This is a genomic window from Streptomyces sp. NPDC042102 (assembly GCF_055582305.1).
The window spans coordinates 530,133-586,101 of record NZ_JBVJDL010000002.1 but is presented as its reverse complement, the minus strand read 5'-3'; the positions used below and the strand labels follow the sequence as shown (position 1 = coordinate 586,101).

At 73.7% G+C, this 55,969-nt stretch carries 50 protein-coding genes and 1 tRNA gene (2 of these 51 only partly in view); 23 read left to right on the top strand and 28 right to left on the bottom strand.

The features are described 5' to 3' along the window. Both ACZ6KO_RS10670 and ACZ6KO_RS10665 read right to left on the bottom strand, forming a co-directional pair. Positions 1 to 407 carry the 5' portion of a DUF4383 domain-containing protein gene (locus ACZ6KO_RS10670; protein WP_469303853.1) on the bottom strand. 124 nt of this gene lie to the left of the window's left edge, so only the first 407 of its 531 coding nucleotides appear in the window; the start codon lies at positions 405 to 407; its stop codon lies beyond the left edge, outside the window. Between the two features lie 366 nt (positions 408 to 773). After that, a complete protein-coding gene (locus ACZ6KO_RS10665) occupies positions 774 to 2,018 on the bottom strand; it encodes a hypothetical protein (protein WP_469302747.1) in 1,245 nt (414 codons plus the stop codon). Between the two features lie 112 nt (positions 2,019 to 2,130). On the opposite strand from ACZ6KO_RS10665, the gene ACZ6KO_RS10660 reads away from it, so the two are divergent. The 3 genes from ACZ6KO_RS10660 to ACZ6KO_RS10650 all read left to right on the top strand — a co-directional run bounded on the left by ACZ6KO_RS10660 (position 2,131) and on the right by ACZ6KO_RS10650 (position 3,385). After that, positions 2,131 to 2,205, top strand: a tRNA-Val gene (locus tag ACZ6KO_RS10660). Between the two features lie 274 nt (positions 2,206 to 2,479). Next, on the top strand, positions 2,480 to 3,115 hold the full coding sequence (locus tag ACZ6KO_RS10655) for a PASTA domain-containing protein (RefSeq protein WP_469302745.1): 636 nt from the start codon (positions 2,480 to 2,482) through the stop codon (positions 3,113 to 3,115). A gap of 45 nt (positions 3,116 to 3,160) precedes the next feature. Beyond that, complete coding sequence (locus tag ACZ6KO_RS10650; RefSeq protein ID WP_401448868.1) at positions 3,161 to 3,385, top strand: DUF2277 domain-containing protein; 225 nt, start codon at positions 3,161 to 3,163, stop codon at positions 3,383 to 3,385. Between the two features lie 3 nt (positions 3,386 to 3,388). Here the strand turns inward: ACZ6KO_RS10650 and ACZ6KO_RS10645 are convergent, their stop codons facing one another. The 4 genes from ACZ6KO_RS10645 to ACZ6KO_RS10630 all read right to left on the bottom strand — a co-directional run bounded on the left by ACZ6KO_RS10645 (position 3,389) and on the right by ACZ6KO_RS10630 (position 7,234). Beyond that, on the bottom strand, positions 3,389 to 3,871 hold the full coding sequence (locus ACZ6KO_RS10645; RefSeq protein WP_469302743.1) for a hypothetical protein: 483 nt from the start codon (positions 3,869 to 3,871) through the stop codon (positions 3,389 to 3,391). Between the two features lie 129 nt (positions 3,872 to 4,000). Further along, positions 4,001 to 4,624: a DedA family protein gene (locus ACZ6KO_RS10640; protein WP_469302741.1), complete on the bottom strand. Its 624-nt coding sequence runs from the start codon at positions 4,622 to 4,624 to the stop codon at positions 4,001 to 4,003. 137 nt (positions 4,625 to 4,761) lie between these two features. Next, positions 4,762 to 6,495 carry an alkaline phosphatase D family protein gene (locus ACZ6KO_RS10635; protein WP_469302739.1) on the bottom strand — a complete coding sequence of 578 codons (1,734 nt, stop codon included), beginning with the start codon at positions 6,493 to 6,495 and terminating at the stop codon, positions 4,762 to 4,764. A 94-nt stretch (positions 6,496 to 6,589) separates the two neighbouring features. After that, positions 6,590 to 7,234, bottom strand: coding sequence for an HNH endonuclease family protein (locus tag ACZ6KO_RS10630; protein WP_469303851.1), 645 nt, complete (start codon positions 7,232 to 7,234; stop codon positions 6,590 to 6,592). A gap of 485 nt (positions 7,235 to 7,719) precedes the next feature. On the opposite strand from ACZ6KO_RS10630, the gene ACZ6KO_RS10625 reads away from it, so the two are divergent. Further along, positions 7,720 to 8,301 (top strand): TMEM165/GDT1 family protein, encoded by a 582-nt coding sequence (locus tag ACZ6KO_RS10625; RefSeq protein ID WP_469302737.1) that lies wholly within the window; start codon positions 7,720 to 7,722, stop codon positions 8,299 to 8,301. Between the two features lie 72 nt (positions 8,302 to 8,373). Here the strand turns inward: ACZ6KO_RS10625 and ACZ6KO_RS10620 are convergent, their stop codons facing one another. Together ACZ6KO_RS10620 and ACZ6KO_RS10615 are read right to left on the bottom strand one after the other, a co-directional pair. Beyond that, positions 8,374 to 9,063 carry an HAD-IA family hydrolase gene (locus ACZ6KO_RS10620; protein WP_469302735.1) on the bottom strand — a complete coding sequence of 230 codons (690 nt, stop codon included), beginning with the start codon at positions 9,061 to 9,063 and terminating at the stop codon, positions 8,374 to 8,376. Positions 9,064 to 9,190: 127 nt separating this feature from the next. Continuing rightward, a complete protein-coding gene (locus ACZ6KO_RS10615; RefSeq protein ID WP_469302732.1) occupies positions 9,191 to 9,997 on the bottom strand; it encodes a peptidoglycan-binding domain-containing protein in 807 nt (268 codons plus the stop codon). Positions 9,998 to 10,237: 240 nt separating this feature from the next. Between ACZ6KO_RS10615 and ACZ6KO_RS10610 the strand changes: the two genes are divergently transcribed. After that, positions 10,238 to 12,289 carry an MDR family MFS transporter gene (locus tag ACZ6KO_RS10610; protein ID WP_469302729.1) on the top strand — a complete coding sequence of 684 codons (2,052 nt, stop codon included), beginning with the start codon at positions 10,238 to 10,240 and terminating at the stop codon, positions 12,287 to 12,289. Between the two features lie 60 nt (positions 12,290 to 12,349). On the opposite strand, the gene ACZ6KO_RS10605 is transcribed toward ACZ6KO_RS10610, so the two are convergent. Next, positions 12,350 to 12,943, bottom strand: coding sequence for a GNAT family N-acetyltransferase (locus tag ACZ6KO_RS10605; protein WP_469302727.1), 594 nt, complete (start codon positions 12,941 to 12,943; stop codon positions 12,350 to 12,352). Positions 12,944 to 13,049: 106 nt separating this feature from the next. Here ACZ6KO_RS10605 and ACZ6KO_RS10600 point away from each other — a divergent pair, with 106 nt between their 5' ends. After that, positions 13,050 to 13,445 (top strand): nuclear transport factor 2 family protein, encoded by a 396-nt coding sequence (locus ACZ6KO_RS10600; protein WP_469302725.1) that lies wholly within the window; start codon positions 13,050 to 13,052, stop codon positions 13,443 to 13,445. A gap of 47 nt (positions 13,446 to 13,492) precedes the next feature. Here the strand turns inward: ACZ6KO_RS10600 and ACZ6KO_RS10595 are convergent, their stop codons facing one another. Beyond that, positions 13,493 to 13,852: an antibiotic biosynthesis monooxygenase family protein gene (locus tag ACZ6KO_RS10595; protein WP_469302723.1), complete on the bottom strand. Its 360-nt coding sequence runs from the start codon at positions 13,850 to 13,852 to the stop codon at positions 13,493 to 13,495. Between the two features lie 116 nt (positions 13,853 to 13,968). Here ACZ6KO_RS10595 and ACZ6KO_RS10590 point away from each other — a divergent pair, with 116 nt between their 5' ends. Further along, positions 13,969 to 15,981, top strand: coding sequence for a bifunctional glycosyltransferase 87/phosphatase PAP2 family protein (locus tag ACZ6KO_RS10590; RefSeq protein ID WP_469302720.1), 2,013 nt, complete (start codon positions 13,969 to 13,971; stop codon positions 15,979 to 15,981). Positions 15,982 to 16,222: 241 nt separating this feature from the next. Here the strand turns inward: ACZ6KO_RS10590 and ACZ6KO_RS10585 are convergent, their stop codons facing one another. Continuing rightward, a complete protein-coding gene (locus tag ACZ6KO_RS10585; RefSeq protein WP_469302718.1) occupies positions 16,223 to 17,467 on the bottom strand; it encodes a cytochrome P450 in 1,245 nt (414 codons plus the stop codon). Between the two features lie 325 nt (positions 17,468 to 17,792). On the opposite strand from ACZ6KO_RS10585, the gene ACZ6KO_RS10580 reads away from it, so the two are divergent. Beyond that, complete coding sequence (locus ACZ6KO_RS10580; RefSeq protein WP_469302715.1) at positions 17,793 to 18,962, top strand: steroid 3-ketoacyl-CoA thiolase; 1,170 nt, start codon at positions 17,793 to 17,795, stop codon at positions 18,960 to 18,962. A 278-nt stretch (positions 18,963 to 19,240) separates the two neighbouring features. Here the strand turns inward: ACZ6KO_RS10580 and ACZ6KO_RS10575 are convergent, their stop codons facing one another. From ACZ6KO_RS10575 to ACZ6KO_RS10545, 7 genes are all read right to left on the bottom strand, one after another. Then, positions 19,241 to 19,645: an aggregation-promoting factor C-terminal-like domain-containing protein gene (locus ACZ6KO_RS10575; protein WP_469302713.1), complete on the bottom strand. Its 405-nt coding sequence runs from the start codon at positions 19,643 to 19,645 to the stop codon at positions 19,241 to 19,243. Positions 19,646 to 19,958: 313 nt separating this feature from the next. Further along, positions 19,959 to 20,858, bottom strand: a complete 900-nt coding sequence (locus tag ACZ6KO_RS10570; protein ID WP_469302710.1) for an ECF transporter S component — start codon at positions 20,856 to 20,858, stop codon at positions 19,959 to 19,961. Positions 20,859 to 20,860: 2 nt separating this feature from the next. Continuing rightward, the gene (locus ACZ6KO_RS10565; RefSeq protein WP_469302708.1) at positions 20,861 to 22,885 is read right to left on the bottom strand and encodes an ABC transporter ATP-binding protein; all 2,025 of its coding nucleotides are present in this window, start codon (positions 22,883 to 22,885) and stop codon (positions 20,861 to 20,863) included. Next, on the bottom strand, positions 22,886 to 24,016 hold the full coding sequence (locus ACZ6KO_RS10560) for an energy-coupling factor transporter transmembrane component T (RefSeq protein WP_469303849.1): 1,131 nt from the start codon (positions 24,014 to 24,016) through the stop codon (positions 22,886 to 22,888). A gap of 1,169 nt (positions 24,017 to 25,185) precedes the next feature. After that, a complete protein-coding gene (locus ACZ6KO_RS10555) occupies positions 25,186 to 25,881 on the bottom strand; it encodes an SCO2322 family protein (RefSeq protein WP_469302704.1) in 696 nt (231 codons plus the stop codon). Continuing rightward, the gene (locus ACZ6KO_RS10550) at positions 25,878 to 27,149 is read right to left on the bottom strand and encodes a prenyltransferase/squalene oxidase repeat-containing protein (protein ID WP_469302701.1); all 1,272 of its coding nucleotides are present in this window, start codon (positions 27,147 to 27,149) and stop codon (positions 25,878 to 25,880) included. Before ACZ6KO_RS10550 ends, ACZ6KO_RS10555 begins: the two co-directional genes overlap by 4 nt. Before the next feature lie 318 nt (positions 27,150 to 27,467). Next, positions 27,468 to 28,508, bottom strand: coding sequence for an MBL fold metallo-hydrolase (locus ACZ6KO_RS10545; RefSeq protein WP_469302699.1), 1,041 nt, complete (start codon positions 28,506 to 28,508; stop codon positions 27,468 to 27,470). 316 nt (positions 28,509 to 28,824) lie between these two features. On the opposite strand from ACZ6KO_RS10545, the gene ACZ6KO_RS10540 reads away from it, so the two are divergent. Next, positions 28,825 to 30,315, top strand: coding sequence for an aldehyde dehydrogenase (locus ACZ6KO_RS10540; RefSeq protein ID WP_469302697.1), 1,491 nt, complete (start codon positions 28,825 to 28,827; stop codon positions 30,313 to 30,315). Beyond that, positions 30,315 to 30,548, top strand: a complete 234-nt coding sequence (locus ACZ6KO_RS10535) for a ferredoxin (RefSeq protein WP_469302695.1) — start codon at positions 30,315 to 30,317, stop codon at positions 30,546 to 30,548. Before ACZ6KO_RS10540 ends, ACZ6KO_RS10535 begins: the two co-directional genes overlap by 1 nt. Before the next feature lie 1,058 nt (positions 30,549 to 31,606). On the opposite strand, the gene ACZ6KO_RS10530 is transcribed toward ACZ6KO_RS10535, so the two are convergent. Further along, positions 31,607 to 32,251 carry a TetR family transcriptional regulator gene (locus ACZ6KO_RS10530; RefSeq protein WP_401448211.1) on the bottom strand — a complete coding sequence of 215 codons (645 nt, stop codon included), beginning with the start codon at positions 32,249 to 32,251 and terminating at the stop codon, positions 31,607 to 31,609. 319 nt (positions 32,252 to 32,570) lie between these two features. Here ACZ6KO_RS10530 and ACZ6KO_RS10525 point away from each other — a divergent pair, with 319 nt between their 5' ends. From ACZ6KO_RS10525 to ACZ6KO_RS10510, 4 genes are all read left to right on the top strand, one after another. Continuing rightward, a complete protein-coding gene (locus tag ACZ6KO_RS10525; RefSeq protein ID WP_469302692.1) occupies positions 32,571 to 33,923 on the top strand; it encodes a glycosyltransferase family 4 protein in 1,353 nt (450 codons plus the stop codon). A gap of 177 nt (positions 33,924 to 34,100) precedes the next feature. After that, positions 34,101 to 34,835: a class I SAM-dependent methyltransferase gene (locus tag ACZ6KO_RS10520; RefSeq protein ID WP_401448207.1), complete on the top strand. Its 735-nt coding sequence runs from the start codon at positions 34,101 to 34,103 to the stop codon at positions 34,833 to 34,835. Beyond that, positions 34,832 to 35,911 (top strand): prenyltransferase/squalene oxidase repeat-containing protein, encoded by a 1,080-nt coding sequence (locus tag ACZ6KO_RS10515; protein WP_469302690.1) that lies wholly within the window; start codon positions 34,832 to 34,834, stop codon positions 35,909 to 35,911. The genes ACZ6KO_RS10520 and ACZ6KO_RS10515 overlap by 4 nt, the downstream gene beginning before the upstream one ends. Positions 35,912 to 36,193: 282 nt before the next feature. After that, positions 36,194 to 36,682, top strand: coding sequence for a hypothetical protein (locus ACZ6KO_RS10510; protein WP_469303847.1), 489 nt, complete (start codon positions 36,194 to 36,196; stop codon positions 36,680 to 36,682). Positions 36,683 to 36,721: 39 nt separating this feature from the next. Here the strand turns inward: ACZ6KO_RS10510 and ACZ6KO_RS10505 are convergent, their stop codons facing one another. From ACZ6KO_RS10505 to ACZ6KO_RS10490, 4 genes are all read right to left on the bottom strand, one after another. Next, on the bottom strand, positions 36,722 to 37,732 hold the full coding sequence (locus tag ACZ6KO_RS10505) for an LLM class F420-dependent oxidoreductase (protein ID WP_469302688.1): 1,011 nt from the start codon (positions 37,730 to 37,732) through the stop codon (positions 36,722 to 36,724). Between the two features lie 134 nt (positions 37,733 to 37,866). Beyond that, positions 37,867 to 38,715: a DUF5336 domain-containing protein gene (locus ACZ6KO_RS10500; RefSeq protein WP_469302685.1), complete on the bottom strand. Its 849-nt coding sequence runs from the start codon at positions 38,713 to 38,715 to the stop codon at positions 37,867 to 37,869. Between the two features lie 95 nt (positions 38,716 to 38,810). Then, the gene (locus ACZ6KO_RS10495) at positions 38,811 to 39,839 is read right to left on the bottom strand and encodes an N-acetylmuramoyl-L-alanine amidase (protein WP_469302683.1); all 1,029 of its coding nucleotides are present in this window, start codon (positions 39,837 to 39,839) and stop codon (positions 38,811 to 38,813) included. Between the two features lie 101 nt (positions 39,840 to 39,940). Then, positions 39,941 to 40,585: a class I SAM-dependent methyltransferase gene (locus tag ACZ6KO_RS10490; RefSeq protein WP_469302681.1), complete on the bottom strand. Its 645-nt coding sequence runs from the start codon at positions 40,583 to 40,585 to the stop codon at positions 39,941 to 39,943. Between the two features lie 257 nt (positions 40,586 to 40,842). On the opposite strand from ACZ6KO_RS10490, the gene ACZ6KO_RS10485 reads away from it, so the two are divergent. After that, positions 40,843 to 42,630, top strand: coding sequence for a serine/threonine-protein kinase (locus ACZ6KO_RS10485; RefSeq protein ID WP_469302679.1), 1,788 nt, complete (start codon positions 40,843 to 40,845; stop codon positions 42,628 to 42,630). A gap of 40 nt (positions 42,631 to 42,670) precedes the next feature. Here the strand turns inward: ACZ6KO_RS10485 and ACZ6KO_RS10480 are convergent, their stop codons facing one another. The 3 genes from ACZ6KO_RS10480 to ACZ6KO_RS10470 are packed head-to-tail and all read right to left on the bottom strand — an operon-like array spanning position 42,671 to position 45,245. Beyond that, positions 42,671 to 43,186: a RipA family octameric membrane protein gene (locus ACZ6KO_RS10480; RefSeq protein ID WP_469302677.1), complete on the bottom strand. Its 516-nt coding sequence runs from the start codon at positions 43,184 to 43,186 to the stop codon at positions 42,671 to 42,673. Positions 43,187 to 43,218: 32 nt separating this feature from the next. Next, a complete protein-coding gene (locus ACZ6KO_RS10475; protein ID WP_469302675.1) occupies positions 43,219 to 44,223 on the bottom strand; it encodes a hypothetical protein in 1,005 nt (334 codons plus the stop codon). Continuing rightward, a complete protein-coding gene (locus ACZ6KO_RS10470) occupies positions 44,220 to 45,245 on the bottom strand; it encodes a hypothetical protein (protein ID WP_469302673.1) in 1,026 nt (341 codons plus the stop codon). The genes ACZ6KO_RS10475 and ACZ6KO_RS10470 overlap by 4 nt, the downstream gene beginning before the upstream one ends. 127 nt (positions 45,246 to 45,372) lie before the next feature. Between ACZ6KO_RS10470 and ACZ6KO_RS10465 the strand changes: the two genes are divergently transcribed. Next, on the top strand, positions 45,373 to 47,535 hold the full coding sequence (locus ACZ6KO_RS10465) for an acyl-CoA dehydrogenase (protein ID WP_469302671.1): 2,163 nt from the start codon (positions 45,373 to 45,375) through the stop codon (positions 47,533 to 47,535). Positions 47,536 to 47,546: 11 nt separating this feature from the next. Then, a complete protein-coding gene (locus ACZ6KO_RS10460) occupies positions 47,547 to 48,734 on the top strand; it encodes a thiolase C-terminal domain-containing protein (RefSeq protein ID WP_469302669.1) in 1,188 nt (395 codons plus the stop codon). A 44-nt stretch (positions 48,735 to 48,778) separates the two neighbouring features. On the opposite strand, the gene ACZ6KO_RS10455 is transcribed toward ACZ6KO_RS10460, so the two are convergent. Further along, positions 48,779 to 49,132: a response regulator gene (locus ACZ6KO_RS10455; protein WP_469303845.1), complete on the bottom strand. Its 354-nt coding sequence runs from the start codon at positions 49,130 to 49,132 to the stop codon at positions 48,779 to 48,781. Positions 49,133 to 49,343: 211 nt separating this feature from the next. Here ACZ6KO_RS10455 and ACZ6KO_RS10450 point away from each other — a divergent pair, with 211 nt between their 5' ends. The 3 genes from ACZ6KO_RS10450 to ACZ6KO_RS10440 all read left to right on the top strand — a co-directional run bounded on the left by ACZ6KO_RS10450 (position 49,344) and on the right by ACZ6KO_RS10440 (position 52,360). Further along, positions 49,344 to 50,198, top strand: a complete 855-nt coding sequence (locus ACZ6KO_RS10450) for a MaoC/PaaZ C-terminal domain-containing protein (RefSeq protein ID WP_469302667.1) — start codon at positions 49,344 to 49,346, stop codon at positions 50,196 to 50,198. Positions 50,199 to 50,280: 82 nt separating this feature from the next. Then, complete coding sequence (locus tag ACZ6KO_RS10445; protein WP_469302665.1) at positions 50,281 to 51,357, top strand: Zn-dependent alcohol dehydrogenase; 1,077 nt, start codon at positions 50,281 to 50,283, stop codon at positions 51,355 to 51,357. Positions 51,358 to 51,418: 61 nt separating this feature from the next. Then, a complete protein-coding gene (locus ACZ6KO_RS10440) occupies positions 51,419 to 52,360 on the top strand; it encodes a 3-oxoacyl-ACP reductase (protein ID WP_401448175.1) in 942 nt (313 codons plus the stop codon). A gap of 54 nt (positions 52,361 to 52,414) precedes the next feature. Here ACZ6KO_RS10440 and ACZ6KO_RS10435 read toward each other — a convergent pair whose 3' ends face one another. Beyond that, the gene (locus ACZ6KO_RS10435) at positions 52,415 to 53,587 is read right to left on the bottom strand and encodes a hypothetical protein (RefSeq protein WP_469302663.1); all 1,173 of its coding nucleotides are present in this window, start codon (positions 53,585 to 53,587) and stop codon (positions 52,415 to 52,417) included. A 173-nt stretch (positions 53,588 to 53,760) separates the two neighbouring features. Here ACZ6KO_RS10435 and ACZ6KO_RS10430 point away from each other — a divergent pair, with 173 nt between their 5' ends. The 3 genes in view from ACZ6KO_RS10430 to ACZ6KO_RS10420 are tightly spaced (each overlapping or abutting the next) and all read left to right on the top strand, a layout consistent with a single transcriptional unit that may run on beyond the window. Beyond that, positions 53,761 to 54,618 carry a Nif3-like dinuclear metal center hexameric protein gene (locus ACZ6KO_RS10430; RefSeq protein WP_469302661.1) on the top strand — a complete coding sequence of 286 codons (858 nt, stop codon included), beginning with the start codon at positions 53,761 to 53,763 and terminating at the stop codon, positions 54,616 to 54,618. After that, positions 54,615 to 55,358 carry a zinc ribbon domain-containing protein gene (locus ACZ6KO_RS10425; protein WP_469303843.1) on the top strand — a complete coding sequence of 248 codons (744 nt, stop codon included), beginning with the start codon at positions 54,615 to 54,617 and terminating at the stop codon, positions 55,356 to 55,358. Before ACZ6KO_RS10430 ends, ACZ6KO_RS10425 begins: the two co-directional genes overlap by 4 nt. Beyond that, positions 55,358 to 55,969, top strand: the 5' end (the start) of a protein-coding gene (locus tag ACZ6KO_RS10420) for a bifunctional RNase H/acid phosphatase (protein ID WP_469302659.1). The gene runs 804 nt beyond the window's last position; 612 of the gene's 1,416 nt are visible here — the first part of the coding sequence; it begins with the start codon at positions 55,358 to 55,360; the stop codon falls past the right edge of the window. Before ACZ6KO_RS10425 ends, ACZ6KO_RS10420 begins: the two co-directional genes overlap by 1 nt.

The window sequence follows — 55,969 nt, the reverse complement described above, 5'->3', positions numbered from 1 at the left end:
AGCATCACGCCGACGACGAAGCTGAACAGCACGTTCTGGATCTCGAACGCCAGGAAGTTCAGCCCGGTGTCGAGCACGGCCAGGTTCACGAACCCGCTGGCGATGAACCCCAGGCCCAGCACGATGTTCAGCGTCGAGGCGAAGGTCCCGCCGATGATCATCCCGGCGAACAGCAGCAGCCCGACGCAGATCGACAGCACGCTCAGCGCGCCGTTGGTGTTCAGGGCGAGCACGGTGTCGCCGCCGGTGTCGAAGAATCCGATCCGGTGGGTGAGCCCCAGGATCCCGAACGCGACCAGCAGCAGGCCCGTCAGGCCGGCGCCGACCCGGTAGATCTTGCTGAGCCTGTGATCGGTGGGCAGGTGCTCGTCGAGCCGGGCGTTGACGGGGTGCAGCATGCGCTGCATCAGCGAGGGCCCCTGGGGCGCGTCGTGCGGCGGCCCGTACGGCTCGTGGGCGATGAACGGCGCGTAGTGCTCGTGGGGCTCGGTGCACCCGTAGGCCGCATGCGGCACGTACGGGTCGTGGGTGGCAAGGGGAGGCGCGTGAGGCGCACGAGGCCGGTGGAACGTGTGGGCAGCCATAACACCCTCCTCTGCTCCGCACGGGCGCCCGTACCGGCACCCGCACTGGCCCCTCCAGCATCCGCCGATCCACCCCCGAGAACAAATAGGGACGAACCCCTCCCGCGTGGCACCCCTACGAGGACGCTCAAGGGATGCCGACGGGACCACCTATGAGACGCCTACGGAGATCCCTATGAGGAGGAAGGCCTAGGGGACGGCGCGCCGCTCCCGGATGTCCGCCACCACCCGGCCCACCGCCGCCCGGACCTCCTCCGTCTCCCGCAGGAAGTGCCAGTAGTCGGGGTGTCGCCCGTCCAGCCCGGCCAGCGCCCGGTCCAGCCGGGCCACCGCGTCGTCCAGCGGTCGCGCGTGCCGCGGATCGGGCACGGTACGGCCCTCCATCGCCAGCCGCTGCGCGTCCCGGATCGCGAACCGGGTCCGCTGCACCTCGGCCTGGGGATCCTTGGCCACCGCATCCAGCCGCGCGAGCCGGTCCGACGCCGCGGAGACGCCCTCGTCCACGTGCTCCAGCAGCGCCCGTACGGTCGCGATCAGCGCCGTGGCATCCGCCCAGCGCTGCTCCGCGCGCGCCGCGCCCGCCTCCCGCAGCCGCTCCTCGGCCTGCCCGATGTCGCGCGCGGCCTGCTGCGGCACGGGCTGGAGGTCCTGCCAGCAGGCCACGGCGAAGCGGCGGCGCAGCTCGCTCAGGACCGGATCCACCCCGTCCGCCCGGTGCCGCAGCGCCTGCGCCCGGGTCCGCAGACTCACCAGCCGCCGGTCCAGCTCGGCCGCCCGCTCCGGCAGCCGTTCCGCCTCGGCCCGTATCTCCTCGGCGTCGCGCAGGATCCGGTCGGCCCGCTGGATCGTCTCGGGCACGCCGTGCTGGGAGGCACCCTGGTTGAGCTTGGTCAGCTCCGGCGCCAGCCGGGCCAGCCGCGCGGCCAGCTCGTCGGCCTTCATCCCGCCCGCGCGTACGGCGTCGAGCGCGTTGCTGGCGGCCAGCAGCGCGGCCCTGGCCCGCTCCCGGGCCGGCGCCACCCGCGCCAGCTGGGTCTCGGCCGTGTCCAGCAGCGGCTGGAGCCCCCGCGCGTACCGCTCCAGCTCACCCTTGACCCGCACGAGCTCCTCGCGCGCCCGGTCCAGCTCCTGCTTGGCGCGGGCGGCAGTCCCGCCGTCCAGCTCGGCCCGGTCCAGGTCGTGCGCGTCGACGGCCTCGATGTAGGCATGGCTGACCTGGTCGATCCGCCGCCCGAGCGCTTCGAAGCCCTCGACGGCCTGCCGCGCGGCCGGGCTCGCGTCCACGGCCGTGATCGTCTCGATCGAGATCCGCAGGTCTCGCTGCGCCGTGTCCAACTCGTAGAACGCGGCGGCGGCGGCATCCTTCGCGGCCTGCGCGTCCGCCCTCCGGCTCTCGTCCCGCCCACCGAACCACCGCCGGGATGCCGTCGTCACAATCCCTCTCCCGTACCACCGTCCGCGTCCGCCATGCCCCGGTCCATTCTCCCCCACCCGATGGCGTTTGCGCCGGGGGTCCGCCCTGCATGTAGGCTGTCCACTCGTCCAAGGGTGCGTAGCTCAGGGGTAGAGCGCTGCTCTTACAAAGCAGATGTCGGCGGTTCGAAACCGTCCGCGCCCACCAGTCCAAAGGCCCCCAGTCGATCATGACTGGGGGCCTTTGACATCCACATCTGACATCAACGGGAACGATCGCCCCGCCGCCACTGGCTGCCTCCAGACGTCAGGTTGGAGGGCCTATTGGATGTCGGATGCCACATGGGTGCCACATCCCCGGCAGCAGGCCACGTGAACGGTCTAGTTCGGGTAGGGGGTCACCGCTGATGGGCGGGGGTCGGCAACGTCACAGAGCGGTTACGAGGGCTACACGCCGCGTAGGCGTCGGCGATCATGGCGCGATGCGTATTCACCACCTCGTCGCCGTCGTCACGGCGGGCGCCGTCCTCGTTCTCACTGCCTGCGAGCCGCAGGCCGCCGACGCCGGGAAGACCGCGGCTCCCGGGGCGCCGGCTCCGGCCGCGTCGTCGTCGAAGGCCGGCGGCGCGCCCGCCGCGAAGTCCGCGACGCTTCCCCACTTCGTCGGCAAGGGGCTCCAAGTCGCCCAGGACGAAGCGCAGGCTGCCGGGTTCTACGCCCTCACGTCGCATGACGCGCTCGGCCGCGACCGGCTCCAGGCCCTCGACCGGAACTGGAAGGTGTGCAGCCAGACTCCCGCCGCCGGCGCGGGCGTTGCCACCAGTACCACCATCGACTTCGGCGCGGTCAAGCTCGAAGAGACCTGTCCCGCCACCGACGCCCCCGCTCCGAAGCCCGCCGGTGACGCCATGCCGAACTTCGTCGGGCAGGGTATGAAGGCCGTACGCGGTGCCCTTCCCGCCAACGCGAGCATCACCGTGAAGGACGCGGTGCAGAGCCGCATGGTGCTCCAGGAGTCCAACTGGAAGGTGTGCAGCCAGGACCCGAAGCCCGGGACGGCACTCACCGGCCAGCCCGTGTCCTTCACGGTCGCCAAGACGGACGAGACCTGCCCCTGACACCGGCTCTCGCCGCCCGGGGCGGGCCTGGGGGATAGTGGGGGTATGTGCCGGAGTATCAAGACGTTGCGTCCGCCCGCCATCCCGGAGAAGGCCACCGACGAGGAGATGCACGCCGCGGCCCTTCAGTACGTGCGGAAGGTGTCCGGGTTCCGGGTGCCCGCCGCGCACAACCGGGAAGTGTTCGACGAGGCCGTCGAGGCCGTCGCCGAGGCGACGCGGTTGCTGTTGGACGGGTTGCAGGTGCGGGGAGCCGCCGCCAAGGTCTGAAGGTCAGTGGCCGGTGCGGCGGCGGATGGCCCAGGCGCCGGCGCCCAGGGCGGCCGCGACCAGGGAGCCGCCCACGGCGATCTGGCCGGGGCTCATCCCGCCGATGCTGCCGCCCATGCCACCGCGCGCCGCGCCGGGGTTGACCTGGAGCGAGACGGTGACGCGCTCGCCGGAGCCGCCGCACTCGAAGGTCACGCTGTGCGTGCCGGTACCGGCGTTGCGCAGGACGGTCGCGGTGCCGAGCAGGTTCGTGGCCTGCAGGTTGCCCGGGGTCAGCCGGACCTCGCCGAACGCCGTCGAGGCCGCCCTGCCGGTCTTGGTGCCGCAGCCGGTCAGGGTGAGGCTGAGCCGGCCGCCCGGGGCGACGGTGGTCGGCGACACGGTGGCGGAGGCCTTGGCGTACGCGAGGGTCGGGGCGACTGCGGGCAGGACTGCTGCGGCGAGGCTGGCGGCCGCGAGGGTCGCGAGGCGGTGCTTGGCGGGCATGTCGGCTCCTCGGGCTCCGGAAACGGCGCGGTGGCACGCCATGTTCTGGACGCTAGGAGCCCGGCCCCGGCCCGGCGATCGGGGCCGGGTGAACGGGTGAGAGAACTGGGCCGCCCGGGGGAGTCGCGCTCAGGCGGTCGCCGGCCGCGGGCGCCGCACGAGGTACGCCGCCAGGGCGCCCGCCGCGAACAGCGCGACCACCGAGACCGCCGTACCCAGCCAGGTCGCGCCCAGCCACTGTGTCCCGAAGTAGCCCAGCGCCACGCTGTAGCCCGCCCAGGCCATGCCCGCCAGGGCCGACCACGGCAGGAACTCCTTCACCTTGCGGTGCGTCTTGCCCGCGCCCAGCGACACCACGGACCGGCCCGCGGGAGCGAACCGCGCGATCACGACGAGGGCGCCACCGCCCCGGGCCAGCGCCGTACCGAGGCGTTCCTGGGCCCGCGTGAGCCGACGGGAGCGGGAGATGGCCCGGTCCAGGCGTTCACCACCGCGCCAGCCCACCCGGTACGCCGCCAGATCCCCCAGCACGGAGGCCGTCGAGGCGATCACCAGCAGCGCCAGGATGTCCGGCACCTGATCGGGCACCGGAGCCGGCGATCCGGCCGCTCCCGCCGCCGCCGCGGCGGCCGCCGCGGCGATCACCAGCACCCCGCTGGGCAGCACGGGCAGGAAGACATCGAGGACGACGGAAACGGCCACCACGGCGTAGATCCACGGGCTCGTGGTCAGCGACCCCACAGTCTCAAACAAAACGGGACTCCCCAGTCCTATTGACGTGCTTCGGCAGTGAAGCGCCGCGACGTCGCGGGGGAGCGGCAGGGGCGGCTTGACAGCCATACAGCGTACGCCGCGCCCTTCCCCGCCGTTCGCCCGGGGTGACCCGCGTGTCAGTCCGTTCCCGCGCCCGTCGGCCCGGTCAGCTCCCGGTCGACCACCGTCACCAGCCGCGCCGTCCCGCCCGAGCCGCGCGCCTGGTCCAGGCGCAGGCGGGCCGTGCGGCCCGCCAGGGCCAGGGTCATGACCTGGTTGCCGAACCACGGCCCGGACGTACGACGCCACGTCAGCGGCGGGCGGCCCGTGCGCCCGTGACGGCTGAGCATCCGGCCCAGCCACCGCCCGGTCGTCGACCAGCCCAGCCGGAAGCCGAGCTTCACCGCGGTGTGGATGGAGTTGTGCACGGGGGAGCACGTCAGCTGGAACACCCCGGCCGTCGTCGGTATTCGGGGCTCGGCCACATACGCGTGATGGACGTCCCCCGACAGCACGCACACCGTCGCCGGCGCCCGCGGGCCCGTGCCCACCTCCTCGATCAGGTCACTGAGCGCCGCGAACGACTGCGGGAACGCCGCCCAGTGCTCCAGATCACTGCGCCGCCGCAGGTCCTCCCCGATCCGCGCCCAGCGCGGCCCGCGCTCGCCGCGGCACAGCGCCGCGTTCCACCCTTCCGCGTCATGGATCAGGGGCGGCATCAGCCACGGCAGCGAGGAACCGATCAGCAGGTGGTCGTAACCGCCGTGGCCCTCCAGTGCGTTCTCGCGCAGCCACTGCTGCTCCGCCGGGTCGAGCATCGCCCGCCCGTCCTCGGCGAGCATCCGCGCCGCCCGGGTGTCCACCATCAGCAGCCGGGAGCTTCCGAAGTCGCGCCGGTAGCTCCAGCGCACCGAGGCCGGGTCGGCATCCGCCTCCGCCGCGAACGCGCGGAGCGCGTCCGTACCGTCCGGGGTCTCGCGCACCGCCGCGTACAGCTTGTCGGCCGCCAGCTCGGCGGGCGAGAGGTTGCCCAGGTGCTGGTACACCCAGTACGACATCAACCCGCTGACGACCCGCTCCTGCCACCACGGCGTGGCCCGCATCTCCGCCAGCCAGGCGGCGCTGGTGTTCCAGTCGTCCACCACGTCGTGGTCGTCGAAGATCTGCAGGCTGGGCACCGTGGACAGCAGCCAGCGGATCTCCGGGTCGAGCCAGGACTCGTAGTAGAGCCGGGTGTACTCCTCGTAGTCCGCGACCTGCGCCCCGGGCGGCTCCCGCAGGTCCCGGCGGGCCGCAAGCCACTGGCGGGTCTCCTGGGACAGCTGGTCGGCGTACACCTGGTCGCCCAGCAGCAGCAGGACGTCCGGCCGCTCGGCCTCCGGGTCGCCCGCCAGCCGGGAGGCGAGGGTGTCCAGGGCGTCCGGGCCGTGCGGACCGCGCCGCCCGGCGGGCGGCGCGGCCTGCCGGCACGAGCCGAAGGTGAGCCGCAGCTCGGGGCCGGACCGGGCGGTCGCGGGGGCCCCGGCCGTCCCCGGGGCCGTCCCGGTGGTGGTCCGGGAGGCGGTCCGGCCCCGGGAGACGGCCGGGGTGCTGATGGTGCTGGCGGGGAAGGCCCCGTCCGGCAGCGGCCAGACCCGGACGCCGTCGAGCAGCACCTCGTACGCGGTGGTGGTGCCCGGTGTCAGGCCGGTCACCGGCACCAGCGCGTAGTGGTGGCCCGCTATCTGGAACGTCCGCACGCTGCCGCCGGCGCCGTCGGCGCAGCGCACCTCGGCGGTGCACGGCCGGTCGGACTCGACCCACACGGTGGCCGAGTCCCCCCGGTCCCAGTCGACGTACCTGAGCAGTGGCCCCAGGCGCAGTCCGGCCATGTCTCTCCCCCTCCTAGGTGTCCCCAGGATCAAGGTACGGCGTGGAGGGCGGGCCTGGCCTCCCCCTGGCGGGGGAGAGATCATCGGCCTGCGATCAGCAGCCGCTCAGCGTGTTCACGAGGGCGCTCTTCTCGGCCGCGTCCATGCTCAGGCCCCAGTGCTGCTTCACGTGCACCCACATGCGCGCGTACGTGCAGCGGTAGGCGGAGCGCGAGGGCATCCACTCGGCCGGGTCGAGGTCGCCCTTGGCCTGGTTGACGTTGTCGGTGACGGCTATGAGCTGGGGGCGGGTGAGGTCGTTGGCGAACTGCTGGCGCTTGGAGGTGGTCCAGGAGCTGGCGCCCGAGCGCCAGGCCTCGGAGAGCGCGACCACGTGGTCGATGTCGAGGTCGGAGGCGGCGGTCCAGGTGGCGCCGTCGTACTCGGAGTACCAGCGGCCGCTGACGGAGGCGCAGGAGGAGTCGGTGACGACGTTCACGCCGTCGCGCTTGAGGACGGTCTCGCGGGTGTTGCAGCTGCCGGAGACGGTGCTCCAGTGCGGGAACAGGTCACGGCTGTAGCCGCTGGAGGAACCTTCCGTCTTGGGCGTGACCGTCGCCAGGTAGGCGCGGGCGGCCGAGGCGCTGATCGGGGTGGGCGGGGCGGCGTGGGCGGTCGGCGCGGTGACGAGGGAGGTCAGGGCGGCGAGGGTGGCAGTGGCGGCGAGCACACCGGCGCGACGCGCGTAGACGGCGGGCATGAGGGGCATGAGGGAGCTCCCTGGGTTGCGGGGGGTGTGGCCGTTCGGCCCCGGCGGGGCCCGGCCATGCTGGCGGCGCCGGGTGTCTCGGGGATGGGCGCCAGGTGACAGCTTTGCGACATGGGCACGTCACATCAAGACATGCAAGGAGCCCTACGCAAAAGGAAGTTCACATTCCGGGCGAGTGGCGTGGTCGGAACCGGGGCGCTCGGGACCAAGGGCCCATTCCGGGCGGTGGCGGTCGTCGCGTACTCTGTACGGAGCAGAAGGGGAGTAGCTCTTCGCCGGACCGTCGACATACTGCTGGGTCACCCAGCCGGCGCCCGGAGGCAGACCGCGATCAGCGGCCGGCCAGCGAGACCTTCGGCCGCAGTGTCCTGTCGACGTACGTTCACAGGGCGCCGCCGAGCCGAAGCGACCCCTGAAACACCTTTGGTCTCTCGGTCCCGGTGGCGCCCTGCCCGACCGATTGAGGTACCTCCTCCGTGATCAGCTTCACTATCCTCGCGATCGCCTTCGGCGTGGTGTTCCTGGCCGAACTGCCGGACAAGACGGCGCTCGCCGGCCTGATGCTCGGCACCCGTTATCGCGCCTCGTACGTCTTCGCCGGCGTCGCCGCCGCCTTCGCCGTGCACGTCGCCCTCGCCATCGCGGCGGGCAGCGTGCTCACGCTGCTGCCGCACCGGCTGGTGCAGGCCGTCGTGGGCGTGCTGTTCCTGGCGGGCGCGGTGATGCTGCTGATGAAGAACAATGACGAGGACGAGGAGATCAAGCCGCCGGCGGACCAGTCGTTCTGGAAGGTGTCGGGGGCCGGTTTCATGCTGATCCTGGTCGCCGAGTTCGGTGACCTGACGCAGATCATGACCGCCAACCTCGCGGCGCGCTACGACGACCCCGTCTCGGTCGGCCTCGGTGCGGTCCTCGCGCTGTGGGCGGTGGCGGGCATCGGCATCCTGGGCGGCCGCACGCTGATGAAGTACGTCCCGCTCCGCCTGATCACCAGGATCGCGGCGGCGGTCATGGCGGCGCTGGCGGCGTTCTCCCTGTACGAGGCGATCGCGGGCTGACCCCGACCCCGTGCTGCCGGCGGTACGCCGGGCCCGCGGGCCGTCGGGCCCGGGCCCGGCCGCCGGACGGCCCTACTGGGCGGTCGCGGGATGGAGGGTGAGACGGATGGTGTGCGTGGGGGTGGCCGTCGCGTGGACCGAGGTGAGGTCCGGGACGTGGTGGGTGGGGGCGTGGGCGGCGGCGCGGTGGCCCACGCCTATCACGCGCATCCCCGCCGCGTGGCCCGCGGCGATGCCCGCCGCCGAGTCCTCGAAGACGATGCAGTCGGCCGGGTCGACGCCCAGCGCGGCGGCGCCCTTGAGGAAGCCCTCGGGGTGCGGCTTGCTGGACCCGACGGACTCGGCCGTCACCCGGACCTCGGGCATCGGGAGGCCGGCGGCGGTCATGCGGGCCGTCGCGAGGGCCGCGTCGGCCGAGGTGACCAGGGCGTGGGGCAGGCCGCCCAGGGAGGCCATGAAGGCCGGGGCGCCCGGCACGGGAACCACGCCGTCGGTGTCCGCGGTCTCGCGGGCCAGCATCTCGGCGTTCTCGGCGTGGTTCAGCTCCATCGGCCGGTCCGGGAGCAGGATCGCCATGGTGGCGTAGCCCTGGCGGCCGTGGACGATCTTCATCGCCTCGTGCGGGTCCAGCCCGTGCCGCTGTGCCCACTCCCGCCAGCAGCGCTCGACCACCGCGTCCGAGTTGACGATGGTGCCGTCCATGTCCAGGAGCAGGGCCTTGGCGGTGAGGACGACGGGGGCGGTGGTGCTGGTGGCCGGCATCGGTGGGGCTCCAGAGCAACGGGAGAAAGAGAACAAGCGGTTCCGTCCACCGGTCAGGGAGTGTGGACGGAACCACTTTGTTCCTACACGATACAAAACCGAGGGTGGTCTACGCCAGTCCGGGTCGTCACCAGCCCCAGCCCCAGTCCTCCAGCGCCTGCCGGGTCGCCGGTCCGTACACCCCGCGCGGGTCCTCGGTGACGCCGTAGTCCTCCTGGAAATCGGCCACGGCATCCTCCGTGGAGTCGCCGTACCTGCCGTCGGTCCGGCCGTGGAAGTAGTCGAGCCGCTTCAGCTGCTGCTGGAGGTCCCTGACCTCCTGGCCCGAGTCGCCCTTGCGCAGGACGGGCGGTCCCTGTGGGGGCGCCGGGGCCGGTGGGGCGGCGCTCGCCGACGCGGTCGGGGGCGGTGACGACTTCGGGAGTGTGCTCACCGAGGCGGACGGCGACGCCGAACGCGACGGGCCGGCCGAGGCCGAGCGGGAGGCCGACGCCGAAGGGCTGGCGCTCCGGGCGGACGGCGTGGCCGTCGGACCCACCGGCTCCACGCTCACCGCGGGCCCGGACGGCGTCGGCTCCGGCAGCGCCCGGTCGGCCTCGCCGGAGTCCGAGAACAGCGTCAGCGCCGCGGCCGCAGCCCCGATCGCCACGACCGCGCCGGCCCCGGCGAGCAGCGGCAGGCCACGTCGGCCGCCACGTCGGCCGCCACCGCCACCGCGGCCACGGCCGTGGCCGCCGCCGTCGCGCCACCGGTCCTCGGCCGCGACCGGGCGCAGCAGCAACGTCTCGTCCGGCAGGTGTGGAGTGCCGGGCGAACCCGCAGGCGAACCCGCGGGCGAACCCGCGGGCGAACCCGCGTACCCCGCGGCACTCGCCGGCGGGGGCGCCGGTATGCCGTAGGCGGGCGTGTCGGGCTCCGCCGCCGCGGTGGGCATGCCCACGTACGGCCGGACGCGCAAGGAATCGAACCGCGCGCCCCCGGCGCACGCGCACGGCACGCCCTCGACATCGCAATCCGGACAGCGCTCAGCGCTCACTGCAACCCACCCTTCCCGGCAACTGCCAGCGATTATGCAGACCCGCGGGGACCGCCCCAACCGCCCGACAGGCCATAACCGGACACACCGCTCAGGATGGATGGGAGGAGATGTACACCTGCCCGGGAGGAGGAGTGCATGGCTCAGGCGTCCGCACGGGCCGTCGACCACGGACACGGCCCCCGCTCCGAGCACGCCTCACGCGACGTGCTCGTGTCGATCGGGGCCCTGCTGCTCGGCCTGCTGATCGCCGCACTCGACCAGACCATCGTCTCCACCGCCCTCCCGACGATCGTCAGCGACCTCGGCGGCATGGCGCATCTGTCCTGGGTGGTCACCGCCTACCTGCTGGCCTCGACCGCCGCCACCCCCCTGTGGGGCAAGCTCGGCGACCAGTACGGGCGCAAGAAGCTCTTCCAGCTGGCCATCGTCATCTTCCTCATCGGCTCCGCCCTGTGCGGCATCGCCCAGGACATGCCGCAGCTCATCGGCTTCCGCGCCCTCCAGGGCCTGGGCGGCGGCGGACTGATCGTGCTGTCCATGGCGATCGTCGGCGACATCGTCCCGCCCCGGGAACGCGGCAGGTACCAAGGGCTGTTCGGCGGCGTCTTCGGCGCCACCAGCGTGCTCGGCCCACTGCTCGGCGGACTGTTCGTGGACCACCTCTCCTGGCGCTGGGTCTTCTACATCAACCTCCCCATCGGTCTCGTCGCCCTCGCCGTCATCGCCGCCGCCCTGCACATCCCGGCGCGCTCCGAGCGGCACACCATCGACTACCTCGGCACCTTCCTGATCGCCTGCGTCGCCACCTGCCTCGTGCTCGTCGCCTCCCTCGGCGGCACCTGGGGCTGGGGCTCGGCCCGGATCGTGGGCCTGGCCGTGCTCGGCGCCGTGCTGATCGTCGTCTTCGTCCTCGTCGAACGGCGGGCCGCGGAACCCGTGCTGCCGCCGAAGCTGTTCCACATCCGCACCTTCACCCTCTGCTCGCTGATCAGCTTCGTCGTGGGCTTCGCCATGTTCGGCGCGATGGTCTACCTGCCGACCTTCCTCCAGGTCGTCCAGGGCGTCTCCCCGACCATGTCCGGCGTCCACATGCTGCCGATGGTGCTCGGCATGCTGATCGCCTCCACCGCCTCCGGCCAGATCGTCAGCCGAACCGGGCGCTGGAAGGTCTTCCCCATCGCCGGCACCGGCATCACCGCCCTCGGTCTGCTGCTCCTGCACCAGCTGCACCGCACCAGCTCCACCTGGGAGATGAGCGTCTACTTCTTCGTCTTCGGCACCGGACTCGGCCTGGTCATGCAGGTCCTGGTCCTCGTGGTGCAGAACGCCGTCAGCTACGCCGACCTGGGCGTCGCCACCTCCGGAGCCACCTTCTTCCGCTCCATCGGCGCCTCCTTCGGCGTCGCCATCTTCGGCACGGTCTTCACCCACCGCCTCGACGACCAGCTCACCACCGCCCTCGCCGGAGTCACGCTGCCGCCCGGCGCGAGCCCCGCCCAACTGGAGGCCGACCCGCGGGCCGTCGCCCTGCTCCCGCCCTCGCTGCGCCCCACCGTGCTCGACGCCTACTCCGTCGCCATCACCGACGTGTTCCTCTACGCTGTGCCCGTCGTCCTGGTCGCCTTCACCGTCGCCTGGTTCCTCAAGGAGGACAAGCTGCGCGGCTCGGTGACCGCGCCCGACGTGACGGAGACGCTCGCCTCCAACCCGGTCGAGCGCTCCTCCCGCGACGAGGTCGCCCGCGCCCTGTCCGTCCTGGGCACCCGGGAGGGCCGCAAGCACATCTACGAGAAGATCACCGCGAAGGCCGGCTACGACCTGCTGCCCGCCAGCAGCTGGATGCTGCTGCGCATCAACAAGTACGGATCGGTCGAGCCGTCCCTGCTCGCCGAGCGCACGGCCGTCCCGCTCAAGGTCATCACCGATGCCTCCCGTCAGGTCGAGGAGCGCGGCTACGCCGCCCGCGACGGCCTCGCGCTGACCCTCACCGACAACGGCAGGGCCGCCGCCGCACGGCTGTCCGCCGCCCGCGAGGAGTCGCTCGCCGAACTGCTCGGCGACTGGTGGGGCCCGGACCGGCCGACCGACCTCGTCCAGCTGGTCGCGGAGATCAACGCGGAGCTGTGCGGTTCCGCCAGTGAGGAGCCCTACGACACCCTGCCCCGCCGGGACCACGCGGCCCACTGACCGTCGGTCGCGCAGCCGGTCGGTCGCGCACGTCCGGTGGTCAGCCGGGTGGTCGGGCGGTCAGGAGCGGTCCGGGTCTGCCGGGCCAGCCGGGCCAGCCGGGCCAGCCGAACCGTCCGGACCGGCCGGGGTGGCCAGGCTCTTCTCGAACCAGTGCTGGGCGTACTCGCCGTCGTTGTACGCCGGTATCTCGCGGTACCCGTGCTTCGCGTACAACCCGCGCGCCTCCACCAGATCGGTCCGGGTGTCCAGCCGTATCCGCTCGGCGCCCAGCCCCCGCGCCGCCGCCTCCAGGGCGGCCAGCAGCGCCCCGCCGCCGCCCGTGCCGCGGGCGCGCGGGTCGACGTACACCCGGGTCAGCTCGGCCGTGAGCGGGTCGAGCAGCCGTACGCCGCCGCAGGACATCGGCGCGCCGTCGAGACGACCCACCACGAACTCGCCGGTCGGCGCCACCAGCTCCGTCCCGGGGTCCGACGCCAGGCCGTGGTCGACCTCGGCCTCCGTGGCGGGGCGTTTCCAGTACCGCCCGGCGAGCTCCGCGTAGTACGCGCGGCGCAGGGCCGTGGCGGCGGGGGAGGCCAACGGTTCGGGGACGACCGACCAGTTCACGGTCCGCGGCCCGTCGGTCTGCACGGTGGTCTTCATTTCGGTCATGGCGTCATTCTGCGACGGCCCCGGTCCGCCCCGCGTGGAATATCCACACCACCGGGCCGATGATAGGAAAAGGTTCGAATCGACCATGTGAGGGGTGTGAACGGCCATGTCGGAGCATCCGGACCGGGCCCTGATCCGCCGCGGCTACGAGGCCTTTGGCAAGGGCGACATGGACACGCTGGCCTCGATGATGACGGCCGACGTCATCCACCACGTCCCCGGCAACAACCAGTTCTCCGGGCACCACAAGGGACGGGAAGCCTGTCTCGACCTGTACCGCCGCTGGGCCGAGGAGACCATGAACACGATGCGCGTCGAGCTGCTCTCGGTGCTGGTGGACGGGCGGGGGCACGCGATGAGCCACCACGTCACGCGCGCCGACCGCGGCGACCGGGGCATCGAGATCGGCGGAGGCCTCTTCTTCACCATCGTCGGCGGCAAGATCACCGATATCGACCAGTGCACCGCCGACATCGAAGAGGAGGACACCTTCTGGGGCTGACCCGCCCGGGCTGATCGTCCCGCCCCCGCCGCCCGTCCCGGCCCCGCTCAGTCCTTCTTCGGAGCCGCCTGCTGCACGACCTCGAACGACCACAGCGTCGACCCCGAGGCCGCCGGCTTGGGACGCTCGCCCCCACCGGCCGCCGCCCCCTGGCCCGCGCCGGCCCCCGCGCCGCCACCCTGGTGCGCCGCCTTCATGGGCCCTTCCATCCACGCCTGGAACGCCGCCTCGTCACGCCACCGCGTGTACACGAGGTACTGGTCCGTGCCCTCCAGCGGCCGCAGCAGCTCGAACCACTCGAACCCGTCCGAAGCCTCCACGGAGCCCGCCCGCGCGGCGAACCGCTGCTCCAGAACCTCCCGCTGCTCGGCGGGAACGGTCAGTGCGTTGATCTTCACGATGCTCATGCCCGACATCCTAGGGATCCAGCGGGAGATATCGTCGTCCCGGGTAATGCAGCGCGGCAGCCAGGCGAAGTCGGGGTTGCGGTCAATGGAGCGACAGGGCGGGAGGCCGACGGGGCGTGGCGAACGCGGCGGAGCACAGCGGTGGGCACGGACATGCCGGTGTCATAGGCGGAGGTGGCAGGCTCGAAGCCGTACGCCTTCTGCTCTGGGCGCTGGCGGGCATCCTGGCCTTCAGACAGGCCGCCACGGTACTGCGCGTGCCGCCGGGTGAATGGCTGAGCGGATTCAGCCTCCCCGGCCTGCCCGGCGCGCTCTACGACACCGGCCAGTTCACCGGCACCCCCTTCGCCGGCCTGGTGATCAAGCCGCTGCTCGGCTTCGCCGACCAGTCGCTGGAGATCGCCTGGACCTGCGTCACCCTCCTCTTCGTCGCCGCCATCGGCCTGGTCGCCGCCCGCGCCCTGCCCGATCCCGTGCCGCGCCGCACCGCGCTGCTGGCCGCACCCGGCCTGGTCGCGCTGATGATGGTCTCGCTGCCGGTCCGCGAGGCGACCTCGCCGGGCCAGACGGCCGTCCTGCCGGTCCTGCTGATGCTGCTCGCCGTCTTCCGGGTGCCCGGCGAGCGCCCGGCCGGCTTCCTCGCCGGCCTGGCCGCCGCGCTCCAGCCCGCACTCCTGCTGTTCGGCGCGCTGATGTGGCTCTCCGGCCGCCGCGCCACCGCCCGCTCGGCGGCCGTCACCTTCGCCGGCGCCACCGTGCTCGCCTGGGCGGCGATGCCGCGCGACTCCTGGACGTACTGGGTCCACCACCTGGCCGGCACCGGCCTCGGCGGGGCCCCCGACGGCCTCGCCAACCAGTCCCTGCACGGCGCGCTGCTGCGGCTGGGCCTGTCCGGCCCCGCCGAGATCGTCCTGTACGCCGCCCTGGCCGCCGCCGTGGCCGTCCTCGGCCTGCGCCGCGCGGCCCGCTACGCCCGTGACGGCCAGCTGCTCCTCGCGGTCGCCGTCACCGGCTGCGTGGCCGTCGCCGTCACGCCCACCGGCTGGCGCCACCAGCTGCTGTGGGTGCTGCTCGCGGTGGCCGGAAAGGTCGGCCGGCGCGCCGCAGACCGGCCGGTGTGGCCGGTTGCCGTGGTCCTGGTCATGACACTGCCCAGCGACGTCCTGCTGCCGAACCTGGCCGTGCTGGCGCCCGTACGCGACAACGTGCTGCTGCTCGCGGCCCTCGCCGCCGCCTGCGCCGTGCCCTTCCTGCCCCGCAGCTCGCCGCACTGGCGCGAACCCGTCCCCACCGCGTACGGCCGCCCCGCCGCCGCCCGTTGGTCGCGGATCCCGCTGATGCCGGTGTGGCGGCGCGTGCTCAGCCGTCCCAACCTGCTGCTGGAACTGCTGCTGATACGGGTCGGCTACTCCCTCTACTCCCACATCCGCGCGGCGGCTCCCAACAGCCGCGCGGTGGCCGAGGGCAACGGCAGCCAGATCCTGTCCGTCGAGCGCGCCCTCGGTATCGACATCGAACACGCCGTGAACCACGCGGTCGTCGGCATCGGCTGGCTGGAGGGGTTCTTCAACTTCTACTACACGTCGTTCCACTTCGTGATCCCGCTGGCCATCCTCGCGGTCCTGTACTGGCGCCGCCCCGGCGACTACCGCTGGGCCCGTGCCTCGCTGGGCCTGGCCACCGTGCTCGCGCTCATAGGGTTCTGGCTCTACCCGCTCGCGCCCCCGCGCCTCATGCCCGGTCTCGGCTTCATCGACACCGTGCACGGACCGCAGGATCTGGCCAATCCGCAGTACGGCGCGATGACCGCCATCTCCAACCAGTACGCCGCGATGCCCTCGCTGCACTTCGGCTGGTCGCTGTGGTGCGGCATCGTCATCGTCGTCCTGGCGCCGAAGGCGTGGCAGAAGCTGCTCGGCGTGCTGCACCCGCTGATCACGGTGTGCGCGATCGTCGCGACCGCCAACCACTGGGTGCTCGACGCGGTCGGCGGCGCCGCGGTCGTGGCGGCGGGCTTCGGCCTCGTGTACGTCCTGTCCGGGCCCCGGGGCCTCGACGTACGCCTGCCGGCGCAGCGCAGGGACGAGGCCCCACCGGTGCCCGCCCCGGACCGTCGCGTCCTGTCATGATCCGCCCGCCCCGGGCGGTCCGCCACCCGGGGCACCCGGCTTCCCGCGCCGCGCCGCGGGCGTGCGCCTCTCACGAAGCGCCGCGGGCGTGCGCTCCCCGCGACACACCGCGGGCGTGCGCCTCTCGCGACGCGCCGCGGGCGTGCGCCGGCGGACGGCAGGGACCGGGGCGTGGGAGGAAGCGGCCCCTGCCGTCCTGGGCAGTCCCCGCGGCCGGTGAAGGTCCGGGGGCTCCCCACGGTCAGCCGTGGCTGACCTGGAGTTCCTTGATGCCGTTGAGCCAGGCCGCGCGCAGCCGCCGCGGCGCGTCGCCCGTCAGCCGCAGGTCGGGCAGGGAGTCGGCGAGCGCGTTGAAGATCAGGTCGATCTCCAGGATGGCCAGGGACTTGCCCAGGCAGAAGTGCGGGCCGCCGCCGCCGAACCCGAGGTGCGGGTTCGGGTCGCGGGTGATGTCGAAGCGGTCGGGGTCGGTGAACACCTCGGGGTCGTGGTTGGCCGAGGAGTAGAACAGCCCTACCCGGTCGCCCTTCTTGATCTTCTGGCCGCCGAGTTCCAGGTCCTGGGTGGCGGTGCGCTGGAAGGACACCACCGGGGTCGCCCAGCGCACGATCTCCTCGGCCGCCGTCGCCGGACGGGTGGCCTTGTAGAGCTCCCACTGCTCGGGGAAGGACAGGAAGGCGTGCATGCCGTGGCTGATGGCGTTGCGCGTGGTCTCGTTGCCCGCGACCGCCAGCAGCAGCACGAAGAAGCCGAACTCGTCCGAGCCGAGGTTGCCCTGCCCCTCGGCCGCCACCAGCTGCGTGACGATGTCCTTGGCGGGGCATTCCTTGCGCTCGGCGGAGAGGTTCATCGCGTACCCGATGAGCTCCATCGCCGCCTCGGCGCCGACCTCCTCCGTGATCGCGTACTCCGGGTCGTCGTACGCGATCATCTTGTTGGACCAGTCGAAGATCTTGGCGCGGTCCTTCTGCGGTACGCCGATCAGCTCGGCGATGGCCTGCAGCGGCAGTTCGCACGCGATCCGCGTGACGAAGTCGAACGAGCCGTCCCTGGAGGCCGCCTTGGCCTCCTCGACGATCGCGTGCGCCCGGCTGCGCAGGGCCGCCTCCAGGCCTCGGATGGCGCGCGGCGTGAAGCCGCGCTGCACGATCTGGCGGACGCGGGTGTGCTCCGGCGGATCCATGTTCAGCATGATCAGGCGCTGGGCATCTATCTGTTCGCGCTGGATGTGCTCGTTGAACCGGATGATGGCCGTGTTGGTGGTGGAGGAGAAGAGCTCCGGGTGCGTGGAGACGTACTTGACGTCCGCGTGCCGGGTGACGGCCCAGTAGCCCTCGTCGTCGAAGCCGGTGACGCCGCGCCGCTGCGGGCACCACCACACCGGGGCGGTCTGCCGCAGCTGGGCGAACTCGGGGAAGGGGACGCGGGTCTGGAGGAGGTCGGGGTCCGTGGCGTCGAAGCCTTCGGGCAGCGCGGGGCAGGGCATCGGCAACTCCAAGGTCTGACGGCCCATCAGAAGTTGGCTCGAAGGTAGTAACGAGTTCTAGAAGTAACAAGGGCCGCGGCGCCAACTGTTGCGTGTGGAATCCGTGCAGAAGCCCACGGGCCGTGTGCAAGACCCTTGCGTGGCGGGCCCGTAGGTCATAAGACTGCGGGGAGAACTAGAACGCGTACTAGTTCGGGCGGGGCGCCGGGACGGCCCGCCCGCCACGGGTGCGCGGACGCGCGGACGCGCTTATGGCGCGGATGCGTGGTGGTGCGCACGCGCGGACGTGCGGACGTTGTGTTGATGCGCAGGAGAGGACGAGCTCATGGCCGCGGAACCCGTCATCGTCGAAGCCGTACGCACCCCCATCGGAAAGCGCGGCGGCGCGCTCGCCAACCTCCATCCCGCCTACCTGCTGGGCGAGACCTACCGCGAGCTGCTCGCCCGTACGGCGATCCAGCCCGATTGCGTCGAGCAGATCGTCGGCGGCACGGTCACCCACGCCGGCGAGCAGTCGATGAACCCCGCCCGCAACGCCTGGCTCGCCATGGGCCTGCCCTACGAGACCGCGGCCACCACCGTGGACTGCCAGTGCGGCTCCTCCCAGCAGGCCAACCACATGGTGGCCAACATGATCTCCGGCGGCGTCATGGACATCGGCATCGCCTGCGGCGTCGAGGCCATGAGCCGGGTCCCGCTGGGCTCCGGGTCCAAGCACGGGCCGGGCAAGCCCTTCCCGGACGAGTGGAACGTCGACCTGCCCAACCAGTTCGAGGCCGCCGAGCGCATCGCCCGCAACCGGGGCCTGACCCGCGAGGACGTGGACCGGCTCGGTGTGCTCTCCCAGGAACGGGCGGGCGTGGCCTGGGCGGAGGAGCGCTTCAAGCGCGAGACCTTCGCCGTCCAGGTGCCGACCACCGAGGAGGAGCAGGCGGCCGGACAGGGGATGTGGCGGCTGGTCGACCGCGACGAGGGGCTGCGCGACACCAGCATGGAGGGGCTGGCCCGGCTCAAGCCGGTCATGCCGACGGCCGTGCACACCGCCGGGAACTCCTCCCAGATCTCGGACGGCGCGGCCGCCGTGATGTGGGCCTCGCGCAAGATGGCCCGGGCGCTGAAGCTGAAGCCGCGCGCCCGGATCGTCGCCCAGACGCTGGTGGGCGCCGACCCGCACTACCACCTCGACGGGCCGATCGACGCGACCCGGGCGGTGCTGGGCAAGGCGGGCATGTCGCTGAAGGACATCGACCTGGTCGAGATCAACGAGGCCTTCGCCTCGGTGGTGCTCAGCTGGGCCAAGGTCTTCGACCAGGACCTGGAAAAGGTCAACGTCAACGGCGGATCGATCGCGCTCGGGCACCCGGTCGGGGCCACCGGAGCCCGGCTGATCACCACGGCGCTGCACGAGCTGGAGCGGCGCGACAAGGAGTTCGCGCTGATCACGATGTGCGCGGGTGGGGCGCTGGCGACGGGGACGATCATCCAGCGGCTGTAGCGGCGCGGCGGCGTACGGCGTACCACGCGTGACGTGCGGTGCGCCGGGCGCGGCGTACGGCGTACCGGGCGCGACGTGTGGCGTACCACGCGTGACGCATGGCGTACCGGGCGCGACGCACGGTGTGCCGCGCGCGGCGTACCGCGTACCGCGCCGTCGTGGGCACGGCGTACGGGGCGCCGGACAGGGACCCTGTGGGATGGGAAGCAGAAGGCCCCGGTGGCCGGACCTGGGGAGGCCGGCCGCCGGGGCCTTTGCGCGTCTGTGTGTCCACCGGCTTAGTACCAGTGGTTGGCCTGCCAGAAGTTCCAGGCCTTGACCGGGCTGCCGTAGCGCTCGTTCATGTAGTCCAGGCCCCACTTGATCTGGGTGGCCGGGTTGGTCTTCCAGTCCGCGCCCGCGGAGGCCATCTTCGAGGCCGGCAGGGCCTGGACCAGGCCGTAGGCGCCGGAGGAGGCGTTGGTGGCCTTGTGGTTCCAGCCGCTCTCGTGCGTGACGATCTTGTCGAACGCCGCGTACTGGGCCGGGTCCTTGATCATCTGCTGGGCGATCGCCTTGGCGCTCGACGGGGCGGCCTGCGCGGGAACCGCGGCCAGCATGGAACCGGCGGCGGCGAGGCCGACAACGGTGCCCGCGAGAGTCTTCTTGGAGGCGGCGATGCGGCGGATGACGGAGATGGACAACGGAAGACCTTCCGTAGGGGACAGGGCGGTCGCCGCATGCCGAAGACATGCGTGAGCCACTCACGCGAGGGAGAGGGGTTCGTCCGGCGGGGGGCGGTGCGCCCCGGCCGCCTTGGCGACAACACCAGTTAGCCAGGCCGCCGAAGCCCTGGCAACGCCCCCCTCCTGCTACGGACGGTCGTAGCCGGGGTGGTCGGCGGGGAGTCGGGGGAGCGGGGGTTCGCGCGGGTGGGGGCCGGTGCGAGGGGGGTGGCGGTCGGGCGCGGCGGGCTACTAGCCGGGGTCGTATGTGACGCAGGTCCTGTGGGCCGCCTCACCGGCGAGGGCCCCGAATGTCGCATTCTGTAGCCGTCTGTACCTGTTGTTGGTGTGTGACCTGGGCCACTTCGACCCCTGAATCGAAGGCCACGGGGGCGTCGAACGCCGCTTTCCGAGTCGCCCGGCGCAGCGCCTTCAGCAGCGTGGCGCCCAGCGTCAGGGTCAGGACGACGGTCAGGGCCGCCCGGCCGAGGTCCCAGCCGAGGGAGGTGGCCGCGCAGTACGCGAGGAAGCGGGCGAGGTTCGCGGGCACCGGGTCACCGGGGTGGAAGGAGATCCCCTGCCCCATGCCCTGCAGGGTCACCCAGCCCTGCAGGTTCATGATCGTGCCGTACGCGAAGGACCCCACGAAGCCGTACGCCGCGAGCAGCGCGAGCTCGGCCCGGCCCCGGATGCGCCGCGCCCCGGGCAGCAGCCCGGCACCCAGCGCGAACCAGCCCATCGCCAGCATCTGGAACGGCATCCAGGGCCCCACCCCGCCGGTGAGCAGCGCGGACGCGAACATCGTGACGGCGCCGAGCACGAAGCCGAAGCCGGGGCCGAGGACGCGGCCGCTGAGCACCATGAGGAAGAACATCGGCTCCAGGCCGGCGGTACCGGCGCCCAGCGGCCGCAGCGCCGCGCCGACGGCGGCGAGCACGCCGAGCATGGCGACGGACTTGGCGTCCATGTTGCCGTCGTCGGAGAGCGTGGCGACCACGACGGCGACGAGGAGGGGGAGCAGGGCGGCGAACAGCCAGGGGGCGTCCTGGGAGTGCGACAGGCCGGACTGGCTGTGGGCGAGGAGGGGCCAGCCGAAGGCGGCGATGCCGATGAGGGTGACGAGGATCAGGGCGGTGGCGGCGCGGGGGCCGATGCGGATGGGGCGGGTGCGGCTGCTCGTGGTCATGGTCATGGTCATGCTCCCGGGTCCGGGTCCGGGGCCTGGACCTGAGCTGGGGCCGGGGCTTGGGTCGGGGCCTGGGGCTCGGTTGCCGCGAGGGCCTGGGAGACCTGGGTGACCGTGAGCCACGGGTCCGGGGCCAGGATCTTCGCCACCTGCGGGGCGAACGCGGGGGAGGACACCACGACCTCGGCGGTCGGGCCGTCCGCGACGATCTCGCCACCGGCCAGGATCACCACGCGGTGGGCGAGCTCGGCGGCGAGCTCCACATCGTGCGTGGCCAGCACGATGGCGTGGCCGTCGGCCGCGAGCGCGCGCAGGATCTCGATCAGGCGCGCCTTGGCGGCGTAGTCCAGGCCGCGGGTCGGCTCGTCGAGCAGCAGCAGGGCCGGGCGGCCGGTCAGGACGAGGGCGAGCGCGAGCGCGAGGCGCTGCCCTTCGGAGAGGTCGCGGGGGTGGGTGTCGTCGGACACGTCGGGGAGGAGCGACGTGACCAGTTCCCGGCAGGTGCCGGGGGCCGCGCCGGCGTCCTGGTCCGCGGCGGCGCACTCGGCGGCGACGGTGTCGGCGTAGAGGAGGTCGCGCGGGTCCTGGGGTACGAGGCCCACCCGGCGGACCATCTCGGCGGGCGTGGTGCGGTGCGGGACCTTGCCGCCGACGGTGAGGGTGCCGGTGGCGGGTTCGAGCATGCCGGTGAGGGTGGCGAGGAGGGTCGACTTTCCCGCGCCGTTGCGGCCCATGAGGGCGATGGTTTCGCCGGGGGCGACGGTGAGGTCGATGGCGTGCAGGACCTCGGTGCGGGCGCGGCGGACGCTGAGGCGGGTCGCTTCCGCGACGGCGGCCGGGCTGGCCGGGGGCGGGGCGGGGGTTGCGGTGGTCGTCGCGGCCGGGGCCGAGGTCGTGGCGGGGGCCGCGGTCGGGGTCGGGGTCGGGGCCGGGGCCGGGCGGCGGAGCCAAGGGAGACGGGGGCGGGGGCGGGGGCCGCTGCGCGGGGCTTCTTCCCCACCCCGCCCCTTCCCGTACCCGGGGCTCCGCCCCGGGCCCCGCGCCTCAATCGCCGGCGAGGCTGGGGTGGGGGCCGGCGGGGCTGGGGAGGTGGCCGGTGCGGCCGGGGTGGGGTGCGGTGGGGTGGGCGGGTGTGGCTGGGTGGGGGGCTGAGGTGTGTCGGGGCTCCGCCCCGGGCCCCGCGCGTCGAGCGCCGACGGGGCTGGGGAGGACGGGTTGGGGTGGAGGTGGGTGCGGAGGGGGGTGGCGCGGCGGCGGGCGTCGCGGATGGAGAGGGGGAGCGGGTGCCAGCCGGCCAGGCGGCCCAGGGCCACCACGGGGGGATGGACCGGGGAGACGGACATGATGTCGGACGGGGTGCCCAGCACGGGCGCGGCGCCCGGGGCGGGCAGCAGGAGGACCCGGTCCGCGTACTGGATCACGCGTTCCAGGCGGTGCTCCGCCATCAGGACCGTCGTCCCCAGGTCGTGCACCAGGCGCTGGAGCACGGCGAGGACCTCCTCCGCGGCCGCCGGGTCCAGCGCGGAGGTGGGCTCGTCCAGCACCAGGACCTTCGGGTGCGGGGTGAGGACCGAACCGATCGCCACCCGCTGCTGCTGTCCGCCGGAGAGGGTGGCGATGGGGCGGTCACGGAGTTCGTTCAGGCCGAGCAGGTCCAGGGTCTCCTCGACCCGCCGTCGCATCACCGCGGGCGGCAGCCCCAGGGACTCCATGCCGTAGGCCAGCTCGTCCTCGACCACGTCCGTCACGAAGTGCGCCCGCGGGTCCTGGCCCACCGTGCCCACGACGTCCGCCAGCTCCCGCGGCCGGTGCGTCCGCGTGTCGCGCCCCGCTACCGTCACGCGACCGCGCAGCGTCCCGCCGGTGAAGTGCGGGACGAGCCCCGAGACCGCGCCCAGCAGGGTGGACTTGCCCACGCCGGACGGCCCGACGAGGAGCGTCAGCTCCCCTTCTGGGACAGTCAGGTCCGCGCCGCGCAGCGTGGGTTCCGGCGTGCCCTCGTAGGTGACGGACACCTGCTCGAAGCGGATCACTTACGACGCCTCCTTGGGCGTGGGAGGTACGGGGGCCACGAACGCCGGGAGGAGGCCGAGGAGGACGGCGGCGGCCGGCCAGAGGGGGAGGGCGGGGGCGACGAGGGGGATGACGCCGGGCCGCAGGCCCTCGGGGGCGACCGTGCCGGCGTAGATCATCAGCGCGGCGACGGCCGCGCCGGACCCGGCGACCAGCCAGGCGCGGGCGTCCCAGCGGTCGGGCCGGTACCGGGTACGGACGCTGCGCCGGCCGCCCAGGCGCAGGCCGGCGAGGGCGAGGGCGAGGCCGATGAGGACGAGCGGCAGGCCGTACGAGGCGCCTTCGGCGGCGAGGAGCCCGTACGTACCGGCGCACATGCCGAGCAGACCGCCGACCGTGAGGACGTTGGTGGTGTGCCGGACGGCGGGCGGGACCTGGGCGGTGCGGCCGTAGCCGCGGGCGTCCATGGAGGCGGCGACGGCGACGGAGCGTTCGAGGGCGCCCTCCAGGACGGGGAGGCCGATCTGGAGGATCGCCCGGATGCCGCCGGTGGGCCGGCCGCGGAGGCGGCGGGCGGTACGGAGGCGTACGACGTCCGCGACCATGTTCGGCGCGAAGGTCATGGCCACGACGACGGCGACCCCGGCCTCGTAGAGCGCGGCCGGGAGGGATTTGAGGAGGCGGGCGGGGTTGGCGAGGGCGTTCGCGGCGCCGACGCAGATGAGGAGGGTGGCGAGCTTGGCGCCGTCGTAGAAGGCGAAGACGAGCTGCTCGGCGGTGACCCGGCCGCCGAGGCGGATGCCCTGGGCCCAGGCGGGGAGGGGGACCTCGGGGAGGGTGAGGAGGGTGTGGGTGCCGGGGAGGGGGGAACCGAGGAGAGCGGAGAAGAGGAGCCGAAGGGCGATGACGACGAGGCCGAGCTTGATGAAGGCGCCGTAGGAGCGGGCCCAGGGGGCGTCGGTGCGGCGCGCGGCGACGACGTAGCCGGCGACGCCGACGATCAGGCCGAGGAGGAGGGGGTTGGTGGTCCGGGAGGCGGCCGTGGCCAGCCCGAGGGCCCAGAGCCACCAGGCGCCGGCGTGCAGGGCGGTGCGGCGGGTGGCGGTGGGTGCGGGGACCCACGGTGTACGGCGGTTCCGGGGTCCGGCCACCGTCCGGCTCCGGGCGGGCCGGGGTGCGGTCGCCGTCCGGGTCCGGGCCGGCTGGGGGTCGCGCTCGGGCCTGCGGGCGGCCGGGGGCTCGGCGGCGGCCACCGGTGTGGCGTGGGGCTCGGCGGCAGCCACCGGTGTGGTGCGGGGCTCGGCGGCTACGGGGGTGCCGGGGGCCCCGGCAACGGTGGCGGCGGTCGCGGGGCCCCCGGGGGCCCCGGAGGCGGTGGTGGCGGTCGCGGGGTCGGCTGCGCGCCGGTGGGGGTGTGCCCGGCCTGCGGCCGGGCACGGGTCCCCGCCCGTACCACCGGTGCGGGTGGCTTCGGTGGGCGGCTGCTCGCCGTCGGCGGTCGCACGCCCACCACGGGCTGGGGCGGGCACGGTGAACGGGGGCAGGTCGCATACGTCGACCCGCTCCGAGCCGCCGGATCCGGTGGGCCCTGCCGTCACGGACGGGCGGTGCGCCGGGGTGCCAGGGCCGGCTGAGCACGCCGGGGTGTCCGGGCCCGCCGGGGTGCCAGGGCCGGCTGAGCACGCCGGGGTGTTCGGGCCCGCCGGGGTGTCCGGGCCCGCCGAGGCGTGAAGGTCGGCCGGGTCGGCCGGGTCGGCCGGGGCGGCCGGGGCGGCCGGGGCGGCCGGGGCGGCCGGGGCGCTGAGGTTTCCCGGGATGGCGGGGTTCGCCGGGGTGCCCGGGCGCGCCGGGGTTTGCAAGCTCGCCGGAGTGTGAAGGCCGGCCGGGTTGGTCGGGGTGCTGAGGCTTCCCGAGATGGCTGGGCCCGCCGGGGTGCCCGGGCTCGCCAGGGTGCCCGGGACGGCCGGGTCTGCCGGGGCAGACGAGTTCACCGGGTCCGCCGGGGTGGACGAAGCCGCCGGGCCCGCCGGGGTGCCCGGGCTCGCCGGGGTGCCCGGGACGGCCGGGTCCGCTGGGGCGGACGAGTTCACCGGGTCCGCCGGGGTGGACGAAGCCGCCGGGCCCGCCGGGGTGCCCGGGCCCGCCAGGGTGCCCGGGACGGCAGGGTCCGCTGGGTTGGATGAAGCCGCCGGGTCTGCCGGGGCGGACGAGTCCACCGGGTTCGCCTGGGCGGACGAAGCCACCGGGGCCGCCGGGGAGGGCGGGACCGGTGGGGGGTCCGGGGTGGGGCCGGACCGGGGTGTCGGGTCCGGGGCGGGGGTCATCGGCGGCGGCGGGACTGCCAGAGCGCGGCCGCAGCCAGGGCGGCTACCGCCGCGACGCCTGCCAGGAGGCCGGCCGAGGGGCCGCCGTCGCCCGTGCCGCCTGCCGTGCTGTCCTTCTTGGCGTCCGTCGGGCCGGACACCGCGGTGGACGCCGGGGTGTCCGGGGTCGAGACCTGGTCGCCGCAGCCCTGCTGCGGGTAGCCCGAGATCGCGCACAGCAGCGCCGCGCTGTTGTAGCGCAGCGGCTTCGCGACCTCCGCCAGCGCCTCCGCCGCCGTGGCCTGCGGCCCCACCTGCGCGCACGCGCTGCGCGGCGCGTCCTGCGGCGGGGTCTCGCCGGACGGGGCGTCCGCGGGCACGCCGAAGTCGATGACGACCGCCACCCGCTTCTTCCCCTCGACCGGCGCGGTCGTCCCGCAGATCGCGGTGAAGTCCGCCCCCGCCCGCGGCTTCGCCGCCTCGTCCGCCGCGTCCTTGCTCACCGCGAAGCGGAACCCCTGGACGGCACCGTCCGCCGGACGGGCCTGCGACGGCCCCTGGGAGGCGTACGTCCACTGGCCGCCCGCGGCGCCGTCCCAGAACGACCAGTAGCGGTACCCCGCCGCCACGGCCGGCGCCGCGCCGGCCAGCAGCGCGGCGAGCGCCGTCGCGAGGACGGCGCCCACCAGCGACAGCGGCAGCAGACGCCTCACGGCTGCTGCCGCTTCCGGCGGCCGCTCAGCAGGATGCCGATACCCATGCCGGCCGCGCCGCCCGCGCCGATGATCCACCAGAGGTTGGTGTTCTCCGAGGAGTCCGAGTCCTTGTCCTTGTCCTTCTTCCCGTCCTCGGGCTGCGACGAGGACGAGGCCGTCGCTCCGTGCGCCGTCGGCGCCGGGCCCGTCGCGTTCAGCGCCGACACCAGGTCCGTGCCGCCGAACGCCTTCGGGTCCGTGCCCGTCGCGTGCGCCGTCAGGATCAGCGTGCCCAGCGCCGCCGGGTTGTCCTTCGACCAGGCGCCCGCGTTGGCCTTCAGCCACTCCAGCGCGCCCGCCGCGGCCTGCTTGTGGCCGCCCGCGGACAGCGCGATCACCGCGTCCGCGGTGTTGGCGTAGTCCGGCAGCACCTGGTCCGAGCCGGGGGTGGCGGCCGTGAGGTGGCCGTTCTTCTTCAGCGCCTCCGCCAGGTACGCCGCCGCGCCCTGCGCCGCGCCCGCCTGCCCGTTCAGCGGGGCCGGGCACGCCGGCAGCGCCGCGATGGGGCTGTCCGCGCCGGCCGGGGCGACGACCGCGCCCTTGACCTGCGCGGCCAGCAGCGCGGCGGCGGTGGCGTCGGCGTTCGCGGCCTTCTTGCCGTCCTTGACCTCGTACGCGAAGGCGCCGCGGTCGGCCGCCGGCTGGTCCTCGCAGCCCAGCTGGAACGGCAGCAGCGCGTCGAAGCCCGACTTGCCCGCCTTCGACGTCACGGTCTGCGGCTGCACGCCCGCCGCGGCCAGCGAGCTGATCACGAGGGCTGTGGAGCTGGCCTCGGAGGGGGAGCCGGGCACGAAGCTCCAGCCGCCGTCCTCGTTCTGCACGGACTTCAGCCAGTCGACGCCCTTCCGGACCGCCGCGTCCTGGCCGCCCAGCGCCTTCAGCGCCTGCACGGCCACCGCGGTGGCGTTCGAGTCGAGCATCGTCGTCGCGTCGCACGCCTTGCCGGCGTCGGTGCGGAAGGAGGCGAACGCGCCGTTCGCGCACTGCTGGCTGGTCAGCCAGTCCACCGCCTGCCGGGACGGGTGCAGGCCGACCGAGTGCTGCGCCAGCAGGGCGAAGGACTGGCGCCAGACGCCGTCGTACGTCGGGTCGCTCTTGCCGTACAGACCGGAGGGGATCACCGGCGCCGGGGAAGGAGCGGCCGTGTCGGCGAACGCCGCGGGGGCGGCGGCCACGCAGAGCACGGCGGAGGCGGCGAGCGCGGCGGCGCTGCGGCGGACGTTCATGGTGGGGGCGGTGCCTCTCCTGCTGGGGAGCGGGAGGCAGGCACGCACTGGCACCGGGCTCCGGCTCCGTTTACCTCGACGGTGCCGGCCGCCGGAGGCTTCCGGCGGCACGAGCCGCGCACTCGGTACGGGGCAATCCGGCTCCCCGCGCGGGCGGGTCACGGCTGCGGGTCAGCGCCGGATTCCCACCGGCTTCCCCCCGTACGGACGTGTGGACGACGCCGTCACTCTACCGGCCCCCGCTCCACATGCCGGGGGCGGCGGGCCGGGGCACCCCTTACCGGCACCGGCACCGGCACACGCACCGTCGCCATGCGGTCAGAGCGCGCGGTACGTCACCGGGTCCGTCCCCGGTACGGCCTCGGCGCGCCCCTGCTTCACCAGCCGCCGCAGGTGCGCCTCCGCTTCCGAGACGGCGATGTTGCGCGAGCCGTACGGGATCTGCTCCCACGGACGGTTCCACTCCATCCGCTCGGCCAGCCCCCACGGCGTCAGCGGCTCGGCGGCGAGCAGGGCCCACAGCCCGCGCAGCCGCTCCTCGTGGTGGCCGAGCAGCTCGCGCACCCGCGCCGGGGCGCCGGTGAACGCGTACTGGTGGGCCGGGAGCACCTCGGCGGGGTCCAGCCGGCCGATGCGCTCGAGGGAGTCGAGGTAGTCGCCGAGGGGGTCGGTGACCCGGGTGTCGGTCGGGTCCTCGTACAGGCCGATGTGCGGGGAGATGCCGGGCAGCAGGTGGTCGCCGGAGAACAGGCGGCCGTTGCCGGGCAGGTCCGCCGGATGCCGCTCTTCCAGGTGCAGGCAGACGTGGCCGGGCGTGTGGCCCGGCGTCCAGATCGCGCGCAGTCGGCGCCCGGCGAGGGGGAGCAGCTCGCCGGGGACGATCTCCCGGTCGGGTACGGCGGCGCTCAGCCCGGGCAGGGTCCGCAGCCGCCCGGACCGGCGGGCGGCGCGCAACGGGCCGACGTGCTCCTCGGGGGCGCCGGCGGCGGCGAGCTTCCCGGCCATGTAGTCGAACCAGACACCCGGCTCGGCCGCGCGCGTGCGGACGACGACCTCGGTGTCGGCGGCGTGCATGGCGATCCAGGCCCCGGACGCCTCGCGGACCCGGCCGGAGAGGCCGTGGTGATCGGGGTGGTGATGGGTGATGACCACGCCGTGGACGTCGGCGACGTCCGTGCCGAGGGCGGCCAGACCGGCGACGAGGGTGTCCCAGGAGGCGGGGTCGTCCCAGCCGGTGTCGATGAGCACGGGGCCGCGGTCGGTGTCGACGACGTGGACGAGGGTGTGCCCGAGCGGGTTGTCGGGGATGGGCACCTTGATGCCGCGGACGCCTCCGCCGTGGTCGGTTGTCTCTGGCATGCGGGCCCCCTGTCTGCGCCGGCTCGCGGCGGAAAGCCGGCTGCCGGCATCGGCTGCGGCCACTGTAACGAGAACTCGTTCCATTGGTAGCCCAAGTCGACCATCTTGACGGCAGTCTGACCAGTCGTCCGATCGTGAGGCCGGTGAAGTGCCGCTCACCCGGCCCTCCTTGCGTCCGGGCCGTGGACTCCTGGAACTAGAACTGGTATCAGTTCTTCAGCTCTCAGGTGCGTCAGCTCACAGGCTCTACAAGTTCTGAAGCACCGTCAGGGCGTGTCGGTGTCGCTCGCGTTCGCAGCCGCAGGAGGCCTCAGCCATGACCGAGCTCGTGGAACACGGACAACTGTTCATCGGCGGGCAATGGGCGGATCCGCTGGGCAGCGAGACGATCGAGATCGTCTCGCCCCACACCGAGCAGGTCATCGGACGCGTCCCGCACGCCTCGCGCGCCGACGTCGACCGCGCCGTCGCCGCCGCCCGCAAGGCCTTCGACGAGGGCCCGTGGCCCCGTATGACCCTGGACGAGCGGATCGCCGTCGTCTCCCGCATCAAGGACGCCATCGCCGTCCGGCACGAGGAGATCGCGCGGTCGATCAGCTCGCAGAACGGCTCCCCCTACTCCTGGTCCGTCCTCGCCCAGGCCCTCGGGCCGATGATGGTCTACGACGCCGCGATCACCGTGGCGCGCGCCTACCCGTACGAGGAGCACCGCCAGGGCGTGCTCGGGCCGATCCTGGTACGCCGCGAGCCGGTCGGCGTGGTCGCGGCCGTCATCCCGTGGAACGTCCCGCAGTTCGTGGCCGCGGCCAAGCTCGCGCCGGCGCTGCTCACCGGGTCCACCGTCATCCTCAAGCCGTCGCCGGAGTCGCCGCTGGACTCCTTCATCCTGGCCGACATCGCCAAGGAGGCCGGGCTGCCGGAGGGGGTGCTGTCGATCCTGCCCGCCGACCGCGAGGTCAGCGAGTACCTGGTCGGGCACCCCGGCATCGACAAGGTGGCCTTCACGGGCTCCGTGGCGGCGGGCAAGCGCGTGATGGAGGTCGCGGCGCGCAACCTCACCCGGGTCACCCTGGAACTGGGCGGCAAGTCGGCCGCCGTGATCCTGCCGGACGCCGACCTGGAGACCGCGGTGGCGGGGATCGTGCCGGCGGCCTGGATGAACAACGGGCAGGCGTGCGTGGCCCAGACCCGCGTCCTCGCGCCGCGCGGCCGCTACGACGAGGTGGCCGAGGCCCTCGCCGCCGCGGCCGGCGCCCTCGTGGTCGGCGACCCGATGGACCCGGCGACCCAGCTCGGACCGCTGGTGGCCAAGCGGCAGCAGCAGCGGTCCTTCGACTACATCAAGATCGGGCAGGACGAGGGCGCGAAGGTCCTCACGGGCGGCGGCCGCCCGGCGGGCCAGGAGCAGGGCTGGTACGTCGAGCCGACGCTCTTCGGCGACGTCGACAACTCGATGCGGATCGCCCGCGAGGAGATCTTCGGCCCGGTCGTGTGCCTGATCCCGTACGGGGACGAGGCGGAGGCGGCGCGCATCGCCAACGACTCCGACTTCGGCCTCAGCGGCAGCGTCTGGACGGGCGACGTGGAGCGCGGCATCGACTTCGGACGGCAGGTGCGCACAGGCGTCTTCAACGTCAACACCTTCAGCCTGGACATGCTGGGGCCCTTCGGCGGCTACAAGAACAGCGGTGTGGGGCGGGAGTTCGGACCGGAGGGCCTGAGCGAGTACCTCGAGCACAAGATGATCTGCCTCCCCAACGGGTACGAGCCCCCGGCCGCGGCCGGGGATTCCGGGGCGGACGTCTGATGGGGGACCGCTGGCACGTCGAGGTGGACCGGGGTGTGTGCATCGGATCGGGGATGTGCGTGAACCACGCCCCGTCGGGCTTCGCCCTGGACTCCGCCCGGCAGTCCCACCCGGTGACCCCGGAGACGGATGCGAACGAACCGGTCCTGACGGCGGCGGAGGGCTGCCCGGTGGAGGCGATCATGATCACGCTGCTGGGGAGCGGCGAGACGGTGTTCCCACCGGAGGAGTGAGGCGCCGGGCTTCGGCGGGCGTTAAGTCCCCTTGTCTGCTGTCCGTTGGGCGTTGTGGGGGTTCCGGGGGCGTCCCGTCAGTCCTCACTGTCCTTCCGTGCCGGGCTGGCCTGTCAAGAGCGCTCACTGCGTTCGCGTCGCTGCGCGATTCCGCTTCGCTCCACTCCTGACAGACCGTCCCGTCCCGGAAAGACAAGGACTGTCGGGACGCCCCCGAAAGAACGGGAGGTCGGCACTCCACCAAGGCGAGGGGTTCCAAGGCCTGCCCAGGGGCCCGGCCAGCTGGTTCCCGGCACCCCAGGTGCGGAAGACGGCCTGTGGGGCGGGGGCGCGCCGGATCGCTACGCGCTTCGGCCGGCATAGCGGCCCCGGCCCGCCTGTGGCGGGACATAAGCCGCCCCAGATGGCCTCTCGCTGCCCTCTCAGGCGTCTGATCCCCGTCTGGTGATACCCAGCGGGCAGTCAGTGGCGGTGTGAGCCCGGGAGCGGCCGCCATAGTGGGGCAATCTGGGCATTCTGCGGGCTCTGGAGAGGCTCTCGCGCGGAGTGGATCAGATGACCTCCCGCCAGTGCCTATATCCCGCACCTTCCCGCTCCTGGGAGGGTGTGGGGCCCAAACCGGGCCGCAGACGCCCATCCGCAGGAGCGCGTAGCGATCGATGGCGGCCTATTCCCAGCCGCGGCCGGTCCGCGCCCGCTATGCCGGCCGAAGCGCGTAGCGATCGGGCGCGCCTGCTCGCCAGGGGCCGGCTTGCGCACCTGGGGTGCGGGGGAACGGACTGGCCCTGCCCCTGGGCGGGCCTTGGAACCCCTCGCCTTGGTGGGCTGCCGACCTCCCGTTCTTTCGGGGGCGTCCCGACAGTCCTTGTCTTTCCGGGACGGGACGGCCTGTCAGGAGTGGAGCGAAGCGGAATCGCGCAGCGACGCGACGAAGGAGCGCTCTTGACAGGCCGGCCCGGCACGGAAGGACAGTGAGGACTGACGGGATGACCCCGGAACCCCCACAACGCCCAACGGGCAGCGGACAAACGTCCTCAACGCCCGCCGAAGCCAAACCCCTACCGGCGGGTTCCGGTCGAATCCGGTGGGGGTGGCGACGTCAGGTCGATCAGGCGGCAGACCGTTTCGATGTCGATCTTGACCTGGGCGATCGAGGCGCGGCCCGACAGCCAGGTGATCAGGGCCGAGTGCCAGGTGTGCTCGATCACGCGGACCGCCGAGAGCTGCTCGGCCGTGGGCGGGGCGTCCAGACCCATCGCGTCCAGGATGATCGCGGTGGTCAGCCGGGAGACCGTGTCCACCTCGGGCGAGACGCTGCGGTCGGCGAACGTCAGCGCACGGACCATGGCGTCCGCCAGGTGCGGCTCGCGCTGGAGGGCGCGGAAGGCGCGCATCAGGGTCTCCGCGACCCGCGCCGACGGCTCCTCGCTCGCCGGTGGCCGCTTGCGCAGCGTGGTGTGCATGTGCTGGAGCTGGTCCTGCATGGTGGCGACCAGGAGGTGCACCTTGGACGGGAAGTAGCGGTACAGGGTGCCCAGCGCCACGCTGGACGACTCCGCGACCTCGCGCATCTGCACCGCGTCGAAGCCGCCCCGGCTGGCCAGTTGGGCGCTGGCGTGCAGGATCCGGCGGCGCCGTGCCTCCTGCCGCTCCGTCAGCGGCGGGGACGCCGGGGTGGTGACGGCTTTGGCTTCCGCTGTCATGTGTCCCGTTCCGTGGCGTTTCTGTCGTATCGCGAGGTGCTGAAGTGCTGCAAGTACTGTGCGTGCTGCGAGTGCTGTCGCGCGTGCCGTTCCCGGGTCGTTCCCGGTGTGCCACCAGGTCGTTCCCGCCGATCCCAGAATCCTGCCCCAGCCAGCATGGCAGGCGCTGCGGCCGTGGCGCGAATCACCTGCCGCGCCTCTTACGGTGTGGTTTCCGGCCGGTAGATTCAATGCCCTTGGACGGATCAAGTCTGAAACTTGTTCTAGATTATCCGAGCGGTTACGCTCCGGCGAAAGTGCAGTGAGAAGGGGGCCGAGAGTGTCCGCTGAGGCCATGGTGACGAGCCCTTTCCCAGGTTCCGCCACCGACGGCGACCGCCCGTTGCGCATCGCACTCCTCACCTACAAGGGGAACCCGTTCTGCGGCGGTCAGGGTGTCTACGTCCGCCACCTCTCGCGTGAGCTCGTCCGCCTCGGGCACTCCGTCGAGGTGATCGGCGCCCAGCCCTATCCGGTGCTCGACACCGGCGCGACGCTCACCGAGCTCCCGAGCCTGGACCTCTACCGCCAGCCCGACCCCTTCCGCACGCCGGCGCGCGACGAGTACCGCGACTGGATCGACGTGCTGGAGGTCGCGACCATGTGGACCGGCGGCTTCCCCGAGCCGCTGACCTTCTCGCTGCGGGCCCGCCGCCATCTGCGTGCCCGGCGCGGTGAGTTCGACGTCATCCACGACAACCAGACCCTCGGGTACGGCCTGCTCGCCGACCTCGGCGCCCCGCTGGTCACCACGATCCACCACCCCATCACCGTCGACCGCAAGCTGGAGCTCGAAGCCGCCAAGGACCGCAAGAAGCGGGCCTCGGTGCGCCGCTGGTACGCCTTCACCCGCATGCAGAAGCGGGTCGCGGGCCGGCTGCCCTCCGTGCTGACGGTCTCGGGCTCCTCCAAGCAGGAGATCGCCGACGACCTCGACGTCTCCCTCGACAACATCCACGTCGTCCACATCGGCGCCGACACCGACCTGTGGTCGCCGGACGCCTCCGTGGCGGAGGTGCCGGGGCGGATCGTCACGACGTCCAGTGCCGACGTACCGCTGAAGGGGCTCGTCCACCTCGTCGAGGCCCTCGCCAAGCTGCGCACCGAGCAGCCCGACGCCCACCTCGTCGTCGTCGGCAAGCGCGCCGAGAAGGGGCCGGTCGCCCGCGCCATCGAGACGTACGGGCTCCAGGACGCCGTCCGCTTCGTCAAGGGCATCAGCGACACCGAGCTCGTCGACCTCGTGCGCAGCGCGCAGGTCGCCTGCGTCCCCAGCCTGTACGAGGGCTTCTCGCTCCCCGCCGCCGAGTCCATGGCCACCGGCACCCCGCTGGTCGCCACGACCGGCGGCGCGATCCCCGAGGTCAGCGGACGTGACGGGGAGACCTGCCTGGCGGTGCCGCCCGGCGATGCCGGTGCCCTCGCCACCGCTCTGGGCCGGCTGCTCGCGGACGAGCAGCTGCGCGCCCGGCTGGGCGCCGCCGGCCGTGAGCGGGTGCTGGCCAACTTCACCTGGGCCAAGGCCGCCGAAGGCACCGTCGCGCGCTACCGCGCCGCCATCGCCGCCCGTGCGGCCGGTGAGGCCGGTGCGGCCCGTACGGCGGCCGCCGCCCGCTCCGCCAGAACCAGCTGACCCGGCCGGACCGGACACCTCGCCGATGCGCCACCCGTCGTACCCGTCACGCCCGTCACGCCCGTCGTACCCGCCGTACCCGTCGAACCCGCCGTACCGCCGCCCCCGCCGGCGTTCCGCGCAGCTCCCGCACCACCCGCACCACCCTCACCCCCTTGACCGCGAAGGCAGGACCCCGTGCTGACCGTCGATTTCTCCCGGTTCCCGCTCGCCGCCGGAGACCGTGTGCTCGATCTGGGCTGCGGCGCCGGCCGGCACGCCTTCGAGTGCTACCGGCGCGGCGCCCAGGTGGTCGCCCTCGACCGCAACGGCGAGGAGATCCGCGAGGTCGCCAAGTGGTTCGCCGCGATGAAGGAGGCCGGTGAGGCCCCGGCCGGTGCCACCGCCACCGCCATGGAGGGCGACGCGCTGGCCCTGCCCTTCCCCGACGACTCCTTCGACGTCGTGATCATCTCCGAGGTCATGGAGCACATCCCGGACGACAAGGGCGTGCTCGCCGAGATGGTGCGGGTGCTGAAGCCGGGCGGACGGATCGCCATCACCGTGCCGCGCTACGGGCCGGAGAAGATCTGCTGGGCGCTCTCCGACGCCTACCACGAGGTCGAGGGCGGCCACATCCGCATCTACAAGGCGGACGAGCTGCTCGGCAAGATGCGGCAGGCCGGCCTCAGGCCGTACGGCACCCACCACGCCCACGGGCTGCACTCCCCGTACTGGTGGCTCAAGTGCGCGTTCGGCGTGGACAACGACAAGGCGCTGCCGGTCCGCGCGTACCACAAGCTGCTGGTCTGGGACATCATGAAGAAGCCGCTGGCCACGCGGGTCGCCGAGCAGGCGCTGAACCCGCTCATCGGCAAGAGCTTCGTGGCGTACGCGACCAAGCCCCACCTCCCCGTCGGCGCGGCGCAGTGAGCTCGCCCGGGCGTACGGAGCACCTGGTCCTGCCCGGGGTGCTGACCGCCGAGCAGGCGGCCGGGACCGTGGCCGGCATCCTGGCCGCGCAGCGCGCCGACGGGGCGATCCCGTGGTTCCGCGGCCACCACCTGGACCCGTGGGACCACACCGAGGCCGCGATGGCCCTGGACGCGGCCGGTGAGCACGCGGCGGCCGAGCGGGCGTACGACTGGCTGGCGCGGCACCAGAACCCGGACGGGTCGTGGTACGCCGCGTACGCCGACGGGCCCGACGGGGTGGACACCGAGCGGCCGCAGGACGCGGGCAAGGAGTCCAACTTCACCGCGTACATCGCCGTCGGCGTGTGGCACCACTACCTGGCGACCGGCGACGACACCTTCCTCGACCGGATGTGGCCGGCCGTCTACGCGGCCGTCGAGTTCGTGCTGGGCCTCCAGCAGCCGGGCGGGGAGATCGGCTGGAAGCGGGAGGCGGACGGCACCCCGGTCACGGACGCGCTGCTGACCGGCTCCTCCTCCATCCACCAGGCGCTGTGCTGCGCGCTGGCGATCGCCGACCACCGCGAGGAGGCGCAGCCGGACTGGGAGCTCGCGGCCGGCGCGCTGGGGCACGCGATCCGGCGGCACCCGGAGCGGTTCCTGGACAAGAACCGCTACTCGATGGACTGGTACTACCCGGTCCTGGGCGGGGCGCTGACCGGCGTGGAGGCGAAGGCGCGGATCGAGGAGCGCTGGGACGAGTTCGTCGTCCCCGGCCTCGGGGTGCGGTGCGTGCTGCCGAACCCGTGGGTGACGGGCGGCGAGAGCTGCGAGCTGGCGCTCGCGCTGTGGGCGATGGGGGAGTCGGACCGGGCGCTGGACATCCTGCGCTCGATCACGCACCTGCGGGCCGAGAACGGCATGTACTGGACGGGCTACGTCTTCGAGGACAAGGCGGTGTGGCCGGTCGAGCAGACGACGTGGACGGCCGGGTCGCTGCTGCTGGCCGTCGCGGCGCTCGGGGGTGACGAGGCGACGACCGCCGTGTTCGGCGGGCTGGAGCTGCCGAAGGGGCTGGACCCGGACTGCTGTTAGCGAGGCGGGGCGGGGCAGGGCGCCCGGGGGACCCGAATGGGTCCCCCGAGTGGCGCAGTGCCCGCACCGGGGTGAGGCTGCCGGGGACACCCTCAGTCCCCGGAGGCAACCGTGTCCTTCCCCACGACCACCCGATTCCGCCGTGGCCTCACGGCGTTGTTCGTGTCCTGCGCGCTGCTGGCCGGCGCCACCGCCTGCGGTACGAACGGCGGCGCCGACGCCGCCGCGGACACTGCCGCGACCAGGGCCGAGGAGGCCTCGGTGACGGCCGCCCGGCAGGCGATGGCGGCCGAGACGGCGGCGATGGAGGCGTTGGAGGCCCCGGCCGCCGTCGAGCCGACGCCGACCACGACCGCCGAGAAGCAGAAGTTCGCCAAGGCGCGGTTCGTCGCCAACGCCGGGCTCGCGGCCGGGGCGACGTACCAGTGGATCGTCAAGCCGTACCGCGACGGCAAGTTCAAGAAGGGCGCCCAGGGCCGGACGTTCGCGCTCATCAAGGCGGGACTCGCGGGCGCCTTCGCCTACAACCGGCTGAAGGCCGCCGTCGCCAACGCCAAGGGCGACCCGCTGCTGTCGAAGGCCGTGGCCCCGCTGACGGCCGGCATCGAGGCGCTCAAGGGCCTCGGTACGAAGCTCCGCAAGGGTGAGGCCGGCGACGCCGACATCAGCTCCTTCGAGGACGTCATCAACGGGATCAAGGAGGCCGGCAAGTCGGCCGGCGCCACGGTGACGGACAAGGTGCCCAGCACCTCCCAGCTCACCGGCGGCTGACGGAGCGCGGAAGCCGGGCGCGGGCCGGGCGCCGGCCGGTCAGCTGTTGAGTTCCGCCAGGACCCGCAGCGTGTGCGGGTCCGGGGCGGTGACCAGCAGGTCGGTCACCGGGCCGGCCCGCCACAGCTCCAGCCGTTCGGCGATCCGCTCGCGCGGGCCGACCAGGGAGATCTCGTCGGCGAAGGCGTCCGGGACGGCGAGGACCGCCTCCTCCTTGCGGCCGTCGAGGAACAGCCGCTGGATGTGGCGGGCCTCGTCCTCGTAGCCCATGCGGGCCATCAGGTCGGCGTGGAAGTTGCGGGCGGCGTGGCCCATGCCGCCGATGTAGAAGCCGAGCATCGCCTTGACCGGCAGCAGCCCCTCGGCGACGTCGTCGCAGACCATCGCCCGGGCCATCGGCGCGATCATGAAGCCGTCGGGGAGGCCGGTGAGGGAGGCCTGGTAGACGTCGGTACGGGTGGGCGACCAGTAGAGGGGCAGCCAGCCGTCCGCGATACGGGTGGTCTGGGCGATGTTCCTGGGGCCCTCGGCCCCGAGGAGCAGCGGCAGGTCCGCGCGCAGGGGATGGGTGATCGGTTTGAGGGGCTTGCCGAGGCCGGTGCCGTCCGCGCCGCGGTAGGGGTGGCCGTGGAAGCGGCCGTCCAGGGCGACGGGGGCCTTGCGGCGCAGCACCTGGCGTACGACGTCGACGTACTCGCGGGTCGCGGTGAGGGGGCTGGCGGGGAACGGGCGCCCGTACCAGCCCTCGACGACCTGTGGTCCGGACAGGCCCAGGCCCAGCATCATGCGGCCGCCGGAGAGGTGGTCGAGGGTGAGCGCGTGCATGGCGGTGGCGGTGGGCGTACGGGCGGCCATCTGGGCGATGGCGGTGCCGAGCCGGATCCGTGAGGTGTGCGCGGCGATCCAGGTCAGCGGGGTGAAGGCGTCGGAGCCCCAGGCTTCGGCGGTCCAGACGGAGTCGTAGCCGAGGTCCTCGGCGGCGATGGCCAGGTCGAGGTGGCCGGGGTGGGGGGCGCGGCCCCAGTAGCCGAGTGCGAGTCCTAGGCGCATGGCGTGCCCTCCGAGGCCGGCGCGGTCAGTCCTGACGGTGCGTCAGGTGACTGTAGGGCAACGGCCCCCCGCCCGGAAGGGCGGGGGGCCGCTGGGTCCTGCGTCGTGCGTCCTGCGTCGCGCGCCTGCGCCGGTCAGCCGCGCTGGATGCCCGACGTGTCGTTCAGGACGCCCCGGCGGCCGTCCTGCGTCTGGGCGATCAGGGTGCTCGGGCCGCGCTGGTCGACCGCGAGGTACCACGTGCCCGGGGCCAGCTCGGCGATCGGGGTGGGGGAGCCGTCCTCCGGGAAGAGGGGGCGGGCCACCGGGACGGCGAACCAGAACGGGGCGAAGTCGGCCGCCGGGGCGGGCGGTTGGGCGGATTCCTGCGGGCCGGGGCCCGGTGCGGGCGCCGGGGTCGGGGTGCCGCCGTACGGCGGGACCGGCGACGGGGTGGTGCCGTACGGCGACGGGGCGCCGCCGGTGCCGCCCGGGTAGCCGTACCCGGCGCCCGGCTGCGGCTGGCCCCCGTACGGCGGGACGGCCTGCGGGGCCGGCGTGGGCAGCAGCGGTCCGGCCAGCGCCGGGACCTTGGGCGCGAAGATGGCGACACCGGCCACCACCAGGGTGGACAGGAACGCCAGGATCGACCCGGCACCGAGGTCGGCGCCGTCCGGGCCGGTCATCAGGGCCCACAGCGCGGACCAGGCCGCCGCCACGGAGATTCCGGTTCCCCAGCCGGCCAGGGCGAGGCCGCCGATCTTGCGGGACTCGGGCAGGAACCGGGTCGCGACGATCAGTCCCGCGCCGATCAGGCCGGCCAGGAAGATCGAAGGGAGGACGATGTTCAGTGCGTCCGTGTCCCACGCGTTCGGGATGCGGTCCTCACAGGCCGGGACGCCGCCGCATTCGACGGAGTAGAAGTTGAGGAACGACGCGATGAACAGCAGCACCGCTGCTCCGATCACCACGCCGTCGCCTCGAGTGAGGGAGCGGATGTTCACTTGGATGTCCTTCTCGGTCTCGGTCGCGGGCGGGGACCATCGTACGGATAGATTCCCGGCCCGAGGGCGCCGGGCCCGTGACGACAACCGTTCCGCTACCCGCCCAGGAAACCGATGATGCCGTTCGCGATGCCCTGCGCCGCCTTCTGACGCCACTGCGGATCCATCAGCAGGGCCGCGTCGTTGGCGTCCCGCATGTTGCCGCACTCGACGAAGACCTTCGGCTGCGTGGACAGGTTGAGGCCGCCGAGGTCGTCGCGGACCACCAATCCCGTGCCGCCGCCCACGTAGTTGGAGGGCCCCGTACCGGTGGACCGGGTGAAGTTCCCGGCGATCCGCTCGCCCAGCTCCTTCGACGGGCCCACGATCTTCGCGGTGTCCGCCGCCCCGCCCTTGACCCTGGCCGGGAGGATGACGTGGAAGCCGCGGTTGCCGGCGGAGGAGCCGTCGGCGTGGACCGAGACCACCGCGTCCGCCTTGGCCTCGTTGCCGATCCGGGCCCGCTCGGTGATGCAGGGGCCCCACGGGCGGTCCGCCTCGTGGGTGAAGACCACCTTCACGCCCTGCGCCTCCAGGGCCGTGCGCAGCCGGCGCGAGACGTCGAGGGTGAAGTCCGCCTCCTTGTAACCGGAGTTGGTGGTGGTGCCGGTGGTGTCGCACTCCTTGCGGTTCGTGCCGATGTCCACCTGCTGGTTGATCTCGCGCGCGTGCTGGAAGTTGCCCACGTTGTGACCGGGGTCGACCACGACCACCTTGCCGGACAGGGGCCCCTTGACCACCGGCGCCGCCGGTGTCGCCGGGGCGGGGGTGGCCGGCGCGGTGGGCGTGGCCGTACCCGGTGTGGGCTCCCCGCTGGCCTTCGCGTCCCCGTGGGAGGACGGGGCGGGCCCGGACGGCTGTTGCGGGGACTGCGCCGACGCGGGCAGCGGCAGCACCTGGGGCGCGGACGCCCCGGCGGAATCGGTCCCGGACAGCACCTGGACCAGCACCCAGCCGGCCAGCGCGGTCGGGGCGAGGGCGGCGACGGCCACGGTCAGGGTGGAGCGGCGCGCGAACCAGGGGCGGTCGGGGTCGACCGAGGAGGTGGACTCGGGCGGCGGCGGGGGGCTCTCGTCGTACGGCACGTCGCGATGCTAATCCGACGACATGCCCGGCGTCCGGATCCTGCTCCATCCGGGGGCGCGTGTGGCGTGGCGCGCCACACGGGTCACGCCGTGCACCGCGGTCAGATCCCGGGGCCGGTACGGCGCAGCACGCGCAGCGAGTCGGTCACGGAGACCTCCTCGAAGGCGCCGGACGCCAGCGCGCGGCAGTGGATCCGGTACGGCGCCTGCCCGCCGTCGGCCGGGTCGGGGAACACGTCGTGGATGACGAGCGTGCCGCCCTCGGCGACGTGCGGGGCCCAGCCCTCGTAGTCCCCGGTGGCGTGCTCGTCGGTGTGCCCGCCGTCGATGAAGACGAAGCCGAGCGGACCGCCCCAGGTGGCCGCGACCTGCGGGGACCGCCCGACGATCGCGATGACGTGCTCCTCCAGCCCGGCCCGGTGCAGGGTCCGGCGGAAGGTGGGCAGGGTGTCCATCAGCCCGATCTCGGGGTCGACGACGGACGGGTCGTGGTACTCCCAGCCCGGCTGCTGCTCCTCGCTGCCCCGGTGGTGGTCCACGGTGATCGCGGCGACGCCCGCCTCCCGGGCGGCGTCGGCCAGCAGGATGGTCGAACGCCCGCAGTACGTGCCGACCTCCAGCAGCGGCAGCCCCAGCCGCGCCGCGTCGGCGGCCGCCTCGTACAGGGCCAGCCCCTCGCGTACGGGCATGAACCCCTTCGCGGCCTCGAAGGCGGCGAGGGTCTGCGGCTTGGGCGTGGCGGCCATGGTGTCTCCGGCGGTGGGACGTGGTGCGGGCGGCCCCATGCTGCCCTACCACCCGGTAATCGTCACCCCCGGGGTGTCCGCCACCTGAACGGGTGGCGCCGCCGTCGATCCGCCCGGCGCGGCCCGGCCGGGGCGCGGTGCGGGACTCCAACAACCCCGGTGGGCCCGTCTTTACGGTGGACTCGGCCGCCATCACCGCCTCCGTGAGGCCTCTCTCGGTATGATCCCGATCCTCCGCAGGGGGAGGGTCGGGGCACATGCAGGACTTGGGGCCTTCGGGGCCGACGCACGTAGGGCCGTTCCGGGCGCTGGCCGCGCTCGGACAGGGCGGCATGGGCCGGGTGCTGCTGGCCGCCGCGCCGGACGGCCGGCTGGTCGCCGTCAAGCAGGTGCACGCACACTTCGCGGACGACGACGGGTTCCGCGCCCGGTTCCGGCGCGAGGTCGCCGCCTCGCGGAAGGTGTCGGGGGCGTACACGGCGGCCGTGCTGGACGCCGATCCGGACGCGCCGACGCCGTGGCTGGCCTCGGTGTTCGTGGCCGGGCCCTCGCTGGGCGCGGCGGTGGACGCGGTCGGGGTGCTGCCCGAGGAGCTCGTACGCCGGCTCGCGGCCGGACTGGCGTCGGCGCTGGCGGAGATCCACCGGGCCGGGCTGGTCCACCGGGACCTCAAGCCGGAGAACGTGCTGCTCGCGGAGGACGGCGTACGGGTCATCGACTTCGGGATCGCGCGGGCGGCGGAGAGCGACCCGGAGGGCGACACCGGGCTGACGCGGACCGGATGGGTGATCGGCTCGCCCGCGTTCATGTCGCCCGAGCAGGCCGAGGGGCGCCGGATCACGCCGGCCACGGACCTGTTCTCGCTCGGCTCGGTGCTGGTCCTGGCCCTGACCGGGCGCAGTCCCTTCGCCGGGACGTCCACGCTCCAGACGCTGTACGACGTGGTGCACGCCGAACCCGGCCTCGACGGGGTCCCGGCCGGGCTGCGCACGGTCGTGGAGCGGTGTCTGGCCAAGGACCCGGCGGACCGGCCGACCCCGGCGGGCCTGCTGGAGCTCCTCGGCCCGGTGGCCCCGGCGGGTCGGCAGTGGCCGCCGCAGGTGTACCGGATGATCGCGGAGCAGCGGGCGGACATCGACCGGCTGCTGGACGGCGGGGCCCCGGAGCCGACGGTCGTGGTGGACCCGGACCCGACGCCCACCCCCGGCCCGCCCCCACCCGAAGCCCCCACCCCGCCCCCGGAGCCCGCGCCGAACCCGGAGCCCGCCCCCGGGTCGGCCCCGGCCCCCGGGCCGACCCCGGCCCCCATGCCCACGCCCGCCCCCGCGCCCGACCCCGTGCCCACGCCCGAGTCGGTCGCGGCGGCGCCGACGCAGGCCGCGCCGGCCCGTGACTCCCTCCCCGTCCCGCCGCCCACCGCCGGCCGTCCGCGCCGGACGGCGGTCGCGGTGGCGCTGGCCGCGGCGCTCGTGGCCGGCCTCGGGGCGTACGTGCTGTGGCCCTCCGGCGACCGGGGTGACGGCGGCCGCGAGGCGGGCGGGGCGGTGACGCCGTCGAGCAGCTCTTCCGTACAGCCGAAGGCCGTGGCCGGGCGGTACCGGAAGCTGGCGGCGTGCCCGGTGATCTCCGGGCAGCTGCCGCTGACGAACCGGAAGAAGGACAGCGACTACCACGGGGAGAACGCCGAGCGGATGTACACCAGTTGCACCTGGTACGGGACGGCCGCCCCGTGGGAGCCGGCCGAACGGATCGACTGGTACCTGACGTTCGGCGACGGCGGTGCCCGCGACGCGACGGAGGCGCAGCGGGCGCTCTTCTCCGGCGAGCTGCCCCAGGGGTCACGGGCGGCGGTCGTGGGGTTCGGGGACGAGGCGTACTGGCTGACGTACGCGGCGGAGATGGACGACATCACCTGCGGGCTGGCCGTCCGCGACGGCAACCTCTCGGTCAAGGTGATCCTCCGCGGCCCGCAGCACCCGCCCGCGACCTGCGAGGCGGACGCCAAGCGCCTGGCCCGCACCGCCTGGGACGCCGTCCCCCGCTGAACCGGGCCGGGAGACGTGCGCCCCCGAGCCCGGTAGATCCTTACGGGGCGGCCCTCAGGGCCAGGAAGCCCACCACGTAGGCGGTGGCGAAGATCAGGGGGACCCATTGTTCGACGTGGGTCAGGGGGAGGTAGCGGCGCCAGTCGCGGCCCTCGCCGAGGAGGGACCATTCGGCGCGGGAGTACACGAAGGCCGGGAGCTTCTTCTCCAGGGCGCCTATCACCTCGAACTTGGCGGCGTTCAGCTGCCGGTAGGAGCGCACCATCACGAACCAGGTGAGGCACTGCGTCAGCAGGACCACCAGGGCCGCCAGTGCCACCGCTAAGGGGACCTGCCGGCCCTCGGCGCCGGCCAGGGCCGCCACGGTGGCCGCCACGGCGGAGTTGAGCGACAGGAAGAAGGTGTTGGCGAGGTTGCGGCGGCTGCTGATCCGGTCGGCCATCTCGATGTACGTCTTGTACTGGTCCAGGATCGCCGCCTGGTACTTCTCGCCGGTGTCCGCGTAGGCGGCCGGGCCCACCTGCTGGTTCCACAGCTTGTCGTCGAGGGAGTCCATGGACACAGGGTTTCCCATGGGCCCCCTTCGTGTCAGGGCTTCCGGGCGGATCGGGGAGGGCGCCTGGGCAGTGTGGCCAACGGGGCGAGGACCGGCTCCAGTTCGGCCCGGATGAGGCGGCGTACGGACCAGATCCAGCGGACCCGGGGAGCGGCCGGGCGGAAGGGGGTGAACGTGGCCCGCCAGGTCCGGTCGAAGGTGACGATGCCGTCGAGCGGGTACGTCCATCCCCTGTCCCGCCGAGGGGCGAGCGCGTCGGCGGCGGGCCAGTCCGGCAGCCGGGGCCGCGGCGGCCAGTCGGCGGTGCGGCGGTCGGTGTACGCGCGGGCGGCGGCGTCACGGAAGAGGTCGTAGACCACGGGGCCGGACGTGATGAGCAGGAGCAGCCGGTCGGGCGGAGTGAGGCGGACGGCCTCGGTGAACTCCCAGACGGTGCCCGGTCCCGGGGCCGCCGACAGCATGACCACATGGGCGCCGGCGATCAGCTCGCTCACCGTGGCCTGCCAGTCGTCCAGCGGCAGGTAGCCGCGGCGCGCGCCGAGCAGGGGCAGCCGTTCGCCGGGCTGTCCGACGGCGACGACGGGCCCGAGCCGGTCGAACTGCCGGACCAGGAACTCCTCCTGCGTCAGGCCGGGCAGTTCGAAGGGCGAGCGGAAGGACCCGCGGGGAGCGCCCCCGGGGGCCGCGGCCAGGGTGCGGTCGAGGGCGAAGGGGCGCAGGTAGAGGACGTACGACGTGCCGCGGAGGCCGCCGAACGAGGTGATGACCGGGGCGCGCAGCCGCTTGCCGTGGACGAGGGCGAAGAAGCCGCCGACGAGGGCGAGCGCGCCGGCCAGGACGATCGCGGGGAAGACCGGGAGGAGCACCAGCGGCGACAGCTGCTCTCCGCGCAGGGCCAGGTGGAGCAGGAAGCCCCCGCTGCCCAGCAGGGCGATGCCGAGTACGCGCAGGGCGTGGCCCAGGAGGACCAGTGCGTGCCCGGCGCCGACCCGCGCGCCGCGGCGCAGACGGGGCGTCGGGCCCCCGCTCGCGCTCACGGCCGTCGCGGCGCGCTGCCGGGGAGGGCGGCCAGCGGGGCGAGCACCGGCTCCAGCTGCTCGCGGATGTGCCGGCGGGTGCTCCAGCCCCAGCGCAGGGCGGGGACGGACACCTCGAAGGGGGTGAAGGTCGCCCGCCAGGCCTGGTCGAAGGAGATGACGCCCCGCAGCGGGTACTCCCACTTCCTGCCCTTCCCCGGCGGGCCCGGCGCGGGCCAGTCCGGCAGCTCGGGCAGGGTGGGCCAGTCGGCGGTGCGGCGTTCGGCGTAGGCGCGGGCGGCGCGGTCGCGGAAGAGGTCGTAGACCACGGGCCCGGTGTAGACGAGCAGCAGCAGCCGGTCCGGCGGGACGGTGCGGACGGCCTCGGTGAACTCCCAGACGGTGCCCGGCCCGGGGGCCGCCGACAGCATGACCACGTGGGCGCCCCGGATCAGTGTGCCGACCGTGTCCTGCCAGTCGTCGAGGGGGAGGTAGCCGCGCTCGGCCCCGAGGAGGGGGAGTCGCTCGCCCGGCTGTCCCACGGCGACGACCCGGCCGAGCCGGGCGACGTGCCGGACCAGGAACTCCTCCTGGGTCACCTGGGGGAGTTCGAAGGGCGAGCGGGTGTAGACCGCCGGCTCGGGGACGGGGGCGGACAGCCCCGGATCGAGGGCGAAGGGGCGCAGGTAGAGGACGTACGGCTCGCCCGCGAGCTGTTCGAACGCGGTGATGACCGGGGTGAGGTGCTGCTTGCCCCGCCGGACCAGGCGCGTACCGCGGTCGAAGACCCACCAGCCGACGCTCGCGAGCACGAGGGCGGTCAGGAGGACGCCCCACCAGGGCAGCGTCCCGCCGTCGTCCGCGCCGGGCCCGACGGACTGGTACACCATGTTGCCGCTGAAGGCGGTGAACGCCCCCGTCACGCGCAGGGCCCAGCCCAGCGTGATCAGCGTGCGGCCCAGGGTGCCGCGCTGGGTGCCCCGGGCCGGTGAGCCACCGGCCGGTAAGCCACCGGTCGTGCCGTCGCTCGTTCCTTCGGTCATGTCGTCCACCCCTCCCCGGGGGCCAGGGTAGGCGGATCCGGCGGCCGTTTCCTGACCTTCCGTCAGAATGAAACGTGTTCTACTCTGGCCCGCGACCGACGGCGTGAGCGACGGGCGGGGGACCCCCATGGGCATCGGAATCACAGCGGAGCAGCGGGAGTTGGCGGACGCCGTGCGGGGCTGGGTGGCACGGGCCGTGCCGCCCGAGGAGGTGCGCAAGCTCCTCGACGGCCCGCCGCGGACCGGCACCCGGCCCGCCTACTGGGACGCGCTCGCCGCACAGGGGCTGCTCGCCCCGCACCTGGAGGGCGGGACCCTGCTCGACCTGGCCGTCGTGGTCGAGGAGGCCGCCCGGGGCGCGCTGCCCGGGCCGTACCTGGGCAGCGCGCTGGCCTCCGTGCTGCTCGGCCGGTGTGCGGGGACCGCCGAAGCGGACGAGCTCGTGGCAGGGCTCGGCGACGGCGGCCGGATCGGGGCCGTCGCACTCGGGCCCGGGAGCATGACCGCCGTGGCCGTGGAGGGCGGCGGGCACCTGCTCGACGGGACGGCGCCGCCCGTGCTCGGCGCCGGCGAGGCGGACCTGGTCCTGCTGGCCGCCGAGGCCGCGCACGGCACGCTCTGGTTCGCCGTCGACGCCACCGCCCTGGACGTCCGTACGCACGACAGCGCCGACCCGACCCGGCCCACCGCCGAGGTCCGGGCGCGCGGGGTCGCCGTACCGCCCGGGCGGCTGCTGCCGCTGGACGCGGCCCTCGTACGGGACGCGGCGTGCGCGCTGTTCGCCGCCGACGCCTGCGGCACCGCCGCCTGGGCCCTGGACACCGCCGCCGCGTACGCGCGGGTGCGCGAGCAGTTCGGCCGGCCCATCGGACGGTTCCAGGGGATCAAGCACCTGTGCGCCGACATGCTGGTGCGGGTCGAGCAGGCCCGCGCGCTGGCCTGGGACGCCGTCCAGGCGATCGGCGAGGCACCCGAGGTACGGGCGCTCGCCGCCGCACTCGCCGCGGGCACCGCCCTGGACGCCGCCTACTCCTGCGCCCAGGACTGCATCCAGGTCCTCGGCGGGATCGGCTTCACCTGGGAGCACGACGCCCACCTCTACCTGCGCCGGGCCCTGGTCGCCCGCCAGCTGCTCGGGCCCGGCGACGGGCACCGGACGCGGGCGGTCCGGCTGGCCGCCGGCGGCGCCCGGCGCGAGCTGCGGCTGGAGCTGCCCGCGCAGGCCGGGACCCACCGGGAGCGGGCGCGGGCCGTCATCGCGGACGCCCGCGGCCTGGACCCGGCCGCCGCCCGCCGGGTGCTCGCGCCCACCGGGTACGCGGCGCCGTACCTGCCGCCGCCGTACGGCCTGGGCGCCGGGCCCGTCGAACAGCTCGTCGTGCAGCAGGAGCTGGCGGCCGCCGGGGTGAGGATCGCCGACCTGGGGATCGCCACCTGGGTGGTGCCCTCGCTGCTCGCCTACGGCACGCCCGCGCAGCAGGAGAGATACTTGCTGCCGACCCTGCGCGGGGACCTCACCTGGTGCCAGCTGTTCTCCGAGCCGGGCGCGGGCTCCGACCTCGCCTCGCTGCGCACGAAGGCGGAACGGACCGAGGACGGCGGCTGGCGGATCAACGGGCAGAAGGTGTGGACGAGTTCCGCGCACACCGCCGACTTCGGCATCCTGCTCGCCCGTACCGACCCGGACGCGCCCAAGCACAAGGGGCTCGGCTACTTCGTCGTCGACATGAAGGCGTCGGCGGGCATCGGCATCCGGCCGCTGAAGGAGATCACCGGCGAGGCGCTCTTCAACGAGGTCTTCTTCGACGACGTGCTGCTGCCCGCCGACGCCCTGGTGGGCGCGGCGGACGGCGGCTGGCGGGTGGCCCGCAACACCCTCGGCAACGAGCGGGTCCACATGGCCGACCAGATGACCTTCGACACCGGACTGGAGGCGCTGATCGCCCGCTCGGCGGACCTGGACGGCGCCTACCGGGCCCGGATCGGCCGGCTCGCGGCGGAGGCGCACGCCCTGGCCTGCATCGGCCTGCGGACCACGCTCCAGCAGGTGTCGGGGCTGGAACCGGGCGCGGGGGCTTCCGTACGCAAGCTCGTCCAGACCCCGCACCAGCAGCGGACCGCCGAGCTCGCGCTCGAACTGCTGGGGCCGGCGGGAGCGGTGTGCGAGGGGGTGGGGGAGCGGGCGGTGCACGGGATGCTGATGTCGCGCTGCCTGACCATCGCCGGGGGCACCACACAGGTCCAGCTCAACGTCGTCGCCGAGCGGATCCTCGGCCTTCCCAGGGACTGAAGGGCAGCAGTATGAAGTCGTACATCGTGGGCGTCGGCATGACGAAGTTCGAGAAGCCGGAATCCCGGGACTGGCAGTACTGGGACATGGCCAAGGAGGCCGGCGGGGCGGCGCTGGCGGACGCGGGGGTGGCGTACGGGCTGGTGGAGCAGGTGCCGGTGGGCTACTGCTTCCAGGCCTCCACCGCCGGCCAGCGCGCCGCGTACGAACTGGGCCTGACCGGGGTGCCGGTCTACAACGTCAACAACAACTGCGCGACCGGATCGACGGCGCTGATGATGGCCCGGCAGTTCGTGGCGGGCGGGATCAGCGACTGCGTGCTGGCGCTGGGCTTCGAGAAGATGAAGAAGGGCGCACTGGGCGGGGGCGCCGACGGAGGCGACTTCAAGACGTCGCCCGTGGCGCGGCACTACGGGATCATGGCGGCCGGGCACGGCTTCGAGATGTCGCCGCCGACGGCGCAGATCTTCGGCAACGCGGCGCGCGAGCACATGGAGCGGTACGGGACGACGGCCGCGCAGCTGGCGGCGGTCGGCGCCAAGAACCACCGGCACTCGGCGAACAACCCGAACGCGCAGTTCCAGGACGTGTACACGGTGGAGGAGATCCTGGCCGCGAAGGAGATCCACGCGCCGCTGACCAAGCTCCAGTGCTCGCCGACCTCGGACGGCGCGGCCGCGGCGCTGGTGGTCTCCGAGCGGTTCGTGGTCGCGCACGGGCTGCACGACAAGGCGGTGGAGATCGCCGGCCAGGCGATGACGACGGACACGGCCGCGTCCTTCGACTCCGGCTCGTGCATCGACGTGGTCGGCCGGCCGATGTCGCGGGCGGCGGCCCGGGCCGCGTACGAGGCCTCCGGCCTGGGCATCGAGGACGTCGACGTCGTCGAGCTGCACGACTGCTTCTCGGTCAACGAGCTGCTGACGTACGAGGCGCTGGGCATGTGCGAGGAGGGGGCCTCGGGGAAGCTGGTCGAGAGCGGCGCCACCACGTACGGCGGGCGGTGGGTGGTCAACCCCTCCGGCGGGCTGATCTCCAAGGGGCATCCGCTCGGCGCGACGGGGCTGGCGCAGGCGGCCGAGCTCGTCTGGCAGCTGCGCGGCGAGGCGGGACCGCGGCAGGTGGCGGGCGCGCGGGTGGGCCTGGCGCACAACATCGGCCTGGGCGGCGCGGCGGTGGTGACGCTCCTGCGCCGCTGAGGCCCCTGCGCCGCTGACGCCCCGGTACGGGTACGGGCGCCCGGTCAGCCCAGGGCCGGGTCCACCACCGTGTCGCCCATCGACGCGCGGCGGACCGCGTCGGCCAGGTCCTCGACGGGGCCGTCCCGCAGCACCAGGCCCGCCGCACCCGCGGCCCGGGCGGCGTCCCACAGGCCCGGGTGCGCCGAGCCGGCCAGCAGCAGCGTCCGGCACTCCGGGGCCTGGTCGGCCACGTCGGTGACGGCCGCCACCGAGTCCACCAGCGCCACGTGCGGCCGCTGGACCGGCGTGGTTACGACCTCGATGTCCGGCTGGAGGCCGAGCAGCACCGCCAGGGCGGGGTCCGGCGGGACCAGCAGGACCCGCAGGGCCTTGGCGGTGCGGTGCTCCCGCGGCATCTCGTCCACCTGCCCCACAGTAGGGCCGTACGGTGTCCGAACCGGTGATCTGACGTCGTGTCAGTAGTCTTCACAACCACCGGGGCGTGCGTTATACCTATCCCCATCGGCGCTAGAACGCGTTCTAGAACCGGTCCGTAGACGACCTCGGTGCGGCCGACGGTGCGGACGGCCGCACCGAGGTCTTCCAAGAACAAGGAGCAGCATCCGAATGCCGATCGATGCCGCCAGGGCTCTCGCCGCCGATCCACGTACCAGTGAGATCGGCTGGGACCACAAGGACATCCAGCTCTACCACCTCGGCCTCGGCGCGGGCCGGCCGGCCACCGACCTGGACGAACTGCGCTACACCCTCGAATCCAGGCTCCACGTGCTCCCCAGCTTCGCGACCGTCGCCGGCGCCGGCATGGCCATGCTCGGCGGCCTCGCCGCGCCCGGCATCGAGGTGAACCTGGCGAACGTCCTGCACGGCGGCCACTCCATCGAGCTCCACCGGCCCATCCCCGTCAAGGGGTCGGCCACCTCCCGCTCCAGGGTCGCCGCCGTCTACGACAAGGGCAAGGCGGCCGTCATCGTGCTGCGCTCCGAGGTCGCCGACGCCGACGGCCCGCTGTGGACGAGCGACGCGCAGATCTTCGTACGCGGGGAGGGCGGCTTCGGCGGCGAGCGCGGCCCCTCGGTCAGGGAGGACCTCCCCGGGCGGGAGCCCGATCGCGTCGAGGAGCGGCTCATCCGCGAGGAGCAGGCCCTGCTCTACCGCCTGTCCGGGGACTGGAACCCGCTGCACGCCGACCCCGAGTTCGCCAAGCTGGCCGGCTTCGACCGGCCGATCCTGCACGGCCTGTGCTCGTACGGGATGACCCTCAAGGCCGTCGTCGACACCGTCCTCGGCGGGGACGTGTCCCGGGTCCGGGCCTACCGCACCCGCTTCGCCGGAACCGTCTTCCCGGGCGAGACGCTGCGCATGCGGATGTGGCAGGAGCCCGGCCGGGTCCAGGTGTCGGTGACCGCGGCCGAACGGGACGACGCGCCGGTCCTCGCCGACACCGTCGTCGAACACGCGTAGGCACGCAGCCCACAGCACCGCAGCCCACAGCACCGCAGCACCGCAGCACGCGCAAGACCGACCGACACCAAGGAGCCGCACCGTGCGCGCAGCACTGCAGAGCGAGATAGGCCAGGACAAGCTCGAAGTCGTCGACGACATGGAGACCGTGGGCTTCGGCCCCGGCAAGGTGAGGATCCGCATCAAGGCCACCGGCCTGTGCCACTCCGACCTCTCCGCGATGAGCGGTGTGCTGCCGCAGCCCGCGCCGTTCATCCCCGGCCACGAGGGCTCCGGGGAGATCATCGACGTCGGCGACGGGGTGACCAGCCACGCGATCGGCGACCGCGTGCTCGTGTGCTGGCTGCCGCCGTGCGGCCACTGTCCGGCCTGCCGGCGCGGTCAGGGCCACCTGTGCCTGGAGAGCTTCGCCAACGTCGCCACGCCCAACTTCCGGCGGGGCACCGGCGACATCTTCGGCTTCGCCGGCACCGGCACCTTCGCCGAGGAGATGGTGGTCCCGGCCGCCTGCGCGATACCGATCCCCGACGACGTGCCGTACGACATCGCCGCCCTCATCGGCTGCGGCGTGACCACCGGCCTGGGCGCGGCCATCAACACGGCCCAGGTGCGGGCCGGTTCGTCGGTCGCGGTGATCGGCTGCGGCGGCGTCGGCATCTCCGTCATCCAGGGCGCCAAGGTGCAGGGCGCGGCGCAGGTCGTCGCCGTGGACCCGGTCGCGTCGCGGCGCGAGGCGGCGCTGCGGTTCGGGGCGACGGAGGCGGTGGCGCCGGATGCCTTCGGGGACGCCAGGAACCGGATCACGGGCGGCGAGGGCTTCGACTACGTCTTCGAGGTCGTCGGAAAGTCGGCGACCGCGCAGACGGCGTACGAGATGACCCGGCGCGGCGGCACGGTGTGCGTGGTCGGGGCGGGCGCGCTCGACGACAACTTCCAGATCAACATGTTCTCGCTGTTCTTCGACGAGAAGCGGATCCTGCCCTCCATGTACGGCGGCGGGGACGTCCTGCGGTCCTACGAGCGGACCATCGCCCTGTGGCGGGCGGGCCGCGTCGACCTGGAGGGCCTGATCACCCACCGGGTCAACCTGGCCGAGGTCAACGACGCGCTCGACCAGATGCGTACGGGCGTGGCCCTGCGCACCTGCATCGAGCTCTGACCGTCCCCGGTAACCCCGACCGTCCCCGACCGTGACTTCGAGTGTCTGAGAGGAACGTGCCATGTCGCTCCCCCTTGAGGGACTGTCCGCCGTCGTGACCGGCGCCGGCCGCGGGCTCGGGCGGGCCGAGGCGATCGAACTCGCCCGGCTCGGCGCGAGCGTGGTCGTCAACGACTTCGGCCAGAGCGGCCGGGACGGCTCCGGCGAGGCCTCGGCGGCCCCGGCCGAGGAGGTCGCCGCCGAGATCCGGGCGGCCGGCGGGCAGGCGGTGGCGCACCTCGGTGACGTGGCCGACTTCGGGCAGGCGCGCGAGCTGATCGAGCTGGCGACCGGCACCTTCGGCAAGCTCGACATCCTGGTCAACAACGCGGGCATCCTGCGGGACCGGATGGTCTTCTCGATGTCGGAGGAGGAGTGGGACTCGGTGATCCGGGTCCACCTCAAGGGCCACTTCAACACCACGCACTTCGCCTCCGCGCACTGGCGGGAGCGGTCGAAGGCGGCGGGCGGTCCGGTGTACGGCCGGATCATCAACACCTCCTCCGAGGCCTTCCTCGGCGGGTCGGCCGGCCAGCCGAACTACGCGGCGGCCAAGGGCGGCATCGTCGGGCTCACCACGTCGACGGCGCTCGCCCTGGCCAAGTACGGCGTCACGGCGAACGCCATCTGCCCGCGGGCCCGCACGCGCATGACGGAGGACGTCTTCGCGGGCTTCCAGGTCCCGGAGGAGGGCAAGCTGGACGCCCTGGCCCCCGAACACGTCTCCCCGCTGGTCGGCTACCTCGCCTCACCGGCGTCGGCGCGGGCCAACGGGCAGCTGTTCGTGGTGCACGGCGGGATCGTGGTCGTCATGGAACGCCCCAGGGTGGCGGCCAAGTTCGACACCACGAAGGAGGCGTTCTCCTTCGAGGAACTGGACGAGGTCCTCACTCCCCACTACGCCGCCCGCCCGGCGGACGAGACCTTCGCGGCGGCGGAGGTCCTGGCCCTCAAACACGGCTAGCGTCCGTCCCGCCCGCCGCCGGGTCCCTCCGCCGCCGGGTCCCTCCGGCGGGCCTCAGCGCAGGGCCATGCGGCCCTTCAGCGGCGCCTGCTGGAGCGGGACCGGGCGCGGGGCGGCGGGAGCCGGGGGCGGGGTGAGGTGCACCGCCGGGGGCGGGCCGTCGGGCAGCGCCAGGGAGGTCACGCCGCACGGGACGTCCGGGGTGGCGTACGGCAGTCTGAGGCGGCCCTCGCGCGTCCACAGCCCCGCCCCGCCGAGCCAGCCGGCCGGGGCGCCCAGCCGGAAGACGTGCCGGTCGGCCGGGCGCCACAGGGCGATCGCGTCACCGGAGCCGCCGAACCCGGCGCCACCGTCCCCGCCCTCGCCGCAATCCCGGCCGCCCGGCCCGGCCAGCCGCAGCGCGACGCCGCAGGCCTCCGGCATCAGCATCTGGCCCGGCTGGACCGCGAACGGGACCGCCGACCGGCCCACCCCGCGCAGGCACTCCGGGAACCGGACCGGGCGGGCGCTGCCCAGGACGCCCCAGCCGAGCCGCTCCTCGCCCGGCGCGTCCGAGCGGATCAGCAGCAGCCCGCTGTCCGCGTCGGCCAGCAGCAGCCGGTCGTCGCTCGACTCCGCGATCTGCAGCAGTGGCGAGACCTCGCCGTCCCGGCCCAGGTCGACCGCGACGGCCTTGGTCCGGCCGTCGAGTTCGCGGTCCAGGGCCAGCAGCCGGCCCGGCCCGTCCAGCCACACCCCGCCCGAACAGCGGCCGGGCACGTGCGCGACCCGCTCCGGCCCGGAGGCGGCCCCGGCCACCCGCCACACCGTCGTCGACTCCCCGCCCACCGCCAGCGCGTACGCGCTGCGGCCGTCCGGAGCGGGCGGCAGCAGGGTCACCCGGGTGCCGTCCGGCGGCTCGACCGCGCCCAGCGGGAGCTCACCGGTGCGCGGCCCCGTCGGGTAGAGCAGGGCGAACGCGTGCCGGTCGGCCACCCGGCGGTGGATCAGCACCCGCCCGTCCGCCAGCGGCAGCACCTCGCTGTCCGCCTCCTCCGGCTGCCCCAGCGGCAGCGGCACCGCGTACGGCTCGGGGCCGCCCAGGGTCCAGCGCTCGGGGTAGCGGGCCTCACCCTCCCCGGCCAGCCGGGCGGCGTACGAACCGTCCGCCGCGATCGTGAACGCGCTCACCGACGTCGTCATCGACCCCGGCACCGAAACCGACCCAGCCACAGCACAGGCAGTCATCCGTGCGTCACCTCCGGTGAGGAAGCTAGTTTTCGCATTTCCTGCCGAACAACCGGAGCCAATCCGCTTCACACGTACGGGTGACCGCCCGGCGATTCCCCGGTGGCGACCGGCGCGGTTGTGCTGGCACCGCTGGTCGGCGGGGCGGCCGCGACGGACGGTAGCCTTGGGCCGTGCCCCGTCTCTCTGAAGTCATCGCCGCGCTCGACGCTCTGTGGCCCCCTCAGCGGGCCGAGCAGTGGGACGCGGTCGGAACCGTGTGCGGCGACCCCGATGCCGAGGTGTCCCGGGTCCTCTTCGCCGTCGACCCCGTCCAGGAGATCGCCGACGAGGCGGTGAAGCGGGGCGCCGACCTGATCGTCACCCACCACCCCCTCTACCTGCGCGGCACCACCACGGTCGAGGCCGGCACCTTCAAGGGCCGGGTCGTGCACACGCTGATCAAGCACGACATCGCGCTGCACGTCGCCCACACCAACGCCGACACCGCCGACCCGGGCGTCTCCGACGCCCTCGCCGGCGCCCTCGACCTGCGCGTCACCGGCCCCCTCGTGCCCGACCCGGCCGACCCGGCGGGCCGCCGGGGCCTCGGCCGGATCTGCGAGCTCGACCACCCCGAGACGCTCGCCGCGTTCGCCGCCCGCGCCGCGGCCCGGCTGCCCCGTACCGCGCAGGGCGTCCGCGTCGCAGGCGACCCGGACCGGCTGATCCGTACCGTCGCCGTCAGCGGCGGCTCCGGCGACAGCCTCTTCGAGCAGGTACGGGCCGCCGGAGTGGACGCGTTCCTCACCGCCGACCTGCGCCACCACCCCGTCTCCGAGGCCCGCGAGCAGAGCCCGCTCGCCCTCGTCGACGCCGCCCACTGGGCCACCGAGTGGCCCTGGTGCGAGCAGGCCGCGGCCCAGCTCGACGCCGTCTCCGAGCGCCACGGCTGGGGTCTGCGGACCCACGTCTCGCGCACGGTCACCGACCCCTGGACGGCCCACGCGCCGTCCGAGCCCTCCCCTTCTATCTCTGGAGCCCCCAACTGAACGCCGAGCCCGCCGACCAGATCCGACTTCTCGACGTCCAGGCCCTGGACACGCGGCTGTCGCAGCTCGCCCACAAGCGCAGGTCGCTGCCCGAGCACGCCGAGCTCGACTCCCTGACCAAGGACCTCGTCCAGCAGCGCGACCTGCTCGTCGCCGCGCAGACCGAGGAGAGCGACACCGCCCGCGAGCAGACCAAGGCGGAGCAGGACGTCGACCAGGTCCGCCAGCGCGCGGTCCGTGACCAGCAGCGGCTGGACTCGGGCGCGGTCGGCTCGCCGCGCGACCTGGAGAACCTCCAGCGCGAGATCGCCTCGCTCGCCAAGCGCCAGGGCGACCTGGAGGACGTGGTCCTGGAGGTCATGGAGCGCCGCGAGTCCGCCGCCGAGCGGGTCGCCGAGCTGACCGAGCGGGTCGCCTCCCTCCAGACCAAGACGGACGACGCCACCGCCCGCCGGGACGCGGCCACCGCCGAACTCGACGCCGAGGTCGAGGGCATCACCAAGGACCGGGCGCTCGTCGTCTCGTCCATCCCGGCCGACCTGGTCGCGCTGTACGAGAAGATCCGCGTCAAGCAGGGCGGCGTCGGCGCGGCCAAGCTGTACCAGCGCCGCTGCCTGGGCTGCCAGATCGAGCTGGACATCGCCGAGGTCAACGAGGTCAAGGCCGCCGCGGCGAACAAGGTGGTGCGCCACGAGAACTGCGGCCGCATCCTGGTCCGTACGGCGGACTCGGGCATCTGATGCGGCTGGTGGTCGAGGCGGACGGCGGGTCCCGGGGCAACCCGGGCCCCGCGGGCTACGGGGCGGTCGTCCTGGACCCCGCGACGGGCGAGACGCTCGCCGAGCGCGCCGAGTACATCGGCGTCGCGACGAACAACGTTGCCGAGTACAAGGGCCTGATCGCGGGCCTGAAGGCGGCGCGCGAGCTGTCGCCGGACGCGCAGGTCACCGTCCGCATGGACTCCAAGCTCGTCGTCGAGCAGATGTCGGGCCGCTGGAAGATCAAGCACCCGGACATGAAGCCGCTGGCCGCCGAGGCGGCCCGGATCCTCCCGGGCGCGCAGGTGACGTACGAGTGGATCCCGCGCGAGCGCAACAAGCACGCCGACCGGCTCGCCAACGAGGCGATGGACGCGGGCAAGCGCGGCGGGCAGTGGGAGCCGGCCGCGTCCTCGGCCGCCCTGGACACCTCGGCGGCCCGCGCGCTGTCCCGCCCCCCGGCCCCGGCGGGCCCCCCGGGCGATGCGGCGGCGGGCGCGGCGGCGGCCCGCGCCGCCCTGACCGCGGCCCGCACCACGGCGCCGGCCGGGGCGGCCGACGCGGCCCGGGCGGCACAGGCGGCCGAGGCGGCC

Coding starts and splice junctions, on each gene's coding strand:
- ACZ6KO_RS10510 (WP_469303847.1), top strand. CDS start 36,194: ATGGCGGCCGAGACGGCGGCGATGGAGGCGTTGGAGGCCCCGGCCGCC.
- ACZ6KO_RS10655 (WP_469302745.1), top strand. CDS start 2,480: ATGCGTATTCACCACCTCGTCGCCGTCGTCACGGCGGGCGCCGTCCTC.
- ACZ6KO_RS10540 (WP_469302697.1), top strand. CDS start 28,825: ATGACCGAGCTCGTGGAACACGGACAACTGTTCATCGGCGGGCAATGG.
- ACZ6KO_RS10455 (WP_469303845.1), bottom strand. CDS start 49,132: ATGCCGCGGGAGCACCGCACCGCCAAGGCCCTGCGGGTCCTGCTGGTC.
- ACZ6KO_RS10470 (WP_469302673.1), bottom strand. CDS start 45,245: ATGACCGAAGGAACGAGCGACGGCACGACCGGTGGCTTACCGGCCGGT.
- ACZ6KO_RS10550 (WP_469302701.1), bottom strand. CDS start 27,149: ATGAACGTCCGCCGCAGCGCCGCCGCGCTCGCCGCCTCCGCCGTGCTC.
- ACZ6KO_RS10435 (WP_469302663.1), bottom strand. CDS start 53,587: ATGACTGCCTGTGCTGTGGCTGGGTCGGTTTCGGTGCCGGGGTCGATG.
- ACZ6KO_RS10570 (WP_469302710.1), bottom strand. CDS start 20,858: ATGACCATGACCACGAGCAGCCGCACCCGCCCCATCCGCATCGGCCCC.
- ACZ6KO_RS10535 (WP_469302695.1), top strand. CDS start 30,315: ATGGGGGACCGCTGGCACGTCGAGGTGGACCGGGGTGTGTGCATCGGA.
- ACZ6KO_RS10485 (WP_469302679.1), top strand. CDS start 40,843: ATGCAGGACTTGGGGCCTTCGGGGCCGACGCACGTAGGGCCGTTCCGG.
- ACZ6KO_RS10545 (WP_469302699.1), bottom strand. CDS start 28,508: ATGCCAGAGACAACCGACCACGGCGGAGGCGTCCGCGGCATCAAGGTG.
- ACZ6KO_RS10595 (WP_469302723.1), bottom strand. CDS start 13,852: ATGAGCATCGTGAAGATCAACGCACTGACCGTTCCCGCCGAGCAGCGG.
- ACZ6KO_RS10635 (WP_469302739.1), bottom strand. CDS start 6,495: ATGGCCGGACTGCGCCTGGGGCCACTGCTCAGGTACGTCGACTGGGAC.
- ACZ6KO_RS10585 (WP_469302718.1), bottom strand. CDS start 17,467: ATGCCCTGCCCCGCGCTGCCCGAAGGCTTCGACGCCACGGACCCCGAC.
- ACZ6KO_RS10505 (WP_469302688.1), bottom strand. CDS start 37,732: ATGCGCCTAGGACTCGCACTCGGCTACTGGGGCCGCGCCCCCCACCCC.
- ACZ6KO_RS10480 (WP_469302677.1), bottom strand. CDS start 43,186: ATGGACTCCCTCGACGACAAGCTGTGGAACCAGCAGGTGGGCCCGGCC.
- ACZ6KO_RS10450 (WP_469302667.1), top strand. CDS start 49,344: ATGCCGATCGATGCCGCCAGGGCTCTCGCCGCCGATCCACGTACCAGT.
- ACZ6KO_RS10530 (WP_401448211.1), bottom strand. CDS start 32,251: ATGACAGCGGAAGCCAAAGCCGTCACCACCCCGGCGTCCCCGCCGCTG.
- ACZ6KO_RS10610 (WP_469302729.1), top strand. CDS start 10,238: ATGGCTCAGGCGTCCGCACGGGCCGTCGACCACGGACACGGCCCCCGC.
- ACZ6KO_RS10630 (WP_469303851.1), bottom strand. CDS start 7,234: ATGCCCGCCGTCTACGCGCGTCGCGCCGGTGTGCTCGCCGCCACTGCC.
- ACZ6KO_RS10645 (WP_469302743.1), bottom strand. CDS start 3,871: ATGCCCGCCAAGCACCGCCTCGCGACCCTCGCGGCCGCCAGCCTCGCC.
- ACZ6KO_RS10465 (WP_469302671.1), top strand. CDS start 45,373: ATGGGCATCGGAATCACAGCGGAGCAGCGGGAGTTGGCGGACGCCGTG.
- ACZ6KO_RS10650 (WP_401448868.1), top strand. CDS start 3,161: ATGTGCCGGAGTATCAAGACGTTGCGTCCGCCCGCCATCCCGGAGAAG.
- ACZ6KO_RS10460 (WP_469302669.1), top strand. CDS start 47,547: ATGAAGTCGTACATCGTGGGCGTCGGCATGACGAAGTTCGAGAAGCCG.
- ACZ6KO_RS10490 (WP_469302681.1), bottom strand. CDS start 40,585: ATGGCCGCCACGCCCAAGCCGCAGACCCTCGCCGCCTTCGAGGCCGCG.
- ACZ6KO_RS10440 (WP_401448175.1), top strand. CDS start 51,419: ATGTCGCTCCCCCTTGAGGGACTGTCCGCCGTCGTGACCGGCGCCGGC.
- ACZ6KO_RS10580 (WP_469302715.1), top strand. CDS start 17,793: ATGGCCGCGGAACCCGTCATCGTCGAAGCCGTACGCACCCCCATCGGA.
- ACZ6KO_RS10605 (WP_469302727.1), bottom strand. CDS start 12,943: ATGACCGAAATGAAGACCACCGTGCAGACCGACGGGCCGCGGACCGTG.
- ACZ6KO_RS10600 (WP_469302725.1), top strand. CDS start 13,050: ATGTCGGAGCATCCGGACCGGGCCCTGATCCGCCGCGGCTACGAGGCC.
- ACZ6KO_RS10620 (WP_469302735.1), bottom strand. CDS start 9,063: ATGCCGGCCACCAGCACCACCGCCCCCGTCGTCCTCACCGCCAAGGCC.
- ACZ6KO_RS10615 (WP_469302732.1), bottom strand. CDS start 9,997: ATGCCCACCGCGGCGGCGGAGCCCGACACGCCCGCCTACGGCATACCG.